The organism is Streptomyces sp. NPDC102467, from assembly GCF_044765445.1.
GTDB lineage: Bacteria > Actinomycetota > Actinomycetes > Streptomycetales > Streptomycetaceae > Streptomyces.
On sequence record NZ_JBIWKA010000029.1, the window covers coordinates 1 to 57,671 of the forward strand.

The 57,671-nt window shown below is 69.1% G+C and carries 40 protein-coding genes and 4 pseudogenes (1 of these 44 running past the window's edge); 18 read left to right on the forward strand and 26 right to left on the reverse strand.

Annotated elements, in window-relative coordinates:
* Positions 1-191 precede the first annotated feature (191 nt).
* Positions 192-308 (forward strand): annotated as a pseudogene (locus ACIREE_RS39340) (integrase); the annotation flags it as partial.
* A gap of 52 nt (positions 309-360) precedes the next feature.
* On the opposite strand, the gene ACIREE_RS39345 reads toward ACIREE_RS39340, so the two are convergent.
* Positions 361-1,251: a hypothetical protein gene (locus ACIREE_RS39345; protein WP_404163777.1), complete on the reverse strand. Its 891-nt coding sequence runs from the start codon at positions 1,249-1,251 to the stop codon at positions 361-363.
* Positions 1,252-1,580: 329 nt separating this feature from the next.
* Between ACIREE_RS39345 and ACIREE_RS39350 the strand changes: the two genes are divergently transcribed.
* A complete protein-coding gene (locus ACIREE_RS39350; RefSeq protein WP_404163780.1) occupies positions 1,581-1,775 on the forward strand; it encodes a hypothetical protein in 195 nt (64 codons plus the stop codon).
* Positions 1,776-1,918: 143 nt separating this feature from the next.
* On the opposite strand, the pseudogene ACIREE_RS39355 reads toward ACIREE_RS39350, so the two are convergent.
* The 10 genes and pseudogenes from ACIREE_RS39355 to ACIREE_RS39400 form a co-directional block, all read right to left on the reverse strand.
* Positions 1,919-2,386 (reverse strand): annotated as a pseudogene (locus ACIREE_RS39355) (integrase); the annotation flags it as partial.
* 213 nt (positions 2,387-2,599) lie between these two features.
* On the reverse strand, positions 2,600-3,409 hold the full coding sequence (locus ACIREE_RS39360; RefSeq protein ID WP_404163782.1) for an SAM-dependent methyltransferase: 810 nt from the start codon (positions 3,407-3,409) through the stop codon (positions 2,600-2,602).
* Between the two features lie 838 nt (positions 3,410-4,247).
* Complete coding sequence (locus ACIREE_RS39365; RefSeq protein ID WP_404163784.1) at positions 4,248-5,303, reverse strand: hypothetical protein; 1,056 nt, start codon at positions 5,301-5,303, stop codon at positions 4,248-4,250.
* A 405-nt stretch (positions 5,304-5,708) separates the two neighbouring features.
* Positions 5,709-6,791, reverse strand: coding sequence for an AraC family transcriptional regulator (locus ACIREE_RS39370; protein ID WP_404163787.1), 1,083 nt, complete (start codon positions 6,789-6,791; stop codon positions 5,709-5,711).
* A gap of 497 nt (positions 6,792-7,288) precedes the next feature.
* Positions 7,289-7,792, reverse strand: coding sequence for a hypothetical protein (locus tag ACIREE_RS39375; RefSeq protein WP_404163790.1), 504 nt, complete (start codon positions 7,790-7,792; stop codon positions 7,289-7,291).
* A gap of 193 nt (positions 7,793-7,985) precedes the next feature.
* Positions 7,986-11,072: an alpha-mannosidase gene (locus ACIREE_RS39380; protein ID WP_404163792.1), complete on the reverse strand. Its 3,087-nt coding sequence runs from the start codon at positions 11,070-11,072 to the stop codon at positions 7,986-7,988.
* Between the two features lie 91 nt (positions 11,073-11,163).
* Positions 11,164-12,336, reverse strand: a complete 1,173-nt coding sequence (locus ACIREE_RS39385) for a glycoside hydrolase family 76 protein (RefSeq protein ID WP_404163794.1) — start codon at positions 12,334-12,336, stop codon at positions 11,164-11,166.
* Positions 12,337-12,409: 73 nt separating this feature from the next.
* Entirely contained in the window at positions 12,410-13,240 is an 831-nt protein-coding gene (locus tag ACIREE_RS39390; protein ID WP_404163797.1) for a carbohydrate ABC transporter permease, read from the reverse strand.
* 2 nt (positions 13,241-13,242) lie between these two features.
* Complete coding sequence (locus ACIREE_RS39395) at positions 13,243-14,184, reverse strand: carbohydrate ABC transporter permease (protein WP_404163800.1); 942 nt, start codon at positions 14,182-14,184, stop codon at positions 13,243-13,245.
* The gene (locus ACIREE_RS39400) at positions 14,181-15,365 is read right to left on the reverse strand and encodes an ABC transporter substrate-binding protein (RefSeq protein ID WP_404163803.1); all 1,185 of its coding nucleotides are present in this window, start codon (positions 15,363-15,365) and stop codon (positions 14,181-14,183) included. Before ACIREE_RS39400 ends, ACIREE_RS39395 begins: the two co-directional genes overlap by 4 nt.
* Before the next feature lie 402 nt (positions 15,366-15,767).
* Between ACIREE_RS39400 and ACIREE_RS39405 the strand changes: the two genes are divergently transcribed.
* The 6 genes from ACIREE_RS39405 to ACIREE_RS39430 all read left to right on the forward strand — a co-directional run bounded on the left by ACIREE_RS39405 (position 15,768) and on the right by ACIREE_RS39430 (position 25,051).
* Positions 15,768-17,480 (forward strand): class I mannose-6-phosphate isomerase, encoded by a 1,713-nt coding sequence (locus tag ACIREE_RS39405; protein WP_404163805.1) that lies wholly within the window; start codon positions 15,768-15,770, stop codon positions 17,478-17,480.
* Positions 17,477-18,403, forward strand: a complete 927-nt coding sequence (locus ACIREE_RS39410; protein ID WP_404163807.1) for an ROK family protein — start codon at positions 17,477-17,479, stop codon at positions 18,401-18,403. The genes ACIREE_RS39405 and ACIREE_RS39410 overlap by 4 nt, the downstream gene beginning before the upstream one ends.
* A gap of 55 nt (positions 18,404-18,458) precedes the next feature.
* Positions 18,459-19,475: a LacI family DNA-binding transcriptional regulator gene (locus ACIREE_RS39415; RefSeq protein WP_404163810.1), complete on the forward strand. Its 1,017-nt coding sequence runs from the start codon at positions 18,459-18,461 to the stop codon at positions 19,473-19,475.
* Positions 19,476-19,547: 72 nt separating this feature from the next.
* The gene (locus ACIREE_RS39420) at positions 19,548-22,646 is read left to right on the forward strand and encodes an alpha-mannosidase (protein WP_404163813.1); all 3,099 of its coding nucleotides are present in this window, start codon (positions 19,548-19,550) and stop codon (positions 22,644-22,646) included.
* A 509-nt stretch (positions 22,647-23,155) separates the two neighbouring features.
* Entirely contained in the window at positions 23,156-23,566 is a 411-nt protein-coding gene (locus tag ACIREE_RS39425; RefSeq protein WP_404163816.1) for an FG-GAP repeat protein, read from the forward strand.
* 177 nt (positions 23,567-23,743) lie between these two features.
* On the forward strand, positions 23,744-25,051 hold the full coding sequence (locus ACIREE_RS39430; protein ID WP_404163819.1) for a phosphatidylserine/phosphatidylglycerophosphate/cardiolipin synthase family protein: 1,308 nt from the start codon (positions 23,744-23,746) through the stop codon (positions 25,049-25,051).
* Positions 25,052-25,365: 314 nt separating this feature from the next.
* Here the strand turns inward: ACIREE_RS39430 and ACIREE_RS39435 are convergent, their stop codons facing one another.
* The 3 genes and pseudogenes from ACIREE_RS39435 to ACIREE_RS39445 form a co-directional block, all read right to left on the reverse strand.
* The gene (locus ACIREE_RS39435) at positions 25,366-26,616 is read right to left on the reverse strand and encodes a hypothetical protein (RefSeq protein ID WP_404163886.1); all 1,251 of its coding nucleotides are present in this window, start codon (positions 26,614-26,616) and stop codon (positions 25,366-25,368) included.
* A 67-nt stretch (positions 26,617-26,683) separates the two neighbouring features.
* Positions 26,684-27,019 (reverse strand): annotated as a pseudogene (locus ACIREE_RS39440) (hypothetical protein); the annotation flags it as partial.
* 89 nt (positions 27,020-27,108) lie between these two features.
* Positions 27,109-27,438, reverse strand: coding sequence for a hypothetical protein (locus tag ACIREE_RS39445; protein WP_404163822.1), 330 nt, complete (start codon positions 27,436-27,438; stop codon positions 27,109-27,111).
* Positions 27,439-27,694: 256 nt separating this feature from the next.
* Between ACIREE_RS39445 and ACIREE_RS39450 the strand changes: the two are divergent.
* Both ACIREE_RS39450 and ACIREE_RS39455 read left to right on the forward strand, forming a co-directional pair.
* Positions 27,695-27,886: pseudogene (locus ACIREE_RS39450) on the forward strand (IS630 family transposase); the annotation flags it as partial.
* Positions 27,876-28,577 (forward strand): IS630 family transposase, encoded by a 702-nt coding sequence (locus ACIREE_RS39455; protein ID WP_404163880.1) that lies wholly within the window; start codon positions 27,876-27,878, stop codon positions 28,575-28,577. The pseudogene ACIREE_RS39450 and the gene ACIREE_RS39455, both read left to right, overlap by 11 nt.
* A gap of 446 nt (positions 28,578-29,023) precedes the next feature.
* On the opposite strand, the gene ACIREE_RS39460 is transcribed toward ACIREE_RS39455, so the two are convergent.
* On the reverse strand, positions 29,024-30,469 hold the full coding sequence (locus tag ACIREE_RS39460) for a protein kinase (protein WP_404163825.1): 1,446 nt from the start codon (positions 30,467-30,469) through the stop codon (positions 29,024-29,026).
* A gap of 466 nt (positions 30,470-30,935) precedes the next feature.
* Positions 30,936-31,163, reverse strand: coding sequence for a hypothetical protein (locus tag ACIREE_RS39465; protein WP_404163828.1), 228 nt, complete (start codon positions 31,161-31,163; stop codon positions 30,936-30,938).
* A gap of 177 nt (positions 31,164-31,340) precedes the next feature.
* Here ACIREE_RS39465 and ACIREE_RS39470 point away from each other — a divergent pair, with 177 nt between their 5' ends.
* Entirely contained in the window at positions 31,341-31,469 is a 129-nt protein-coding gene (locus ACIREE_RS39470) for a hypothetical protein (protein WP_404163831.1), read from the forward strand.
* 103 nt (positions 31,470-31,572) lie between these two features.
* Here the strand turns inward: ACIREE_RS39470 and ACIREE_RS39475 are convergent, their stop codons facing one another.
* Positions 31,573-32,106 carry a hypothetical protein gene (locus ACIREE_RS39475; protein WP_404163833.1) on the reverse strand — a complete coding sequence of 178 codons (534 nt, stop codon included), beginning with the start codon at positions 32,104-32,106 and terminating at the stop codon, positions 31,573-31,575.
* Between the two features lie 178 nt (positions 32,107-32,284).
* Between ACIREE_RS39475 and ACIREE_RS39480 the strand changes: the two genes are divergently transcribed.
* From ACIREE_RS39480 to ACIREE_RS39500, 5 genes are all read left to right on the forward strand, one after another.
* Positions 32,285-32,752, forward strand: coding sequence for a hypothetical protein (locus tag ACIREE_RS39480; RefSeq protein WP_404163836.1), 468 nt, complete (start codon positions 32,285-32,287; stop codon positions 32,750-32,752).
* Between the two features lie 9 nt (positions 32,753-32,761).
* On the forward strand, positions 32,762-33,733 hold the full coding sequence (locus tag ACIREE_RS39485; protein WP_404163839.1) for a trypsin-like peptidase domain-containing protein: 972 nt from the start codon (positions 32,762-32,764) through the stop codon (positions 33,731-33,733).
* Positions 33,718-34,887, forward strand: a complete 1,170-nt coding sequence (locus tag ACIREE_RS39490; RefSeq protein WP_404163842.1) for a protein kinase — start codon at positions 33,718-33,720, stop codon at positions 34,885-34,887. The genes ACIREE_RS39485 and ACIREE_RS39490 overlap by 16 nt, the downstream gene beginning before the upstream one ends.
* A gap of 4 nt (positions 34,888-34,891) precedes the next feature.
* The gene (locus ACIREE_RS39495; protein WP_404163845.1) at positions 34,892-36,070 is read left to right on the forward strand and encodes a hypothetical protein; all 1,179 of its coding nucleotides are present in this window, start codon (positions 34,892-34,894) and stop codon (positions 36,068-36,070) included.
* Between the two features lie 154 nt (positions 36,071-36,224).
* Positions 36,225-36,905, forward strand: a complete 681-nt coding sequence (locus ACIREE_RS39500) for an HAD family hydrolase (RefSeq protein ID WP_404163848.1) — start codon at positions 36,225-36,227, stop codon at positions 36,903-36,905.
* A gap of 727 nt (positions 36,906-37,632) precedes the next feature.
* Here the strand turns inward: ACIREE_RS39500 and sbnA are convergent.
* From sbnA to ACIREE_RS39545, 9 genes are all read right to left on the reverse strand, one after another.
* Positions 37,633-38,619 (reverse strand): 2,3-diaminopropionate biosynthesis protein SbnA, encoded by a 987-nt coding sequence (sbnA, locus tag ACIREE_RS39505; protein ID WP_404163851.1) that lies wholly within the window; start codon positions 38,617-38,619, stop codon positions 37,633-37,635.
* Positions 38,620-38,721: 102 nt separating this feature from the next.
* Entirely contained in the window at positions 38,722-39,726 is a 1,005-nt protein-coding gene (locus ACIREE_RS39510) for a TauD/TfdA family dioxygenase (protein ID WP_404163854.1), read from the reverse strand.
* 60 nt (positions 39,727-39,786) lie between these two features.
* The gene (locus tag ACIREE_RS39515) at positions 39,787-42,333 is read right to left on the reverse strand and encodes a Pls/PosA family non-ribosomal peptide synthetase (protein WP_404163856.1); all 2,547 of its coding nucleotides are present in this window, start codon (positions 42,331-42,333) and stop codon (positions 39,787-39,789) included.
* 77 nt (positions 42,334-42,410) lie between these two features.
* Positions 42,411-43,652 carry a heparan-alpha-glucosaminide N-acetyltransferase domain-containing protein gene (locus ACIREE_RS39520; RefSeq protein WP_404163883.1) on the reverse strand — a complete coding sequence of 414 codons (1,242 nt, stop codon included), beginning with the start codon at positions 43,650-43,652 and terminating at the stop codon, positions 42,411-42,413.
* 153 nt (positions 43,653-43,805) lie between these two features.
* The gene (locus ACIREE_RS39525) at positions 43,806-44,054 is read right to left on the reverse strand and encodes a hypothetical protein (protein ID WP_404163859.1); all 249 of its coding nucleotides are present in this window, start codon (positions 44,052-44,054) and stop codon (positions 43,806-43,808) included.
* 787 nt (positions 44,055-44,841) lie between these two features.
* Positions 44,842-45,234, reverse strand: a complete 393-nt coding sequence (locus ACIREE_RS39530; RefSeq protein WP_404163862.1) for a response regulator transcription factor — start codon at positions 45,232-45,234, stop codon at positions 44,842-44,844.
* Between the two features lie 249 nt (positions 45,235-45,483).
* Positions 45,484-46,092, reverse strand: a complete 609-nt coding sequence (locus ACIREE_RS39535) for a transposase (RefSeq protein WP_404163865.1) — start codon at positions 46,090-46,092, stop codon at positions 45,484-45,486.
* 296 nt (positions 46,093-46,388) lie between these two features.
* On the reverse strand, positions 46,389-49,232 hold the full coding sequence (locus ACIREE_RS39540) for an AAA family ATPase (protein ID WP_404163868.1): 2,844 nt from the start codon (positions 49,230-49,232) through the stop codon (positions 46,389-46,391).
* Positions 49,233-49,396: 164 nt separating this feature from the next.
* The gene (locus ACIREE_RS39545; RefSeq protein ID WP_404163871.1) at positions 49,397-49,630 is read right to left on the reverse strand and encodes a hypothetical protein; all 234 of its coding nucleotides are present in this window, start codon (positions 49,628-49,630) and stop codon (positions 49,397-49,399) included.
* Between ACIREE_RS39545 and ACIREE_RS39550 the strand changes: the two genes are divergently transcribed.
* Positions 49,630-50,142: a hypothetical protein gene (locus ACIREE_RS39550; protein ID WP_404163874.1), complete on the forward strand. Its 513-nt coding sequence runs from the start codon at positions 49,630-49,632 to the stop codon at positions 50,140-50,142. The two genes, ACIREE_RS39545 and ACIREE_RS39550, sit on opposite strands and share 1 nt — an antisense overlap.
* A gap of 215 nt (positions 50,143-50,357) precedes the next feature.
* Positions 50,358-57,671: part of an SDR family NAD(P)-dependent oxidoreductase coding region (locus ACIREE_RS39555; protein WP_404163877.1), annotated on the forward strand (this coding region is incomplete at its 3' end). 5,860 nt of the annotated region lie beyond the right edge of the window; the window shows 7,314 of its 13,174 annotated nt.

A 57,671-nucleotide genomic window follows, 5' to 3' on the forward strand; every position in this document is an offset into this window, starting at 1 on the left:
GTCAGCCCACCGCCTTGCGCGTACCTCATGCACTCGGCATACCGCAGGGATCATGAACCGTCAGTCCTACCGACACCACGCTTTGAAGGTCAGTAACCGTCTCGTGCCTGTTTTGCGCGCATGGGGAGCTGCGGAAAGTTCGACTGCAGTGAGGCGCTGGCGGAACGGGCAGCGCATCCGACGGCCGCCCCCAAGTCACAGCATTGGGCATCAAGATTGCCGCCTCCACCGTCTGGGAAATCCTTCGTGAGCACGGCATCCCGCCCTCACCGGAACGCGCGAGTACGACCTGGGAACAGCGCATGAGGCGCGCGCGTGCGGATCGCTGGACGGTGCCGCGTTCTCAGCTGCGGAGGGACTTCACTCGATGAAGACCTTCACGGAGTCGGCGCTCCCGCCGTTTCGGTTGACGCCGACGAAGAAGTCGCTCCCAACGTGGGTAACATCTTCGAGCTCGTCGGTCAGGTTGTTCCCCGGAATTCCGATATCGCTCTCCACGTCACCTCCGGACCAGTTGTACTGGTACACCCAGTTCCACCCGGTTTCGGGCGTTGAACTGTTGATGGACTTGGTGTTCCAAATGTAGTTCTCGGAGCAGTCAATGCCTTGGTCGGAACGATTGTCGTGACTCGTCAGGTTGCTCTTCACCAGCGTCCATCCGCTCGTCAGCGAACCGGCGCCGGGATGGGTCCACAGGTTACCCAAGCGGCGGGCAGCATATTTGCCGGCTCCGTCGGCCGCCGTCGCGCTGTAGCAGAGGCCGCTGATATTGCCGATGGGCAGATGGACTACCTCGCTTGCGCCAACAGATCCTGATGAGTTCAGGTGAATGGTCGTCACATCGGCGCTCGGGTAGGCCGATTGACTTCCTTGGGTGGCAATCAAGGCAGGACCCTGGCCCTGATAGTCCGGATGGTAGGCGAGGTCATTGCCGTGACCGAGTGCGGGTATGGAGGTCGGCGCCCCGGCGCAGGTCCAACTGGCACCGTCCCAGGTCGAGCCGTCGCGCAACCATCTGGACAGGACCGGCTCCTCCCCGCCCGCCTTGGTGAAAATGATGTAGAGCTGGCCCCCCGGCCCCGCGACCATGCCTTGCATGACGGTGCGGCCCGCCCTGCATGCACTGCCGTTCGGGATGTTCAGCCGTTCCGCCCCACTCCTGTCCGTAGCGGCATGCGCGGACGTTGTCGAGGCAATGGCGATTCCGGTCAAGAGTGCCAGTACGGACGCGAAACTCAGTAGTTTCTTCACTCGGTGTCTCTCCTTTGTAGATACGGGGAGGAGGCTAGCATTTGCCGTGTACCTTGCATCCGAAATGGCGTCAACTCGTCATGGTAAGCGTGGTTGTGACAACCCATCAGATGGGTACGACGTTCGCGCTGTTCAAGTTTGAGAGGACGTTAAGTCCGAGCTTCCAACCGCCCGAGACGAACAGCGTCTACCAGGCCATCGTGAACGCCTTCAACCAGCTCCCCGACCGGGAATTCTGAGCCCGTGAGCTCCATGCGCTACTCGACCTGCCCGCTGACGAGACATCGGTCAGCGTCACCCGCGTTCTGCGCCTGCCGAAAGTGTCGTCCATGCAGATCACGAGCCTGACTGTTGTATACGGCGGGATGGCACTCGTGCTGCTTCGTCTCGCCTATCTGACCGTCACCAACCTGTCCGCCACAAGGCGAATGCTGCCGATGAGCGACCGCGACAAGGACGCAGAGATCCTCGCCTGCGGCACCAACTCACCGTCCTCGAACGGCAATTCGGAGAAGAACAGGTGAAGCTCGCTCGGGAAGATGGGGCGTTCCTGGCCGCTCTGCCGGCGCCGCCGATCATGTGGGTGCCGATTTCTCATCCGACCTGGTCAGGCGGTGTGTTGGTACTCGTGGAGCACTCCCCCGAGCCGGTCCATCCGAGGGACGCGGTCTCGCTGCGGCGCGGGGGCGATGCCGTGCTCACTCAAGATCTCCCACACCGTGGAAGCAACGATCCTGATGCCCCGGGCTGCGAGTTCCCCGTAAATTCTGCGGCAGCCCCACGAGCTGTTTCTCCCGAGCCAACCGCAACACCAGGGCCCGGACCGAGCGCAGGGTCCGCGGCCGACCGGGGCGCTTGGGTCCACACGTCGCGGCATGCCGACGGTTGAGTTGAGCAGATCAAGGTGCCAGCGCAGAATCCTGTCCGGGCGTACCCACAACTGGAGTTGACGCAGCTTCGCCATCGTCAGATGGTGCAGGAACGTAGCCAGCAGCGTGCGGTCGCCCGGAGTGAACACCGGCTTGCCTACCTGACGGTTCAGGACAGCGAGCTGGTGCCGCAGTGCCAGGATTTCCACGTCCTTGTCGCGGTCGCTCACCGACAACAGGCGTATGAGGGCGAAGGCGTTCGTCATCGCAAGGCAAGCCAGTCGCAGCACAGGACAATCATGCCGCCCACGGGCCACGACCCGGCGATCGGACCGGCTCCGAACCGAGCCATTCCAGCGGGCAGGCTCGAAAGGCCATCAGGCCGCAGACCTGGACGGACGGATAATCGGCACCCACAATGTGCTCCGGCTGCGCGCACCACGGCGACTGAGGCCGACCTGGACGCGCAGCCGCCGAGGTCACGCCTTGCGGGCCACACCGCAGTACGCGACGTCCACGGCCTCCTCGGCGGGCTGCATGTCGTCCGGGCGCCAGGCCGACGTGGTGACGATGCCGGGGTTCACGACGTCCAGGTCCGTGAAGTAGCCGGCGATCTCCTGCGGTGAGCGCAGGTGATAGGTGTTGGCCGACTGGGCGTTGTAGGCGGTGACGGCCGCGTTCAGGGCGTCGTTGCTGTTGATCCCGTCGCTCAGGGCCAGGTAACTCCCGGCGGGCAACGCCTCCAGGAGTGTGGCGACCAGTTCGCCGGGACGGTCGGCGTCCGACAATTGCCCCATGATGCCGAGAAGGGTCAGGGCGACGGGGCGGCTGAAGTCCAGGGTGTTCGCCGCCTCGGCGAGGATGCGTTCCGGGTTGCGCACGTCCTCCGATATGTACGCGCACGCACCCTCTGGACTGCTCGTCAACAGGGCTCGGGCGTGGGCGAGAACCAGCGGGTCGTTGTCGACGTAGACGATCCTGCTGTCCGGTGCGATGCGCTGGGCCACCTCGTGAGTGTTGTCGGCGCTGGGCAGCCCGGTACCGATGTCGAGAAACTGCTTGATGCCCGCCTCGGCCGCCAGGAAGCGCACGGCGCGCGCGAGGAAGGCTCGCTGCAGTCGGGCAACGGCCGCGAATTCCGGGAAGGTCGACAGAATGACATCGCCCACCTCGCTGTCGACGGGGTAGTTGTCCTTGCCACCCAGCAGGTAGTTCCAGACACGGGCCGAGTGCGGGCGGTCCGTCTGCAGCCTGCTCTTCGCATCAGCGTTCACGTCATCCATGGGCATAGCTTCACACGGCGCAAGGGGTGGCAAGGTCAAGTCCGCCAGAACAGCGTCTCCCCTCACGTACGCGGCCAGGGCCGAGCAGGCGGCGTTCAACTTCCCGGCCGAGACCCCCAATCCGGTCGCGGCCGTCAGGTCGCCCGGCCACAACCCTCGGGGGCGGACCGAGCAGGGATAACGGCACTGGCCCGGCTGCTGCCCAAGGCCGTGCGAGGGCACCTGTTCCTCACCCCGGGCACGCCGCTGCGCCGGCACTCCGACCTGGTCAAACGCCGCTGGACCTACAAACGCCGAGGCCCCTGCCGTCCACCGACCTGGCCGTCCATACGGGAGCTGGTGCTGCGGATGGCCGCGGAGAACCCGCCCTGGGATACCGCAGGATCGCCTGTGAACTCGCCCGCCTGGCCGCCTAGTTGGCTCCTCGACGGCTGGGGCAAACCTGAAGAGACCTGGGATCGACCCGGCGCCCCGCCACTCGGGACCGACCTGCGCCCAGTTCCTGCACCATCAAGCTTCCACGATCCTCGCGGTGAACTTCTTCCACGTCGACACCGTGTTACTGCGACGCCTGTACTACATGGTGGCCATGCACGTTTCTACCCGCCGGGTGCACCTCATGGCCGTCACCGCCCACCCAACCATCCAGCGCTCGATGCTTACTCCCCGAACCAGGAGACTTAGAGGGCCGTGTATACGGGCAGGCGTCGACAAGCCGAGGGAACTTCATCGCTTTGATGGACGTGTGTCTTGGGGCCTCGTCAATTTCTGGCAAGACGACCCTTCACCGATCGCTCAGCCGGTCTTCTGAGGTCCGACGGCCGGGGCCGGACGTGCGTTCGGCTCAAATCGCCCGCTCATCGTCGTGGTCGCTCTCCAGCGAACGACGGCGTTCCTGTTCGCGCTTGGAGTAGGCGGCCGCCCGGATCGCCTCGTCACTCTCCAGACCCGAACCCAGCGCACCGCCCACGGTGGCGACCGAAGCAACGAACCATGCCAGTGTCACGTAATCCGCCGCGTCCAACGGGGACCGCGTCAGGGACGCGAATACGCGGTCGTTGAGAATGAACAGCGCCCACACGAAGTTGATGACCATCAAGCCGAAGTAGCAGACAACCACTCCGATTCCGACGGTCACGATCGTCGAGGTGTTGTAGAGCCTCGCCCTCTGTCTCGCTTCCGGGGAACTCTTCGACGAGCGGTGCCATAGCTGCGCGTCCACGATCAGCCATCCGATCATGGTCGCGAGAGATCCGATCGTGGCGATGACGAGGCGGTGCGTACTCAGAGATTGGGCCAGGCTCCAGACGGTCGAGTTCACGGTGGCGACGGCACCGGTTGCCAGCGCGGCCGCCAGTGCTTTCGACAGACCCGGCACCAGTCGCCACGGCCGATTGGCGCGGACCATCCCCGCCAACACCCGTAGACTTCCCCGTCGGCCGCTGACGACATACCGAAGGTCGGCCGCATCCTCGCCACCGGCCGGGTCCGGGTGGATAGATGTGAAACGCCCGGCGAAAGGAGCAGGCAGCCGTTGGCGTCGCGGTCCCCGTTCAGCCCCTCTGGGCTGCGGGTTCACCAGACCCAGCACGGCTTCTTCTACGGCCCGCCTGGCTCTCGTCTGGAGCCGGAAGCCACCCAGCGGAGGCAGGGACAACAGTGCCAGGCCGTACGCGTGATGCAGGTCGATGACCAAAGTGTGTCCATCGGCGTGCAGGGGAAGGTCGGTGAGAGCCACGACCACGTCCCAGTTCTCCGCGCTCGCTCGGTCCCTGATCCGGCGCACCAACTCGAACGGGTCCTTACTGCCCGACGTGAAGGGCTCACTCACCACGTCGACATCGAACCGTCGCCCTTGGCCGAACTTGGCGGCAAGCCGGGCCGGAAGCACGCGAGCCATGCGCTGGGCGACCTCCGTCGGCGCGTCCGGATCCGCCAGGAGAGCGACCGCAACTTTCGAAGACGACACCCGAATGACCGCACCCCTCATGTCGGCTGCTGCTGGAGCACTCGTGCCGACATGATGCTCCGCCGGTAGCTTCGATCTGCGCTGACACGCTCTCGCCTACACCTGGTGCCACATCGGCGTCACCGCCTGGTGCTCCTGTACCAGGCCACCCGCTTGACCGCACCGCCGACAGCAACTCTTGCTGCTCACCGCATTCGTTGCCCCCCCCCACGACTCCAATTCTTCTCCCCGCCGGCGTTCTGGACTTCGCCGCGGAGCCGTACCTCGCTTTATGCCCCGCGGTGTCTGCCCGGCCGCGAATCCGTCCATGAAGGAGGCCGCTTGGCCATCCGGCTCCTAGCGGCGCCTCTTGAGCAGAGTCGCAGAAGGAGTCACGCCATACTGCTGACGATAGGCGGCGGCGAACCGGCCGAGGTGGGTGAAGCCCCAGCGGTAGGCGACGTCGGTGACGGTCACCTGACCCGGCTCCTTCGAGCGCAGCTCATCATGGGCGCGGGCCAGCCGCGTCCGGCGCAGATAATCCATCGGGGACACACCCACGTACTCGCGAAACCCCTGCTGCAGCCGTCGAATGCCCACGCCGGAAATCTCCGCGAGGGCTGTCACGGTGAACGGATGCTCCGGGTGCGCCTCCATGGCATCGATGGCGCGTTTGACCGGGGCGGGACGGCTGGGTGGGACCGGCCGCGCCAGTTCTTCACGGTAAGGGTGATCCGCCGCCAGCAGCAGGCCGATCACCAGCGCCTCGTGCAGGTGATCAGCCAGCAGTTCCTGCCCGAGAAGCCCCTGGGGTATCTGAGCATCCTCCGCCGCCGTCCGGGTCAGTCGCGCCCAACTGCGCCCAGGGCCGCGGGACACGTCCATGGAGGGCCGCAGCCGGAGAGGCAATCGGAGCGGGGCGTCGAGCAGACGCTCCAGCTGGAGCTCCAGTACGCGGCGTTCGATCTTGACGGCCAGAATCAGGCAGTCACCGCTCCACTGGTCCAGCACCGTGCTGCGGTCGGGCTGGAAGACGGCGGCTTCGCCCACGGTTGCCTGGAGAGGATCGAGCCGTCCCTGATGCCACGCCATGGATCCGGACAACGGTATGTCGACGTGATAGGCACCAAGCTCGCCGAAACCCATCCGCAGATCTGCACCGAACTGCAACATGCCAAGTGTCACACTGCGGAGTCTGCTGACCGCGAAACATCCGGAGAGAACGGCTGATGGCTGAAGCAGGTCGACGGCGTTGCTGTAGAAGTTCCGCCCGATGATCTGCCGGGCCTCGTCCAGGTCACCGGTGCGGACGCGGACCGGACGGTTGTCTTCGGCGCGGAGAGCCGGAACCGTTTCGGCGCCGGTGCAGGCCGGCGGCCTGCCCGCCTCATGCCCGCCGGTCGGCGTGTGGCGCTGCTCTGTCTCAACATCTAGGCGCAATGCCGTGACTCCGTATGGGACCTGGATGGGGCTGGTGGATGACCGTTCCGGTCCGGAGAGCCCGGCCCTCCACCGGCAGCGCGCTCGCGGGCCGGCGTCGAGTCGGCGGGCCATGGACAAGGGGATGGAGTCACACGTTCCTGCGGAACATCGGTCACAGAATAGTTCGGCACTCATACAAGCCTGCCGTCCCGACGTCTGAGCTCGCGCTCAACTCGTACGGCAGTGATCAATCTGCTGCGCTTAAGGGATCACCGCATGCGTTGACCGGACCATGTCCGCACGGCTCGGTGCCTAACGTTGCACCTGGGCAGCTGCCCTCCCGCAGTACCGGCCGTCGGAATGCCGCTCGGTGCACCTGCGGCCGTCGTCCCGGGTGCCCGGACCCCGCACCCAGGACACGTGGCATCGACGAGGTGCAAGAAACGAGGCGCCGACTCCACTGACCCGACGCCTCGGCAGCGAACTCGTCGCCGGCCTCGACGGTGAGTACAAAATCAGGCGCGGTGGTGGAAACCGCAGCATGCAGACGGCAAGACCGGGACGGACCCGAGCTTCAGGTCCAGCGCCGCCGCCAGGCGCATTCGGTCAGCGCCGATTCCCGGTTCGTCCCTGAGCTCGTCGCGGCCAAGATGGGCTGCTGTCGTCCACATGACCTCCAGATCGCCGGACCCAAAGAACGTCAGGCAGTCGCGCCAAGACGGCAGTCCAATCATGATCTCCAGTCCTTCGGCCAGGCTCTGGCCGATCAGCCCAGCCTGCCCCTCGGAGTCGGCATACAGCACGGGCCGAGCCGCGCCGCGATCACCGCAGAGGAAGAACGTCCCGCCGGTGAAATCGCCGGCAACACCGTCCAGGGCAACCCTGGAGGACACTCGGACAGGCTCACCGTGATCGCCACGCGAGAGATCGAACTCGCAAACCTGCCACAGGGTCCGCGGCCGGCCGGAGCGCCTGGGTGCACACGTCGCGGCAGCGCGCCTGCCGAGAATGTCGTCCACGCAGATCAGGGGCATGGCCGGTGTGCGGCAGGCAGGATGAGCACTCGTGCTGCTTCGGCTCGCCTACCTGACCGCCATCAACCTGTTCGGCGCCCTCCCAATACTCGGCGGGCCGCGCGGACTCCAGTGGCGGCAGGTCTTCGAGCCGGTCGTGAACTGCCCCCACTGACCCACTGGTCGGCCACTCGGGGGGTCAGAGGCGCAGCAGCACCGCCCGGGTTCCCAGCGTCGGCACGTCGATGATCGTCGTGCCGCCGGTATCTGGTGTCAGGAGCTCACCGGGTGCGCCGAGGTAGTCGGCCGCCACTATTTCCGTAACGGGAAAACCAGGGGTGACCGGGCAGGCGACCGGCTCCTGCGCATAGGACTGGAGCCGGACCAGCACCTGTCCGGGGGTGGGAACGGTGAGCCCCACGACCCGCACGCGTGCATCGCCGACCCTCAGCAGTTCGTAGGAAGCGCCCCTCTCCTCGCACTCCTCGCCAAGCGCGCGCACTGCCAGCAGCGGGCGGCTGCCGACAGCGGCCGTGCGCATCCCCAGTTCGGGCCCGGTGGTGTGCGGGGTGTGTCCCACGGCCACGCTGTAACGGAACACGTGATCGAAGGCCTGTTCGGAGGGGAAGTTGGTGTCCCAGATGTTGTTGTGCACCCAGGAGAAGAGGGTGCCCGGCTCGTCCTGGGCCAGCGACTGCGGATAGGGCGCGTACGGAATCGCGATCCCGCCCACCTGGACCAGCGGGGCGTCCTGGGTGGCTACGGCGGCGACCACGGCCTCCTCCTCGAAGCTCACCCAGCGCCGCACCGCACGCATGTGCTGCGCCGAACCCGGCACCGTGGGAAGGCCGGTGCCCGTCATGCCTCCGGTGGCCTCCATACGGACGACCGGCTGTGACATGGCGAAGGGGAAGGCGAAGAACGCGCTCTCCTTGGTCAGGGTCGCCCGCTTCACGATCCGGTTCTCCAGATCGATTCGGGCCTGCCCGTGCGGCAGGTGTACCCGCACCCGCAGCAGCTCCGTACCTGCCGGCGCGCACTCGTAGATCAGCGTCTCGCCGGTGGCGTCACGGAAGCGGTCCACCAGCGCGGCCGGAGGGGCTGACGTCCGGGAGGCGAGGAGGTGCATCGACCCGTTCGCCGTGGTCTTGCTGGACTGGTGGTTGAAGCCGCCGGCCGTGGCGTACTCGTCGTACATGTAGCCGTTGAGCCCCAGCGTCGCGTCCTGCCGCACCAGTTCGCGGCCGGTCCGCTTGTCGGTGACGGAGCTGATCCACGCGGCACGCAGGTCCACGCTCACCCGCAGGAACTCGTTCTCCAGCACGGTCGGCTCCGCGGCAGTCGCGGCCGAGGAGGTCGTCCCCTCCCCCGCGACGATGTCCACGCGTACCGCCCCGTGCGCGGGCACATCCGCCAGGCGGAACAGCAGGAAACGGCCCGCGGCCCGGTGCAGCTGGTTGGTCTGCGCCTCCTCGGTGTGCTCCAGCGGTGAGCCGTCGCGTGCGTCGAGCACCAGGACGGCGTCCTCCAGCGGGACCGTGCTCTCGGGAAGGAACAGCCGGACCGTCTCCGAACGCTGCCAGCTGCACGTGTTGGTGACGTAGTAGCCGGCGAGGGTGCCCGCGCGCGGTGCGAGCCGGCCGCCGAGTGCCGCGACCGCGCCGTCGAGGAGCGTCTTCGCGTCGTCGTGTGCGCGCAGTGCCTGCGCGTACTTCCAGTGCCACTGCCGTTCGCCGGACGCATGGCCGTGGTCGCCGTGCGTCCAGGGGTCGCCGCCGCCCCAGGTGTGCTCGTTGAACAGGGAAGCCGCCCGGTAGACCTCGGGAGCCGACGCGGTGATTCCTGAGGCCGTCGCACCGAGGATCTCCGCGTGCCCGGCCACGGTCTGGGCGTCGGCCAGCGCCGCCTGGCCGTCGCGGGTGGCCGCCAGCGGGACGGCACCGGCGCCGATGCCGTCCACCCACCAGTCGCTCCAGTCGCCCTCGAAGGTCTCCAGCTTGTCGCCGAGGCGGGCCTCTGCGTCGGCGAAGAAGTCCTCGTTGCGTGAGGTGCGCAGGGCGGGGAAGGCCCACTCCTCGTTCCACCGGCGCACGGTGTCCGCGATGACCCGCCGCGGCGGGCCGTTGTCGGCGAACTTGCCCAGCACCCGCAGGTGCAGGATGTCCCAGGGGTACGGATCGCCCTTGAACTCCTCGTCCAGGACCGGGAACCCGGGAATGCCGCGCCCTTCGTGCGGGTACTGATGGCCGGCCAGCGCCGACAGGTAGTGCGGGAGGAGGTCGTCCACCCGGTCGAAGGACTCGTCGAACCCGAGGATCGAGCCTTCCATGTACGCGAGCCCGTGCGGGGTGTCCGTGCGCCACACCAGCACGCTGCGGCCGCTCGGCGCCTGCCACCTGAACAGCCGGGGCAGCGCCCCGCCACCGGTGTGGTGCGGCACCGCGCGCCCGGCCCAGTTGTGAGCCACCGAGAGATAGCGGATGCCGCTGTCCGCGAGTACGTCGGGCAGTCCGACGACCTGTCCGGGGACGTCCGTCTGCATCGCCGTGTTGATGTCGACGCCGTGGCGTTCTCGCAACTCGCGTACAGGGCGCAGGAGTTCGTGCAGCTCGTCGGTGGAACAGGTCTCCGTGTGCAGGTTGAACGGCATCGCGGTCAGCTCGATGCGGCCCTCGCGCACCCGCTCCAGGAACCGGGTGACCTGCTCCGGCGGACGGTTCGCCGACCAGTCCTCGAAGCTGAGGAAGCCCTCGACCACCCATCGGAACTTCGACGCGTCGGGCCGGTCGTCCGTCGCGCGGCACAGTTCGAGAAGGGAGTCGAGGTACTTGCGGCCCTCGGCGAGCACCGTTCCCTGCGGGTCCGTGTAGCCGATGTCGAGATGGGCGTGCTGCACCAGGTGCAGCGTCCAGTGCCGCTGGGGGGTCAGCCGCACTTCGATGTTCTCTCCCGGCGCCAGTTCGGGCAGCTCCACCAGGACCGGAAGGGGCGAAGCCACCTCGGGGACCAGCAGTCGGGTGTCGCCCTCCGGCCCGGGTATCAGCTCGCAGCGCACGGAGGTGCCGGACAAGGTGGTGACGTGGGCCTTCGTGAGGGGACGGCCGGCCCGTACCCGTACGGACTGCAGGAGTCCGCCGTCGCCGTCATGACGCAGCAGTGGCTCGCAGGAGAGCCGGACGGCGTGTCCGCCGAGGACGCCGGTGGCGCTCACGCCACGCTCGCGCAGGATGTCACGGGCGATGTCGGAGTCCCACCAGGAGGGGCGGGACAGGTCGGGGCGGGACATGGAGAGTGTTCTCCGCTCTGGCATGGTGCCGGTTCGGTGCGTTCGGAGGGCGGTGGTGGTTGGGCTCGTGGGGCGGCCGCAGGGGTGCGGGTCAGGTGGCGTCGGTTGCGAGGCCCGCGAAGATCTGGACCATCGCGGACTGTTCGAGCGTCTCCGCGGGGGCGGACGCGTCGTAGTCGCCGCCACCCGAGGGCTGGAAGCGGAAGAGACCGTTCGACGGGTCCCGGTTCTCCGCCCAGGCACGCTCCGCGTAGGCCTTCTCCACCGGTCGGTAGTCCTGGCCGGGGTGCGCTGCGGTCAGGATCCGGAGGTTGTCGAAGTAGATCGCGTTGAAGATCGCCGGCTGGTCGTGCAGGCGCTCGCCCTGCTTCCAGTACGCGAGCGAGCCGTCCGCGTCCTGTACGGCGCGCTTGAGGTAGGAGCGGTCACCGGTCACCTGGTAGAGCGTCGTCGCGGTCCCGATCATGGCCCCGGAGTTGTAGCTCCACAGGGTGTTGTCGATCGTTCCGTCGTCGCCGCGGCTGTTGCGGTAGAGCCCCGGTGACTGGCGCAGACAGGACCAGTTCCACTCGTACCATTTCTGAGCACTCGTCAGATAGCGGCCCTGGTGCGTCTCTTGATAGAGCTGTGCGGCCAGCTCGGCGGCGAGTCCCGTCACATTGGCGGCACGCATGGTGTTGGCCGGAGAATCGACCCAGTCCATTCCGCCGGGGCACTCTTTGGCCGCGTCGTTGTCCCAGCCGCGGCTGACGATGTCGAAGGTCAGTTCAGCCCGGTGGAGGTAGGTGGTGTTGCCGGTGGAGCGGTACTGGTCCAGCAGCGACAGTCCGACCACGGAGTTGTCGTCGTAGAAGACGTCGCCACCCTGGCCGAGCGGTGCGGGGAGGTACGAGTCGTAGCCCGGCCGTCCGTCGCGGGGCTCGAAGTAGAGCTCCAGCGTGGCAAAGCGTTCGGCCGCGTCCGCGGTGTAGTTTCTGCCGGTGCCCGGGAGCCCGGCCATGTCGACCGTCGCGGCGGCCGCCTCGCGCATCGGCCAGAGGTAGGAGTGAGCGTTGTCCGTGCTGCGTCGGGGGGTCGTCTCCTGGTAGAGGCCGTGCTCCTCCGCCCCTTGGTACAGGTGCTCCTGCAGTGCGTCGTACGTGTGGGCCGCGCGGTCTTTCCAAGGGTCCGCTGCCGGCTGTGCGGCGGCGGGCGTGGGGCACAGGGCGGCGCACAGCAGCGGGGCGGCGGCCAGCGCGAGGGCGGTACGGGCGGGGATCTTCACGGGGGTGCCTGCCTTTCGGGGGGGGCGGCTCAGGGCTTTCACACGGGGATCGAGGGATCAGCAGATCAAGGGATCAGCCGAGCTTGAGGCTGCTGACGAAGAACCGCTGCGCGGAGAAGAACAGAACGACCGTCGGCAACGAGACGAGCAGGGCCCCACCGAGGACGACCGGGGGTCCGACATTGGAGTAGTTGCCCTGGAGCTCGGCCAGCGCGGCCATCACCGGCCGGATGTTGCGGCTGGTGGACAGAGTGATCCCGAAGAGCAGGTCGTTCCAGACGGCGACGAACTGGAAGACGAACGCGGCGACCATCGCGGACCTGGACAGCGGTACGTGGATCTGCCAGAAGACCCGCCACCAGGACGCGCCGTCCAGCCTCGCCGCCTCGATCACCTCACCGGGCAGCGTCTGGGCGAAGTTGCGCATGATGAAGTACGCGAACGGGATCGCCACCGCGACGTAGACCAGGAAAAGGCCGAGCTGCGCGTCGTAGAGGCCGGTGCGCGCGTAGGCGAGGAACAGCGGCCGCAGGAAGACCTGGAGGGGCAGCAGCGTGCCCGAGTAGATCAGCCAGAACCACAGGGTCTTGCGCTTCACGGGCATGATCACGGTGGCGAACGCCGCGGTCGTGGCCACCACGATGGCCGCGGCCGCGCTGGTCACCGCGTACAGCAGGCTGTTGCCCATCGCGGGGCCCAGCCGGGCCCGGGTCCACGCCTGCGACATGTTGTCGAACAGGCCGAAGCCCCCGTGCGGCAGCCAGTGCGGGCTGCCGCCGTACTCGGCGGCCGGCACCAGTGCGTTGACCACCAGCAGCCAGGTCGGCACGGCCCAGAGGAGGGAGACGAGGACCAAGACCGTGTTGCGGACGGCGGTTCCGGCGGAGATGCGGCGGGTGGGCATGGTCATGCGCCTTTCGGGGTCAGCTGGCGCCGCAGATACAGCCAGGAGGCCAGCAGCACGATGACGGTGAGGACGACGGCGACCGCCGCTCCGGCGCCGGGACGCAGCGCGAGGAATGTCTCCTGGTACATCGAGACGGCGAGCGTCTCGGAGTTGCGCCCTGGACCGCCCTGGGTCAGCACCCAGATCAGGTCGAACGACTTCAGCCCGTTGACCAGGCTGCTGCCGACGACGATCACGGACACGGTGCGCAGCTGCGGCACGACCACGTACCAGAACTTCCGGAGGCCGTCGGCGCCGTCGAGCGACGCCGCTTCCAGGGTCTCCGGGGGGATGGTCTGCAGACCGACCAGGAAGAGGATCACTGCCACACCGGTGGACTGCCAGGTGTTGGCGACGATCATGACCAGGGTGTTGCCCGGCCATTCCAGTAGCCAGCCCTGGGCGAAGGAGCCGAGACCGAGCGCCTTGAGTGCCTGGTTCGCCGCGCCGTCCGTGGTGAGGATGAAGTTCCACACGACGGCCACGGCGGATCCGGAGATCGCGTACGGCAGGACCACGAGCAGGCGCGCCACCCGGGACCACCCTGACCGGCTGGTCAGCACCGCGATGCCCAGGCCCAGGACCAGGGGCAGGGCGACCGTGCCGACCACCCACATCAGCGTGTTCTCTATGGACTTCGCGAGGACCGGATCGCTGAGGAACAACCCGTAGTTGGTGAACCAGGTGAAGGAGGAGACGCGGCCGTCGCTGAAGAAGCCGCGGTAGAGGGTCACCGCGAAAGGGATGAGGAGCAGGGTCGCCACGAGCAGGACGGCGGGTGCCAGGAAGCCTGCTCCGGCGGCCCTGTCCTTCAGCCTGCGCGAGGGTGTACGGACGGGGCCCACGGACGGCGGCACGGGTGAAGTGGTCTCCGTGGGACGCCTGTCGACTGCCGATGTCATGATTCGTCCTTGTTCCAGGCGGCCCACTCCTTGGAGGCCCGGCTCGCCATACTGCGCAGAGTCGCCTCGGGGGACATGGCCTGCGTCATGAAGGCGCCCAGGTCGTCGGTGTTTCCCTGGATGAGGTTGGGGGGCCCGGACTGTCCGTACCGGGGGAGCTCGGTCCAGTGCTCGCGCAGAGCCCGCTCCTTGATGCGGGCGAGCACCGGGTTGGCGGTGACCGCCTTCGGATTGGCCGAGCCGTCCTGGAGGAAGTCCGTCCACACACGCTGGACCGAGGGGTTCAGCCAGTGGGCCGCGTTGGCCATGGCTGCGTCGTGCGACACCGCCTTCTCCGGCACCGCGAGCACGCCGGCTTCAGTGATCACGGACCGTTCGGTGGAGGCGTCGACCGGAGGCAGGACAAAGGCGTCGAAGTCCTCGCCCGGCTTCATCCCCGCGGCGGCCAGGCCCTGCGACTGCCAGGAACCGTGCAGGAACATGCCGACCTTGCCGGTCTTCAGCGCGGCCGGACCGTTGTTCTGGTCGAAGTCGGCGGGGGTCGTCCAGCCCTTCTTCATGAAGTCCTGCCAGATCTGCATGGCCTTGCGCGCCTGCGGATCGGTGTACCGGGCACGGCCCGCGATCAGGTCGGCGTAGAAGACCGGATCGACCTTGCTGATCAGCTCCTCGAACCATTCGTACGCGGGCCAGTTACCGCTCTGGGTGGCGACGAAGGGGGTGATGTCGGCCTTCTTGAGCACCTCCGCGGTGTGGAGCAGTTCCTCCCACGTGTCCGGCGCCCGCAGCCCGTGCCGGTCGAAGACCTCTGTGTTGTAGAACAGCACGTAGTACGACTGATAGAGGGGCATTCCATACACGGCGCCCCGGTAGGACATGGCGTCACGGAGTGACTTGGTCACCCAGCCCTTGCGCTCGTACGCGTCCCACATCTGTGTCAGGTCGCTGAGGCCGCCGGTGCGGGCGAGCTGCTTGAGGTTGTAGCCCGACTGCCACTTGATCAGGTCGGTCGCCTTGGTCGTCTGCAGCGAGATCTGAGTGACCTGGGTGTAGGCGGTGGGGTTCGGGTTGGACAGCGGGCGCAGCGCGTAGCCGGTGAGCTTCTTGAGCTCACGCCCGGCCGACACGTATCCCGCGTCCCAGGTCGCGTTGTCGTTGGCCAATGACGTGGTGCCTGGCATCGAGGCTGTGCTGTCGCCCCGTGCGCAACCCCCGGCCAGCGCGGCCACCGCGCCTGCTCCGAGGCCCGCCAGCACGGTGCGCCGGCGAAGCGGGTGAGACGACTGCTCTGTCGTCGCGCCGGTTGATCTCATGGGTTCACTTCCCTCTGGATCCCGGCGGGGATCCGTGGCTCTGGGGTGCGGTGCGGAGATCCACCGGATGCGCGTACGTCAGGCGTCTTCACGCTCCGGATTGCCGGAATGTTAACGACACCACATGTCCGAGACAAGGGTTTTCCTGCGAATCCGATAAATCTGCACTTCAGTACGGTGTTCTGAAGCTGTCAACCCGGCCACCTTGTTCGCGTGGAATGTTATCGATACCATTTAGTCGCCTTCCGGTCCCCGTCCTCAGGAGCATCTGTGCACAAGCCCCGTCCCTACGAACGCAACCCGCGGTACGCCGCCACCGGCGGCACCGTCGTCTCCGGATGGGCGGCCGCTGTGGCGGACCTGCCGACGACCTCCACCGTCCTGGCCCTCGACGGGCCCGCCGCACTGGACTGGGAGGAGGCCGCGGGTTCCCTCGCCGCCGCGCTGCGCGCCCGAGGTGCCGACGTCACCCTGTGCGACGTGCGGGACCTCTGGTCCGCGGAGGCCGTCGAACGGCTCTGCGTCCCGGACGTGGACGCGGACCCGTTCTTCCTGCCCCTCGCCGAGTTCTCCATGAGCGACCTCTTCGAGACGCCCCCCGTTCAGCAGCGCCCGCGCGCCGGCGTGCTTCTGGTCTTCGGCCCGGGAGCTGCCCTCGCCGAGCCCGACCTGCTGTGGTGGGCCGACCTGCCCAAGCGGTACGCGGAGGAGGCCGTCACCCAAGGGAAGTTGCCGCTCGGCGCCAACCTCGGCCGCCCCCACACCCGCGGTGAGCTGCGCAGCCTCTTCTACACCGACTGGCCCGTCGGCGACCGCCACCGCGACGCCTTCGCCCACCGGGTCGACCGCTGGGTGGACCTGCAGGGCGAGCAGGGCCCCGCCTCATTGGACGGCGCCGCCCTGCGGGCCACTCTCGCAACCCTGGCGACCGGCCCCGTCCGCACCCGCCCCTTCTTCAACTCCACACCGTGGGGCGGGCAGTGGGGCGCGCGGGAGCTGGGCTTCGAACCCCGGGGCGGGAACACGGCCCTCGGCTACGAGCTCATCGCCCCCGAAGCCGGAATCCTGGTCGGTCAGGACGAAGCGGCCCAGGTGGAGATCCCCTTCCAACTGCTCTGCGAACTCCACCCCGAGGAGTTCCTCGGCGTGGACGTCCACCGCCGCTACGGCACGTCCTTCCCGATCCGGTTCGACTACCTCGACACGGTCGGCGGCGGCAACCTCTCCCTGCACCTGCATCCGCAGGAGCAGTACATGCGGGAGACGTTCGGCTGGCCGTACACCCAGCACGAGACCTACTACGTGACCGCGAGCGAACCCGGCGCACAGGTCTATCTGGGCCTGCGGAACAGTACGGACGTGGACGTCATGCGCAAGGAGGTCGAGGCGGCCGCGGCGGACGGGCTCCCGCTGCGCGTCGAGGACCACGTCATGAGGCACCCGGCGGACGCCGGCCAGCTCTTCATGATCCCGGCCGGCACCCCGCACGCGTCCGGCGAGGGCAACGTGGTCCTGGAGATCAGCGCCACGCCCTACCTCTACTCCCTGCGCTTCTACGACTGGCTGCGCAAGGGCACCTCCGGGGCGCCGCGGCCGCTCTCGTACGCGCACGGATTCGCCAACCTTGACGCTGCGCGGCGCGGTGACGACGTCCTGAAGGACCTCGTCCAGCAGCCGCGGACCCTGCGCGAGGGCCGTGGCTGGCGCGAGGAACTCATCGGTGCGCTGCCCGACATGTTCTATGCGGTGCACCGCTTCGTGATCGAGGGGCCGGAGGCCGCCGAGGACGACACCGCGGGCCGCTTTCACATCCTCAACGTCTCGGCCGGTGACGGAATCGTGGTGGAGACCGCCGACGGGCTCCGTCACGAGCTCGCGTTCGCCGAGACCCTCACGGTGCCGGCGTCCGTCGGCCCCTACCGGCTGCACCCCGTCGGCAGCCGTCCGGTGCACGTGGTGAAGTCCCTGGTGACGCAGGTATGAGCCGCGTTCCCGTGCTGGAGATCGGCGGCACTCATGTGACAGCGGCCGTCATCGACACCGAAGGCGGACTGCCCGTCCCCTTCTCGGTCGTACGCCATCCGGTCCCCGCCGACGCGCCGGCCGGTGAGCTCCTCGACGTGATCGCCGCCGTCGCCGACCGCGTGGACGTCCCGGCGGCCGCTCACTGGGGCGTGGCGATACCGGGCCCCTTCGACTACGCCGCCGGTATCGGGCGCTTCCGGGGAATCGGCAAGTTCGAGTCGCTGCACGGTGTGGACGTGGGTACGGAACTGCTGAGACGGCTCCCGGGCGCCCCGAGCGGCATCAGCTTCGTCAACGACGCCGACGCGTTCGCCATCGGCGAGTACCGGGCGGGTGCGGCCGCCGGGCGGCGCCGGGCCGTGTGCATCACGCTCGGGACCGGCATCGGCTCCTCCTTCCTGGACGGCGGGCACCCGGTCGTGGAGGGCCCCGACGTGCCGCCCGGCGGCAGGGCGCACCGGCTGGCCGTCGACGGGCTCCCGCTGGAGGAGGTGGTCTCACGACGGGCGATCCGCGGGTTCTACGCCCAGGCCGCCGCGGTGCCTGATACGCAACGCCTCCCGGACGTGCACGACATCGCGGGCTCGGCCCGCGCGGGCGACGCACACGCCGTGCGTACGGTCCGGCACTGTTTCGGTGCGCTCGGGCGGGCGCTCGCACCGTGGTGCGCGCGGTTCCGGCCCGACCTCCTGGTCGTCGGAGGATCGATGACCGGCTCGTGGGACCTCGTGGGGCCCGCCATCCGCGAAGGATTCGAGTCGTGGGCACCGGGGACCGCGCCCCTGACCGTCACGGCCCTGCGCAATGCCGACGCACCACTCATCGGCGCCGCCCACTGGGCGCTGCACAGGTCCGCCGGAACTCCCCCGGTGCGGACCTAGAATGACGGCGTTCGCCACCCACCGGCCAGACGACGACCCCGCAGGAGAACCGCCCATGGCACAGCACCGATCGGGTGACGGTGGCGCCCCGACGATGCGCGACGTGGCCGCCGGCGCCGGTGTCAGCGCCATGACCGTCTCCCGGGTACTCAAGAACGACTCCCGAGTCAGCGAGGCCGCACGAGAGCGCGTGCTCGCCGCCGTCGAAACACTCGGCTACCGGCGCAACGAGACGGCGCGCAGTCTCCGTCTGGGCGGCAGCGAGATGATCGGACTGGTCGTCACCAACCTTGCCAACCCGTTCTACTCGCGGCTGGCTCTCGGTGTGCAGGAGGTGGCGTCCGAGCACGGCCTGCGGGTGCTGCTCAGCAACACCGCGGAGCAGGTGGACAAGGAGCGCGGGCTCGTCGAGGACCTGGCGTCCCGTCAGGTCGACGGCATGATCGTCGTCCCGGCGGGCAGCAGCCACCGTCATCTCGCCCCCGCGGCGCTGCGCGGCATCCCGATCGTCCTGGCATCCCGGCCGCCCGCCGGGATGGACGCGGACTGCGTTCTGGTCGACGACTTCGGCGGCGCCGAACAGGCCACGGGACAACTCATCGCGGACGGTCACCGCCGCATCGGTTTCCTGGGCAATCCGCCCGCCCTGTACACCGGCGCGGAACGCTTCCGCGGATACTGGGCCGCCCACGAGAGCGCCGGGATCGAGCCCGACGAGAGCCAGGTGCGGCGCGGCCTGACCGATGTGCCCACCGCCGAGGCCGCCGCGCACGCGCTCCTTGACGCACCCGACGCGCCGACGGCTCTCTTCTGCACCAACAACCGCCTGACGCAGGGAGCCATCCGCGCCGTACGGGCGCTCGACAGGCCGGTCGCGCTCGCCGGCTTCGACGACTTCGATCTGGCGGACGTGCTCGGCCTGCCGCTGACCATCGTCTCGTACGACGCCGACGAGATCGGCCGGCGGGCGGGCCAGATGCTCATCGACCGGATCAACGGCTCGTCCGCCGAGCCGATCCCGGCGCGCAGAACCGTCGTGCCCACCCACGTCATCCGCTACGGGACGCGCTGACCCGGCCACTGCCATGCCTTCCACGGCACCGGCTTGTCCTTCTGCCTCCCCGTACTCCCTCACGGAGATCCCATGCACAACGACCGAACGGTCACCGAACGCCGACTCGCCCGCGTGCTGGACCAGCGCCTGCGCCCCGCGGTGTACCGCGAAAGCCTTCCGCTGGACGTCGCGATATGGAATGTCACCGGTGAGCCGGTGCCCGTGTCGGAAGGAATCGCGGCACCGTACGAACCGGTCCGCACCGGCGCGATGTGGGGACCCGCCTGGTCCACCAGCTGGTTCCGCGTCAGCGGCACCGTTCCCGCCGCCTGGGCCGGACAGCGGGTGGAGGCGGTTCTCGACCTCGGTTTCGGCACCACTCAACCGGGCTTCTCCGCCGAGGGCCTCGTGTACCGGGCCGACGGAACACCGGTCAAGGCCCTCAATCCCCGCAACGCCTGGCTCCCGATCGCCGAATCCGCCCGCGGAGGCGAGGAGTTCGTCTATTACGTCGAGGCGGCCGCCAACCCGGTGATCTTTGACTCCGGCGCCGGGGGCGACCCCTTCGTCCCCACCCGGGCCGGTGGTGTCGCCCCCTGGCTGCACGGCGACAAGGCATCGGACCAGCCGCTCTACCGGCTGAACCGGATGGACTTCGCCCTGTTCGACTCCGTCGTCTGGGAGCTCGTGCAGGATCTGGACGTCCTCGGCGGGCTGATGCACCAACTGCCCGAGGATTCCACCCGCCGCTGGCAGCTGACGCACGCCGTGGACCGCGCCCTGGACGTCATCGATCTGCAGGAGATCGGCGGAAGTGCCGCGCGCGCCCGTGAGATCCTCGCTCCGACGCTGGCCTCCCCCGCACACGCGGGCGCCCACCGTGTCTCCGCCGTGGGCCACGCGCACATCGACACCGCCTGGCTCTGGCCCGTACGCGAGACGGTCCGCAAGGCGGCCAGGACCGTGTCGAACGTCACCGCCCTGATGGACGACCACCCCGGCTTCCGCTTCGTCATGTCTCAGGCACAGCAACTCGCCTGGTTGAAGGAGCAGCGGCCCGAGGTGTTCGCGCGCGTGGTCGAGAAGGTGCGCACCGGGCAGTTCCTTCCGACCGGCAGCCTCTGGGTGGAGCCCGACACCAATCTCTCCGGCGGGGAGTCGCTGGTCCGGCAGTTCGTGCACGGAAAGCGTTTCTATCTGGAGGAGTTCGGGGTCGAGACGAAGGACATGTGGCTGCCGGACACCTTCGGGTACAACGCGGCTCTGCCCCAGCTCATGAAGCTGGCCGGCATCGACTGGTTCCTCACCCAGAAGATCTCCTGGAACACCACCAACGCCTTCCCCCATCACACGTTCTGGTGGGAGGGCATCGACGGCACCCGCATCTTCAGCCACTTCCCTCCCGTCGACTCCTACAACGGCGATCTGTCCGGCGCGGACATCGCACACACCGAGCGAAACTTCCGGGACAAGGGCGCGGCCAACCGTTCCCTCGTCCCGTTCGGTTACGGCGACGGCGGCGGTGGCCCCACCCGCGAAATGCTGGCGCGGGCGCGAAGGCTGGAGGACCTGGAGGGCTCGGCCCGGCTGGAGATGGAAGGTCCCGCGGAGTTCTTCACCAAGGCCCAGGAGGAGTACACGGACGCGCCCGTCTGGGTCGGCGAGCTCTACCTCGAACTGCACCGCGGCACGCTCACCAGCCAGCTCGCCACCAAACAGGGCAACCGGCGCAGTGAGCACCTGCTTCGGGAGGCCGAACTGTGGGCCGCGACCGCGGCTTTGCGCACCGGCCGGCCGTACCCGTACGAACTCCTCGACCGGGTGTGGAAGACCGTGCTGCTCCATCAGTTCCACGACATCCTGCCCGGCACGTCGATCGCCTGGGTGCACCGCGAGGCCGAAAAGGCGTACGCGGAGGTGGCCCAGGAACTCGGCGAGGTCATCGAGAGCGCTCAGCGCAGCCTCGTGGGGAGCGGGAACGGGAATGCCGACGGGGAAGCAGCAGGCGGCGTAACCGTGTTCAATGCCGCACCGCACACGCGCGACGGCGTCCCCGCGCTCGGCGCCGCACCCCGTCTCCAGGCCGCCGGTCCGGTCGCCGCCCTGCCCGTCGAGAGCGGTGGGTTCGTCCTGGACAACGGCCTCGTGCGCATCACGGTGGATGCCCGGGGCCTGGTCACCTCCGCCCTGGACCTGACGGCCGGACGCGAGGCTCTCGCGCCCGGTACGGTCGGCAACCTCCTCCAGCTGCACCAGGATTTCCCGAACCAGTGGGACGCCTGGGACGTCGACTCGTTCTACCGCAACACCGTGCGCGACCTGACCGAGGCGGACGAGGTCTGCGCGGTCCCCGGCGGTGTCCGGGTCGTACGGAGCGTCAACGCCTCCCGCATCACCCAGGTGCTGCGTCTCGACGAGGGCAGCCGCCGCCTCGACATCGAAACGGACATCGACTGGCAGGAGTGCGAGAAGATCCTCAAGGCCGCCTTCCCGCTCGACGTACGCGCGGCGGAGTCCAGCGCGGAGATCCCCTTCGGTCATGTCCGGCGCCCCACGCACACCAACACCTCATGGGACAACGCCCGGTTCGAGATCTGTGCCCACCGCTACCTGCGCCTCGCGGAGCCCGGCTGGGGCGCGGCCCTGGTCAACGACTCCAGCTACGGCCACGACGTGACCAGGGACGTGCGCCCCGACGGCGGAACCACCACAACGGCGCGGATCTCGCTCCTGCGCGCGCCGCTCTTCCCCGACCCCGACTGTGACCGGGGAGAACACCGTCTGCGCTACGCGCTGGTCCTCGGCGCGGAGATCCACGACGCGATCCGCGAGGGGTACCACTTCAACCTGCCCGAACGTTCCGTCCCCGGCCGCGCAGCCGTGGAGCCTCTGGTGCGGATCGATGAGGACGATGTCGTCATCGAGGCGGTCAAGCTCGCGGACGACCGTTCGGGCGACGTGATCGTCCGCCTCTACGAGTCCAAGGGCGGACGCGCGCAGGCCACCCTCACGGCCGGTTTCCCCGTACTCGCCGCACGGATCACGGATCTACTGGAACGGGACCTGGGGGGTGAGCCCGCTCCGGCCGTCCACGAATCCGGAGTGACGCTGTCCCTGCGTCCTTTCCAGATCGTCACCCTTCGCCTGGTATCCACCGGCCACGGGGCCCCGATTGCCGACGCGGGCTGAAGGATGGCTACGTAGCATCCCGGCGAAAGCCTGCGGGTGCCCGAATCTCGGCTACCGCTGCTGCATCTGGAACGAACATCATCTGCGCTACGCGCTGCGCCAGTTCAAGCTGCACTACAACCTCCATCGCCCCCACCAGACGATTGATCAGGCAGCCCCGCTGCGCGCCGTCCCCGCACCGCTCACCCGTGCACAGATCGACCGCCTGACGTACACCGACGTACACCGAAGAGACCGCCTCGGCGGAAATCCTGCACGAATAGCGACACGCCGCCTGACTGCACGGATGAGGCTTTCGGCAGGCGCACCCGCTTCCAACTTCCCTTGCCTGCCTCTCTGCTTCCCTACTCCCTCGCTTCCTCGTGCAACCCTTGGACGCCTTTGCGAGTCTCCTGTTTGCCGAACTGTGGGTCACACCTGGAACAACTTCGGGCAAACACCAACGGACCGGTACCTCATCGACGCGGGATGTCCGCCGGATCTCCCTGTCCCCTGCAGGAGCTCAACGCATGGCCAAGCACGGACGCCTTCCCGCCTCGCCTCCGACACGCATCCGCATCGCCACAGCGAACACGTCGGCGGCGCCCCTGACCGGCGGCCTCCTCGCCGCGTCGGCAGGCACGGCCCGCGCGCCCGGCTCCTCCGAGGCAGGTGACGGCTTCGGCCGGGTCAGCGCCTACGGGGACTTCAACCACGACGGCTTCGACGACCTGGCGGTTGGCGCCGAGCACGAGAAGGTCAGTACCGACGTCGACGGCGGCACCCTCGCGATCCTCAAGGGCTCGGCCTGCGGCCTGCCCGGTGGCACCACCATCGCCGACCCCGCGGCCTCCTCGCACGTCCGCTGGGGCGCCGCCCTCACCGCGAGCGACACCAACGACGACGGCTGCCCGATGTTCGAAGCGAGCGCCGCCAACTGATCGCGAACCATAGGCAGTTCACCCGGTCGGGCGACGAGCGAGCCCGTCACACCGAACTGCCGGACAGGCCGGTACTGCGACGTCGGCAGCCAGGCCCACCTCGGCGACCACTCATTGGTCGATCAGCACAGCAACACCCGACTCGTCATCGTCAACAGCCCAGCGAAAGGCCCATCCATGAAAAGAACGCTCACGTTGATCACCGCGCTGGTCGTCACCGCACTGTCGCCGACAACGGCGTACGCGGCGGTCAAGAAGGCCAAGACTCCGCTCAGTTGTGAGTCTCGGACGTTCACCTCAAGACCGGGCCCGAGCTTCAGCGACCCGGAGGACGCCGACTCCCAGATGAACGTCATGGGCCCGATCATCGAATCGATCAACAGCGCCAGTTGCGGGCAGACCATACGCGTCGCCATGTACTCGATCGGCAGCACGCAGCCGGGCCCGGACTTCGCCAACGCCCTGATCGCCGCGCACCAGCGCGGCGTCATCGTCAAGGCGCTGATGGACTCTCACAGCGACAATGCGACCTGGCAGTCGATGGTCACCGAGTTGGGCAACGACCCGCAAGCCTCCAGCTTCGCCGCGCTGTGCCCGGGCGGCTGCCTGACCCACTACTCCGGCTCCGCCCTGCACGCGAAGTACTACATGCTCAGCGGCGGAAGCGACGCGAACAGAACGGTGACCGTCAGCAGCGCCAACCCCACCTCCTCCCAGGCCAAGACCGCGTGGAACAGTGCCGCCACCGTCAAGGGCAACGTCGACCTGTACAACTCCTACCTCCGCTACTTCACAGCCATGGCCAAGGGGGCGCTCAACGGCCCGGGACCGCTGGTGCCCGACTACTACAACTCCACCAGCGGCACAGCCGCCAGGACGACACTGTCCCCACCCTCCTACCAGTGGCCCAAGGCGCGCACCAGAAGCGACACCTGGGTCGACTTCCTGAACAACATCAAGGCGCCGGCCACGATCAACATCGCCATGTTCGAGTGGACCTCTCACGGGCAGCCGGGCGACCGGAACTATCTGGAACTGCCGAAGAAGCTGGTGAGCCTGGCACAGACCGGCGTCAAGATCCACATACTCTTCACCGCCGGCCAGGTTGATGGCAGCGTGCAGAGCTACCTGAAGGACCGGCCGAATATCGACGTGCACGACACCACCCGCGGCACCGACGCGAACGGCAACGCTCTGCACTACACGCACGACAAGTACATGATGGTCAGCGGCGGTTACGCGGGTGCGGCCAACTCCAGACTTGTGTTCGTCGGCTCCTCGAACTGGACGAGCAACGGCATCTGGCACAACGACGAGTCGGACCTGAAGCTGGTCGGCCAGTCCAGCTACGACATGTTCATCACGGACTGGCAGAACCAGTACGACCGCTGCTGTGGGACCGGGGCGCGAAAGTTGAGCGCCGAGGAGCGCGCCGAGAATACGGCACGCGAGATTCCGATCGATCCGAGGCAGGTCCAGGAATAGGAATTCTCGCCCCACCCCCCACCGGACACTTGCTCAACCCGGCCGTCAGGCAGCTGAGCAACTGTCGGCGGCCGAACGCGCGAAGGATCAGGATCGGCAGCGTTCGGCCTCGCACCTGGGACCAAGATCCTCCCGTCCGCCTCCCGCGTGTCGAGAAGCTCGATCCAGCGGTGGCGGACAAGGTCTTCGCCAAGGCGATGGCATCGGGAATCCGATATGCAACTGACAACGGCGCGAAGGTCATCAACATTTCCCAGGCCTCCCCCGTCGGAGGCTCGGGGCTGTGCACCTGCCGAGAATGTCGTCCATGCAGATCAGGAGCCTGGCCGGTGTGCGGCAGGATGAGCACTCGTGCTGCTTCGCCTCACGTACCTGACCCTCACCAACCTGTTCGCCGCACTGCGAATGTTGCCGATGAGCGACCACGGCAAGGACGCAGAGATCCTCGCCCTGCGCCACCAACTCACCGTCCTCGAGCGGCAACTCGGAGCAGAACGGGTGAAGCTCGCTCCGTCCGCGTACTTGCCCCGCTGTGCCAGACCCGAGCTTCGGTACCAGGCGCAGGTCCCGCCGGCCTCGGCGGCGGGTGTCGGGCCCTCGGTGAGCGCGGGGACGTCGTCCGGCGCGTCCGGCAGCCGGTCGGCGCAGCCCGCGCGATCGGCGAGGCGGTTGGCGGTGATGACGGCGGTGTCCGCGAGGACATCCCGGTCATGGTCGGACAGCTGGCCCTGCTCGGTGAACGGCGAGTCGGACCCCTCGAGGCCGGCCCACGCCCACAGTGTCCCCACCGGCTGCCCGCCCAACCTGCCCTTGGCGCAGGGCAGATGGACGGTCACCCCGTTGTCGCTGACGGTGCCCGCGATATCGCCGCCGAGCGGCTGCTCGGGGTAGACGTGAGCACTGTAGGGACCGAGAGGATCGAGCAGGTCGTCCTCGGGATCTTCGGGTGTGTACGGCGTTTTCTGGGCCACCGCCCCCATCGCGCCGGTGAAGAACCAGCGCTCGCCGCTGCTCGTGCCCGCCTTCTCACCAGCCTCCGTGCTGAACAGCTCGCCGTCGCCCCGGCCTGTGACATCGACAGTTTCAACCAGCGCCGGATCCCCTTGCCGGCGACCGCCACCACCACGCTCGTCGTCCAAGTAGACGGCAAGGGCATTGCGATGAGGCCCGAGGCTCTTCGGCCCGCGACGCTGAAAGCGCACTTGAACCAAACGCGGGCGATGCGCGCACGACTCGCTCCGGGGGAGAAGCCGCACCGCAAGAGGTTGGCCAGGTTGGCCTGCCTCTTCGACGCCAATCCGGCCCCCAGGCCCCCGCACGACACCATCGCCCCGCCCGAAGGCCGCACCGGCACCAGGCCGGTGCGACCTGGCCCAAGGGCAAGGGCGAAGTGGCTGACGGGCTCGGTGATCGAGCCACCGGAACATATTTTCGCGGCAGTCTTCGACCAGGCCGAAGCCCGCGATCGCGATCACGCCCGGAACTGGGCCGTGCTCGTCGACGGTGCCCGCCATCAACTCGACCTGATCCGGGCCGAAGCCGACCGGCGCGGCATCGAGGTGCACATCCTCCGGCCGCCTCGGCGTCGACGGCGTCGGTCTTGCCGCGGCGGCGCCGGGTGGATCGGTCGGGCTGGTTAACCTCCGCCACCGAAACCTGCTGGGTCGCGAGGTAGCGGGCCAGGCCCGCACCGTAGGAGCCGGTGCACTCCACCCCAGCCCGCAGCACCGTCCCGCACTGGCGTGCCCAGTCGAGAAGGTGGTAGTAACCGACCGCGGTGGCCGGGAACTCCCGGCTGCTCAGCAGCCTGCCAAGGACGGCGGCGACGTGCACGTCCGGTTCCGCACCTGGGCGGATACGTGGCTCCGTCCTATTGATCAGAAACTCATGGGGTTCTCGTCCAGGACGGTGGGCGGGGGCCGTCGCTTCCCGGGCCTTGAGTTCCTCGTCCAGCGCGGCCACGACCACCGCCCCCCTACTTCACGGTCCCCATGGCCATGTTGTTCTCCAAGAGTGACTGGTGAGGTGGGCACCACATCCGCACAATAAGGGCGCGGCTAGCGTCGCGACCGGGTGGCGATCACGGTGGTGGCTGTGCCCGCCGCCCCGTACAACGTGTACAGCAAGCCCTGGCCCAGGAGCTCGCCGCGCTTGACCTCCTGAGCGTACTTGCGCTGGCGGTACGTGGCCGTGCCGGTCGAATCGCCGCCGTGGTCGTTGTAGTCGAGCACGCAGGTATAACCCTGCCGCATCTTCCTGGGGTTCTCCTCGCCGTCCTCGCCCAGCTGGAGCCACGGGCAGTCCGGGCCGCCGTGGGTCGCCCCGGCCGCCCTCAGCAGGGTGATCACCCCCCACGCCAGCGGGACCACGAAAAATGCGATGATCACTCCGCGCAACCTCATTGCGGCACCCTATTTGATCCGAAACGGTTTGTGTTCTGGGGCTGTTGGACGTGTGTGAGCGATCTGGTGGGGGACGCGCGACATCTGTCGCCGTCGGCGCAGGAGCCCTGCGGTTGCGGGCGGTGGCCGCGTGGGTGGCGAGCCGGGACCGTGAGGACGGGGCGCAGTCTTCGGGGTGTCGCTGAAGGCCGTCGACACGTGGTGGGCGAAGTGGCAAGCAGGCGGCCGGGAAGCGCTGCTGATGCGCCCTCGCGGCAAGCCGGCCGGGGTGCATCAAATACTCGGGGAGGCTGAACGGGCCGCCGTGCGGCAGGCCGTCCTCGACCACCGGCCCGGCGAGGTGGGCCTGGGCGGGCAGCTGTGGACGTGTCGGCTGATCGGTGAGCTGATCGCGGAGCTGTACCGGGTGAGGCTGACCGAGCCTGGAGTGGGCAAGTACCTCAAGCGCCGGGAGCTCTCGTTCCCGCGCCCGGACAAGCGGGCCGTACGTAGAGCAGGACCCCGAGGCCGTCGCGCAGTGGCACGCCGAGACCTGGCCAAAGATCCGTGCGAGGGCGAGGGCGAGGGCTGACGGCGGTGAGGTCCTCTTCGCCGACCAGGTCGGGATCCGCTCCGACCAGGTCACCGGCCGGACCTGGGGAGAGAAGGGCCGAACCCCGATCGTGCGGCGGAGCGGCGACCGGTTCTCCGTGAACGCGATGTCCGCGATCAGTACCAAGGGCCGGATGCACTTCATGGTCTTCACCAAGAGCTTCACCGCCGAGGTGATGTGTCGCTTCCTGGACCGGCTCACCGGCCACTTCGACCACGAGATCCACCTCGTGGTCGACGGGCACTCCGCCCGCCGCTCGAAGAAGGTCCGCGACTGGCTCGCCGCCCACCCCGACGCCATCGAGCTGCACTTCCTCCCCGCCTACTCGCCCGAGCTGAACCCGGATGAGTTGGTCAACGCCGACCTCAAGCACAGCCTCCCCAAGCAGCACCGGGCCCGCGGTCGGACCGAACTCGCCGCGGAGACCCGTCGCTTCTTCCGCAGACGCCAGCGCCAACCGCCCATCGTCCGCCGCTACTTCGGTGGCCCACACGTCCGCTACGTCCTGGACGAGAACCCCATGAGTTTCTGATCGATGCAGGGGCTTTTGCGAAAGTGGATCGTCTGTCAGACCTGCCTGGGATGCTCCGCGCATGGAGATGAGAGCACGGCAGACGACCGGCTGCTCCGATCCGCAGACAATGGTGGCCTTTCGGGCGAAGGCCCGCTCGGTGCGATGCGGCGGTGCATGAAGACGCAGGATTTCAGGTCGTCCAACGACTGCCGGGCAAGTACCTTTTCCGGATTTCCGCTCTTCCCCGCGAGCACCAGCGGAAGTCTGCCCGGGACCAGACGGGCCCACAGCTCTACGGGGAGGGCCTCGAGGTGTGTCAGGCTCCGGCGGCGGCCGCAGCCGAGCGCGTGCCGTCAGGCCCCCGCGCCGCACGGGGTGCGGCGCCGGCTCCCGCAGCCCAAGCCAGTGGCGGCCGACTGCCCCGTGCCTGCTGGGGCTGTGTCCACGTCGTCTGAGCAGACACGTCATTTCTTCCTCTTTGTGTCCTTTGTTTTCTCCGGTTTCTCGTGGGGGTTCTTGGGGTCCTTCGATTTTTGCTTCTGGGTGGTCTGCTGGGCCGGCCCACTGCGCGTAGGTGTGGCGGTGGCGCTCTCCCGCGGTGCGGTGGCGGGGAGGGCAGTGTCGTGGGCCGGGGTGGAGCCGGGTGGGGCGCCGGCGGTCCGGTCGGGCGCGTGAACGGGTTGGCCGGTTGTGGCCGGGGTGGGTGGCGGTGGGGTCCTGAAGGCGGTGGCCGCCGGATCCGGCTGGGTCTGGCCGGTCGTCTTGGCGGGTGTTGACAGGGAAGGGCGCGGGCGGTTGCCCATATCGGCGTCGGGAGGTGAGGTGACGTCGTTCAGGACGGTTCCGGTGACGGCGAGTGCCAGCGCTCCCGCCGCTGCGAGGGTCATCGGCCGTAGCCATGCCCGACGGGTTTGTCTGCCGGGTTCGGGAGCAGCGGACTCGGCAGAACGTACTGGTGTTGCTGCGGCATCCACCGGCGCCGCCGCAGAGTTGGCCGCTCGGAGAGTGGGGGCCCGGTGCGTGGCCGTCGTCGTGGACGTTCGCGAGGTGTGGATCGCTGGGTGCGAGGTGAGCGCGGGCGAGGACGCAGCTTCTTCGAGCAGGCGGAGCATGCGGGCAGTGTCGGGGCGTTCCTGCGGTTCCTGCGCGGTGATCAGGGAGAGCAGGCGGGCCAGGCTGTCGGGGACCTGGTCGGGGATGCGGGGTGCCTGCAGAAGGTGGCCGATGCCGGCTTCAAGCGGTGTGGTGCGACGTGAGGTGTCGCCGGTGAGTGCCTCAAGGAGGACCAGGCCCAGGGCGTAGACGTCGCTGGCCTTGCTCGCACCGCCCCCGAGCAGCTGTTCGGGAGCCATGTAGGCGAGGGAGCCGACCAGGGTCCCCGGTTCGCTGCGGGTCCGCTCGTCGACAGAGCGGGAGAGTCCGAAGTCCGCCAGGCGGGGCGCACCGAGTTCGTCGAGCAGGATGTTGGACGGCTTGATGTCACGGTGGATGATGCCGCAGCCGTGCACATGGTCGAGCGCTGAGGTCAGGGCCCTCCCCAGGCGGATGGTCTGCGCAGTGGTCAGGGGTCCGGCGGTGAGACGGTTTCGCAACGTCGTGCCGCGCACTAGCTCGGTCACCATGTAGGCATCGTCGCCGTGCCGGCCGGCGTCGTAGACGGTGACGAGGGCCGGATGCGAGAGACGGGCCAGCGTCGGCGCCTCATCGCAGAAGCGGTCCGCGGTGACCGTCTCCGCGGCAGGACGAAAGACCTTCACCGCCACCTCACGGCCCAGAACCGTATCGTCAGCGGCGAACACGTCGGCCGTACCGCCCGACCCCAGCCGGTGCCGCATCCGGTACCGGCCGCCGACCAGTAGGGGCTGCCGTTCAGACGCGGCTGCTTCCTCGTCGCCGGGTCCTCTCGGCATCAACGCCTCCTCCACGCACGGACAGTGCCCTGCGCGTACCCCTGAGAGGCGGGGGTAACGCCGACGCGACCTCTTCCCTGAACATCAGCGGCGGCCAGTCCTAAGGTCGGAAGACGGGACACGTGTCCGCGGCTCATGCCGGGAATTCGGGAGGACCGGGCCTTTTTCGTGCGCGCCGACGGGTGAACTGCATCGTCCAGGACGGTCGGGGTTCGAGGCTAGGTTCTATGTCGTTCTGCGTGCACCAAGACGCGTTCTAGCTGTGGGCGTGGCAGACAAATGGTTCCGGAGAGCAGACGACGAACCCGGTGGATCAATGCTTGCTCTGCCACTGCGGCCTGATCTGTCCCATGATGCGGGGCGCTTCACTACTCGAGATCGGATCGCTTGCCGGGTGCCGCACCATTTCACCCACTGAGTCCCGCGTTCGACGGCCTGGGGTCCTTCGCTATCAAGCGTGCAGGCTCTACTGGTTGAGGTCCATCACTGCCGCGGGCAGTCCGTCGTAGGCGCGCGGGTCGGTGGTGGCGATGAGGGCGCCGTCGGGCCACTCCAGGGTGGGGCGGGCGCCATGGACGGCGGCTCCCACGCCGAACGGCACTCCCTGGCGGTACAGATCGGCGACAGCGTGAGCGGCGGCGTGGTCGGTGTCCAGGGTGTGCAGGACATCGAGGATGCCGAGGTAGTCCACCAAGCAATAGACCAGACAGCACCCCTACGCGCCACCCCCGAACCACTCCCCCACGCACAGATCGCCAGGCTGAAGGTACGTCGCAGAGATCGCCTCGGCGGAGTCCTGCACAAATACCAACATGCCGCCTGAACTGCGCGGATGGAGTTTCCGCCAGGCACAGAGTCGTACGACTCCCCCATGCCTGCGGCCAGGGGCGGCGAGATGAACATGAACGGCTGGCTGACCTTGCTCGCGCTGCTCGACGACAGCGCGGTTCTCCTCGATGACCCGCGCCGCCGGTATCGCGCCCTCAGCACGGCACGCTGAGCCGATCGCTCCCCGAACCATGGGACATCCGCAAGGTTGACCGGGTGCCACCACCCCCCTGAGTGGCGCGGTCGAAGTTCGGTGCGCCGCACAGCTGACGCCTCTACGTCTGCGTGATCTCCTTGACCACCTCGGTGAGTTGGGAACCGCAACCGCGGCACCGCATGTCCGTGGGATCGCAGCAGAACACGCACTGGAGGAGGGCGCAGGCCCGGCAGTGCCAGCCGTGCCCTCTGTCACGGGCCTCGTCGATGGCGAGGTACACGCTCAGCGTCGACGCGTTCCGAACGGCGTACTCCGGCACGTCGAACGGGACCACGTATACCCCGCACCATGCGCAGTGTGTAGGTGACTGGCGGGGATGCTGCGAGGGCGTCCGGGGGCCGAACTCGATGACGGCCCCGCTGCGTTCGTCGAAGAGGCAGACCAGGTCTCGGCCGACGTTCCCCTGTGGCGTTTCGACGACGAGGTAAATGAGGGGCTCGGCCACCGGTGTGCTCCGCAGAAAGGCCAGAGCCTGTTCCCGGTCCGGGCCGCGGTAGATGTGGTAAATCGCTCTGGGCTGCTGTTCGGTTCCCACGTACTGGACGGGCGAGCCGTCCGGTGCGCCGGGCGGCTGCGTCGGCGAAGAACTCATCGAAGAAGTGTAGGGACAGGGGGAGGCGACCACCAGGCCCAGTAACTTACTTTGGTAGCAGGCGAGTTGTACGGCGCCAGAGGGCTTCGCAGCCCCCTCCCGCTCGCGGAAGCAACCGTGGCCGCGCCGCACGCGTGGACGCAAGTGCGAGGTGTCGTCATGGAGAGAGGCAGGCACAGTGTCCGAAGTCGCGGCCGACGCAGTCGTCCCGGGAGATGCCGGGGCCGAGTCGGTGCTCACCCGTCCGGGGCTCGTCGTGGCGGTGGCGGTCATCGCCATCTGGCTCACGTTGCTCGCCTGGCTGGCGTTCCACGCTGATGCCGGCGACGTCACCTGGTCACGCCTCCTGGTCGTCCTGGGGTCCGTGGAGGCCGTCGCCTTCGCAGCCGTCGGCGTCCTGTTCGGCTCGACGGTGCAGCGGCAACGCGTGGAGGACCTCCGGGTTCGGGCGGACGCCGCCGAGTCACGCGCGGACGCGCACCAGACGGCGGCCGTCAACGGTCAGCGGCTGGCCGAGGCCGTCCGGGCGAGCCACGCCGCCGGCGCCGTGAGCGGCTCCGGCACGGACCCGGAGCGACTGTCGGCGGTGCCCCGACCCGGCAGCGATCACCTCGTCGACCTGGCCGACCGGCTCTTCCCGCGCTGAGGAGCCGACGTGGACACCATCGGAAGACTGGTGCTCGACGGCACGGCCGTCGGGACCGCGTTCGTCCTCACGGTCGACGGACTCGCCGCCACCGCCGCGCACGTGCTCGCCGACGCCCCGGGCGGCAACTGGACGTTCGAGCCGCTCACCGCACCCGGCAAGTCCCTTCCGGTCGACACCGCGCTGGTTGCGGACCCGGCCGCCGACGTGGCCCTGATCCAGGTGCACTCCGCCGTCGACTGGCCGTCGGCGACGCTCGTGTCCCACACCGTCGCGACGCCCGGGGACCCGGTGCATCTGCGCGGCTTCGCCCGATCCCAGGACCACGACTCCGGTGTCGGCGCCTACGTCGGTACCACCGGGCGTGACGGCCGCACATGGGTGAAGGTCAGCTGTCGGCACGCGCAGCCCGGCATGAGCGGCGCACCAGTGCTGCTCACCGGCACGGGTGCGGTCATCGGTGTCGTCTCCGCACGCCTCAACTCGGCGCACTGGAACCGGGACACGGTCCTGCTCGCGCCCAGCGCGGACCTGGTGGCGCTCGCCGCCGACCGGCTCCGCCTCACCGCGCCGGTGCACCGGTTCACAGACGGCACGCTGCGTCTGTCATGGGTGCGCGACGGCGCGGCCGAACTCATCCTGGAGTCCGACGACTTCCATGTGTCCCTGGGCCGCAGCTCGACCAGCCGCGTATACCTGCCGGACACTCGCGACAGCCGCTTCCACGGTCAACTGACCCTGGCCGGTGCGTCACTTGTCTATCACCACCTGGGTTCGCACCCCGCTTTCCTGGCCGGGCCCACCCGCCAACTGCGGCTCACCAAGGGCGAGACGTGCACGGTGGGTGACAAGGACCGACTCCACCTCTCGAGCGGAACCGTGCTGGTGGAGTTCTCCGCCCCCGATCTCTTCGACCCGAACGCCGGGCCGACGGCCCCGCCACCTCAAGAGGAGGAGCCCTCGCCATGGACACCAGCCTGACGGCAGACGGACCGTTCGAGCCTGCGGAGATGCTCCCAGGGGCACCCGTAGCTATCGGTGACGTGCTGGACGGCCGCTGGTCCGTGGCGGAACTGAGACGCGGCGGCCAGGCCTGGGTGCTGATCGTCGACGACCTCGAGCAGGGCGGGCGCCGCGCACTCAAGATCCCGCTCACCGGTGCCCTCACCGGTGATGCCGAACTCGCCATGCTGCTGGATCTCGCACCGCACCCGCACACCGTCACCGCGCTGGACGTGACCCGGGTGCGCGACAGGTCGGGAATCGTCCTCGAGTACGTTCCCCGGACGCTGGCCGAACTCCTCCCCGAACTCCGCGCGGACGGTCCACCGGTCCCGGACCGGCTGGCAACGATCCTTCAGCAGATCTGCGCGGGCATGGGGCACCTCTCCAGGACCACCGAGGTCGCCCACCTCGATCTCAAGCCGTCGAACGTACTGATCGACAGCGCGGGCACTGCCAAGATCGCGGACTTCGGCCTGGCCCAGCAGGTCCGGACACGGGACGGGCGTTTCTCCGTTGCGCGCGGCGGCACCTGGGCCTACGCCGCCCCCGAAGTGCTGCGCCAGGAGACCTGCGATGCCCGCGCCGACATCTTCTCGTTCGGGATCCTCCTGTACGAGGCGTGCACCGGGCGGCTCCCCTATCCGTTCGCGCTCGCCCACGAACCGGCGGCCCAGCACGTCCAACTCCTCGACTACTACGCCTCGTCGAGCCCGCGCGACCGCGCCAAGGAGCTGTACTACTGGGGCCAGAGCGGGCCGACCGAGGTGCCGGTGACACCGCCCACCGAAGGCATCAGCCTCGTGGTGTCGAACTGCCTGGGAGTCTTCCACGAGGACCGTCCGCAGTCGTTCGAGAGGCTCTCGACCCTGCTCGCACGCGGCCTGCGGCGCCCGCCGGTCACCTCGGCGGAGCTGCCCCTGCCCTCCGTCGAGCAACAGCGCAGGGTGATCGTCCTGGCCCAGGTGCTCGTCCGGCTCGGAAGGTTCGACGAGGCCGTCAGCCGGCTCAACCGGCTGCTCGCGCGGCCCCTGCCCGCCGAACTCTCCTCGGACGCGATTCAGACCGCACGACAAGCACTGACCGGTGCCGGACGTCACGCCGAGGCGGCGGCCCTTGATGAAGGACGGTAAGCCCGTGCAACGATTCGAACTGGCGCAATGGCGCCGCGGACCCCAGCTCTCGGATCTGCGAGAAAGCGTGATGGCCCTGGTGAAGGCCGGCCGCCGACGCACCGCTCTCGATGTCGTGCTGCGCCATCTTCGCCAGGACCCTGAGAGCACGGACGGGTTGTTCGTCGCTCTGGTGGCCCTGGAAGGGAGCCGCACCGCGCTCCTCGAATGCCCGGAACCGCCGACCGACGGTCAACGAGCCAGCGCGCTGCTGGCCCCGCTCGCCACGGAGTGCTCCGCCTGCCACGCCATGTGGTACTCGCAGCACACCGTCCTTGTCTCCCACGGGAGTACGGAGATCAACGTCTCCAACCCCATCGGTCTGCAGTGCGGGACGTGCCGGTACACCCTGTGCCGCAACTGCCTGTCCACCTCCGACACCGGGTCGTACACCGAGGACGTCGACACACCGCACACCGTCAGGGGCTACTGCGAAAACTGCCGGCAACAGCTGACCACTCCGGTGCTCTCCACCGGTCGGCACGACGTACAGCCGATTCACCCCGACACGATCGAAGGCGTGGTCGTCGTACGGGACGGGCTCATCCGCCCGGCCATGGACGAAGTGCTCCCGGTCGTGATGAAGTTCCTCCCCCTCGTCGCCGACGACGCTCCCCTCCTCCATGTCGGACGGGGCACGCCAGGAATGATGGGCGACGAGGCCACCCGGGACCAGCTCGCCCAGTCCCTCCTGCTGGAGCTGGAGCTGGAGGGCACCCTCGCCCCCGGCGCCTGGGTGCGGTCACGGCGCATGTTCGTCCTGGCGGGCGCAGCGAACGACACCGACTATCTGGTCACCGTCGTGACGAGGAAGCAGGGGGCGGCCGACACGGAGCCGGGTGGCGTTCCCGGCATGCGCACGTACACCTTCCTTCTGCAGGTCCTCGCGAAGAACGGAGTCTGGAGCACCGTCCGTGACCCGCACACCGGCCGCACACCCGACGGTGGCATCGGCGCGGTAGCGGCCCCAGAGGAGATGCTGCCCGACATCGCCGAGGAGGTCATGGAGCGCTTCAGCGGCTTCCCGCTCAAACGCCGGGTCGTGTTCTTCGAGGGAGACCGCACTCAGGGGAAACTCACCACCGACGACGTCCACGGGGTGGTCACCGAAGGAACCGGCACGTTCACCCGCGGCCTGAGCTGACCGGCGGCCGGCCTTCGGCAAGGGGGGACCGCCTCGGCGGAATACTCCACGAATACCAACATGTCGCCTGGACTGCGCGGATGGAATCCTCGACAGGCGCACGGTCCGGTGCGCACGCGTTGAATGTGGCCCGCAGCGTGACCAGACTGTGCCGATGACGACTTCCTCATCCCTCTCTTCGCACCTTCGAGCGGTGCTGTTCGACTCGGGTGGCGTGCTGATGCGGCCCATCGGCGGCCGATGGAATCCGCGCGCGGATTTCGAGGAAAACGTTTTGGCGTGCGATCCGTCGATCACCCCCGACCGCTTCGCCGACGCCATAGCCGCCGGAGATCGATTCATGTCCCACTCCGCCGGCACTCCCGACTACGACGACTACCACCGTGTACTGCTCGGCCGCCTCGGGCTTCTGCCGACGCCCGAACTCCTCGCTCAGCTGCGCCATGACGTTCATCCCTCGGTGGTGCTCGAACTGTTCCCGGACGTCTTCAACACACTCACCGAGCTGAAGCGGCGCGGCGTGCGGATGGCCGTGGTGTCGGATGCCTGGCCGAACCTGCCCGATCTACACGAGGGGCTGGGGATCCGCGACTACTTCGAGGTGTACGCGATCTCCGCGGAGCTCGGCTGCGAGAAGCCTGATCCGCGCATGTACCACCACGCGAGCACCGAACTCGGTCTCCAGCCGTCCGAGTGTCTCTTCGTCGACGACCTCCCGGATCTCGTCTCCGCGGCAATGGCGCTGGGATACGAGGGTCGGGCGCTGTACCGGACAGCGCCGACGGAGCAGGTCCCGTCCATCACGTCCCTGACCGAACTCCTGGAACTCTTCTGACCGTACGACGGCGATACTCCGTCGTCGCTCCGCCGAACGATCCGTGGGTGCACACAGCCTGTGTGCCGGGTCAGCGTCCGTACGCGGCGGCCTGCAGGGCATACAGCTCAACGTAGAGCCTGTTGGCGCCCGAAACGCGGCTATCCCTGCTGACCTGGGTCTTGCGGTCGAGGCTCGGGCATTACGAAATCCTGAGGCATGGCTCTGCGACTGCTGTACTTGGTCTTCCTGAAAATCTTGGGATGGATAGCGTTGCTGGCACGATCGGAGGCTTCCAAGAACGTGTCCTTGCGGCGCCACCGACGCCTTCGACGCCGTCTTCACATCCGAGGCATCCAGGTCCTGCGAACTCCCCATCCGGGCCCCGCGGGCGAACGCGTATATCGAACGCTGAATCGGCGGATGGCGACACGAACTCCTCGACCGCACCCTACTCCCCGACCCCTCAGTACCAGAGGCCAAAGTCATCCCCCGCGCTCTACTCGGCGGTGCATTCACGAATACCTGCAGGTCGCGTAGGCCGGCCGGGTTTCGGGCACCCACAGGGTTTTGGCACGCAGTCCCGCACGCACCAAAGACGTAGCCGCCCTCCTGCCTGCCTGCACACGACCTGCCAGGTCGTGACGTTCTCCCGACAGTCCAGTAACAGTTGATTGGGCGTCAGGACAGCGGAGGTGAAGTTGTTCCTCTGAAGGATCGACTTGCAATCGGTTCCGGAGCGGTTGAATCACGCAGACCGCAGATCGGCGGTCGGCTGGTCAGCGTTGAGCAGGTCCTCACCGTACAAATCCTGCAGCCAGTTGGTCTGGTAGATGGTGTCGAGGTAACGCTCACCGAGGTCCGGGGCGATGGTCACCGCAGTGAGTCCTTCCTCACCGTGCCGCGTCAACCAGCCCATCGCGCCGCTGACCACGGTGCCGGTGGAACCACCGAAGAGGAATCCGTACCTGGCCAGACGATGGCAGGTACGCACAGCGTCCCTCTCTTCGACGTGTACCACCTCATCCACATAGGACTCGTCAAGCAGCTGCGGACGGACGCTCGTGCCCAGACCTGGGATCATGCGGCGGCCCGGGGCGCCGCCGAAGGTCACGGAACCGACGCTGTCCACCGCGACGATCCGCACCCGGCGATGCCGCTCCCTGAAATAGCGCGCGCAGCCCATGAGGGTTCCGGTGGTGCCGGCCCCGACGAACAGCACGTCCAGTTGCGGGAACTGGCGGGCGATCGCCGGAGCCGTGGAGCGGTAGTGCGCCTTCCAATTGTGCGGATTGGCGTGCTGGTTGAGCCACACACAACGGTCGTCTGCAGCGCACAGTGCGCGGACGTAGTTCAGTCGCGCGCCGAGGAGGCCGCCTTTGGCGTCCGGAGCGGCGACGACGTGCACCCTGCTGCCCAGCGCCTCCATCAGCCGTCTGGTCGACCGGTTGCAGTGGGCGTCGGTCACACACAGAAGCCGGTAACCCTTGCTCGCCGCGATCATGCTCAGGGCCACGCCGAGGTTTCCGGAGGTCGATTCGACCAGGACCGACGACCGTGTCAGGACTCCATCCCGCTCGGCGGCCCGCACCATCTCAGACGCGGCCTTCAGCTTGATCGAACCGGCGAAGTTGAAGCCCTCGCACTTCAGATAGAGCGAGCGCCCGAAGATCGGCTCAAGGGCGACATATAGTTCCTCCTCGTTGTACTCCTGGGGGATACGTATGACGGGCACAGGGGTCTCCTACTGATCGCGGATGTGCGAAGCCGGTCGCGTGGGCTTGTCCCGGAGAACCTCCCGCGCTCGGGGGCAGCTGTGCGGTGGGACATGTGCTGGTCATCGGACGGCGGCCTCGATGGTCGTAGCGCAGTCCGCCGAATGCACGGTGTCGGCCAGCGCGACGATTACTTCGCGCGGTCCTTCGAAGGCTTCCCTGCCGTGCGCGGTGCGCACGTTGTCGACGAGCATCAGGTCTCCGGCCTGCCATGGTTCTCGTACGGTGTGGGCCGCGTAGACCTCGTTGAGCAGGTGTACGACGTCTTCGCCCACCGGGTCGCCGTTGCCGAAGCGGGTGTTGAAGGGCAGGCCGTCCGCGCCGTAGACGTGCACGAGGTAATCGCGCACCTCGGGGTCGATCGCCCATTCGCTGAGGAACGCGATCTGGTTGAACCAGCAGCGCCGGCCGGTGACCGGGTGCCGTACCACGGCGCTGCGGCGCTGTCGGGTGCTCAGCCCACCGTCGTTCTGCCACGCGAAGTCGATGGCGTTGGCGCGACAGTATCGTTCAACGGCTCCGCGGTCGTCGGTTCCGAAGGCCTCGCGGTAGGGCGCTCCGATCTCGTCGTTGTAGTGGCGGGTGAGCAGCCAGCCCTCTTGCTCGAACCGCTCGACGAGCTCGGTGGGCAGTGCGTCGAGCACGGCCGTCGCGTCGGCGAGCACGGTCGCACCGCCGACGGCGGGCGCGCTGAGACAGGCGAAGAGCATGAGGCCGGGGAATCGGAGTGTGTAACTCAGTTCATGGTGCAGACACATCGGCTGGAAGGGCGGCCAGGTCGATGACGAGTACACGCGGTCGGAGTAGGTCTTCCGAGGCGCGAAGGCCTCCGTCTCGGCCATCAGTCCGGTGGTCAGCTGCTGGAACACGGCGCCGGCCTGAGCTGCGTCGCACAGTTCGAGGCCGCGGAGGAGGATGGCGCCGTGCTCCATGACGAGGGCGCGCAATGCGTCCCGGTGCCAGGCTGCCCAGCTGAGCGCGTCGCCGACGGACGCAACACGCAGCACGGCGGGCTTTCGTGGGTGCAGGCTCACGTCGAGCTGGGTGGGGAAAGGTACGGACGTCATGGCACATGCTCTTTTCGCTAGGTGTCAGTTGTGCGCATAGCGGTACGGGGGCTGAGCCACTCACGGCTTCTTTTGCGTGGCGGCACAGGCCGGCTGGGTGCGGTGCTCCCGCATCTCCCTGGCCGGGTTTCCACCCCACCGGGCCTGTTGCGGGACGTCCTCGCCCTTCATGAGGAAGGAGTCGGGTGCGAGCACGGCGCCGTCCTGCATCGTCACGCCGTAGTGGACGAGGGCCCCGACTCCGAGGGTGCTGCCCGCGCCGATCGTGGTGCGGTCGGACTTGAAGGTGCCGTCCTCCTGCGAGTGACACTGGATTCCGCTGCCCGCGTTGAGCGTGCAGTCGTCGCCGATCGTGACGAGGGAACGCTCCGGAATGTCGCATCCGTCGTCGAAGAGGCGCCGCCCCAGCCGCATCCCCAGAGCGCGCCAGAAGAGGCTCTTGAACGGGGTGCCGTCCATGAAGGGCAGCGGCGTCGCGTGGAGCTTCCAGAAGCGTTCGTGCCGCCAGAAGTACGGCTGGTAGATGGAGCAGAACTGCGGGCTCTGCCGCCGGAACCGGTTGACGGCTCGTTCGAGCAGTACCGAGTAGGCGAGGCCGAAGAGCAGGGCAAGGATCGTGGCCAGACCGAGCGCCGCCACTCCGGACGAAGGATAGAAGGTCACGGCACCGCAGGCGATCAGGGTGTCGACGAAGAGACGGATCCACCGCACGAGCAGGTACAAGCCCATGGTGCGCAGGTTGTACCTGTTTTTGGTGGCAAGCTTGCGGTGCAGCATGTCCCCGCTCCGCAGGTGGTCGAACCGGGCATCGCGCTCCACGGATCGCGGGATCTCGAAGCTGGGCGAGCCCAGGAGTCCGACGCCTTCCCGCACGTCGCCATTGATGGGAACCATGACCTTCGTCGCGAGGAGACAGTTGACGCCCGTCTTCCCCTGCGCGGGGTAGAGGACGGAGTTGCCGAGGAAGTTGTGTGCCCCGATCGACACATGGGAGAGGCGGAACGATGTGCTGGAGTAGTCGGCGTTCATGATCGACAGTCCGTCGGCGACCATCGTTCCGCTGCCAATGATGCTCAGGTACGGGCTCTCGTGCTTGATGCCCGTGCCGAAGTTCGACCCCGTCTGCTCGACTCGGCACAGGTCGTATCCCAGAGCGCGCAAGTAGTGGACGATATACGAGCTGTCGCCGAAGAGTCCGGTGAAGAACTTGTTGTTGGTCATGGCCGCGATCGTCCGGTGAACCCAGTGATGGACGCCGTACAAGCGGTAGACCTTGTCCGGCTCGATGACGCGGTCGAGCACACGGGGAACAGCGGTCACGATGGCGAGGCCGACGAGCACCGAGCCGAAAAAGAGCACGAAGGAGACGGCCAGGACGTCGCGGTAGAAGGTCCAGCTGCCGAAAGCGTGCCTTCCCGACGTCAGAAGGCCGCTCAGTTGCGGCACCTCGGAGAGCAGTAGGTCGGCGCTGCCGATCGCCAGCGGCAGGTAGACCACCAGTACGCTCAGCAACTGCAGGGTCGCATAGGTGGCCCTTCGCGTCGTGCCGCAGTCGGCTGGGGCGACCATCCGGTGGTTCACCTCGGTGCGCTGCGCCGGTGACCCGTGCCAGTGTTCACCGGCGGGCACGGACTGCCCAGGATGCAGCGAGGAGGCGTGACCGAGTTGGGCCCCGTCCCCCAGCGCGGTCTCAATGTCGAGCACCGTCCCCTCGCTGACGAACACGTCCTTGCCGAAGGTGACCGTCCCGGTCTGGATCAGGCCGCCGTGGGCCCGGTAACAGGTGAACGAGGAGTCCTTGCCGATGACTGTGCCGTCGCCGATGGTGAGCAGGTCCGTGCAGACGGGCACCTGCCGGGAAAGGATGGTCACACCCGCCCCGACCTTCGCGCCCAGCGCCCGCAGATACAACACGTACAGCGGCGAGCCGGCGAACAAAGCCAGCGGATTCGATCGCACCAGTGTCCTCACGCACCAGAAGCGGACATACGCCAGGCTCCAGATGCGGAACTCCTGTGGCTTCCACCGGCCGATGAGCATCCATTTCGCGGCGATCGGAAGCGCGCACAGCCCGAGGTAGGTCACAGTGCCGAAGAGGACCGAGCGCACATATGTGTCCAGCACACCTGAGTCGGCCTTCATCCAGGTGTAGCCCGCGGCCATGAGAAGTGCGGTCAGACAGATGCCGCTCAGGAACACCAGCAACTGCAGCGTTCCGCAGAACAGGTACGTCGGCGTGCCGACCGGTTGTGCCACCGGCGCCGGCACCTGCGGTTCGGCGGTTGCGGGCACGACGTCAGCCAGCGCCGACGCCAGTCTGCGGATCGTCGGATGCCGGTAGACGTCCTTCATCGACACCGCCGGCAGGCCCCCAAGCTTTCTGACGCGCGCGCAGAAGTGGGCCATGGTCAGCGAGTTGCTTCCCAGGTCATCGAAGAAGTGATCGTCCACCGACACCCGCTCCACGCGCAGGACGTCGGCCAGCACCTCGGCGAGGGCCGTCTCGCTGCCGGACGGCGGGGTGACGCGGGACAGCGGGACGGCCCGGTCGGTGTCGGCGTCGGTGAGAGAGGAAGGGGGCAGGTCCTCGACGCGCTCTCGCGCCATGTCAGCTCCTTGAAGGTGTTGATGCATGCGTGAATTGATGCAGCGCACGGGGATGGAAAGGGCAGAGACCCGCGGGCTCAGGGTTCTGGCCGGTCCCCTGCGGGGGTTTCAGCCGCCCGGCGGGCCCGCTTCGCCGCGCTGGTGATCATTGATTCGAGCGGTCCCCGGCCCCTGGTGTGGCTCCACACCACCGTGAACGCCAACGCGCTCGCGACCATCACGACGTACTGCACGTACGGGAGATCGCTGAGCACGCCCGTTGCCAGGAAGAGCACATGCAGGGTGTAGAAGGTCAGCGGCATGCTGCCCGCCGTTGCCAATGGCGCCAGTAGGCGTGTGATCGCGCTGCTCCGTGTGAGGAGCAGAAGTGCGCCGAGCAGGGCCACGGCCGAGCCGAGCGTGTGCACCATGTCGAACGGGCTGGTGCTGTGCGGCGCCCGCGAGAGCAGCGACCACCAGGAATGCCCGCCGGGAGGTTCCCACAGAACGGTGTCGTGCGCCTCCGCCCAGGAGTAGTCGTCCGAGAACTCGGCCTGCCACAAGTGCCGCAGCCCGCCCAGCCGGAACAGTACGAGCGATGAGGCGCCCCACGCCGCGGCCGCCAAGGCGAGACCGCCGCCCAGCAGCCACACGGCCACCCGGGCGGAGGTCAGTTTCAGCCGTCCGATGGCAACTCCTGCGCATACATAGGCCAGCCAGGCCAGCGCCGGATACTCGCCGAAGACGAGCAGCTCCACCATGAGGCCGCCGGGGCGACGGACCACGTCCGCGAACGTCGGGTCGGTGGCGAAGCCCGGGTCCGTCAACACCCGGGCCAGCGCGCGGATCAGCAGCGGAGCCAGGATGGCGGTGCCCGCGGCGATGCAGGCCAGTGCCCTCGGGCGCCGGCTCACGAGCGGGATCGCCAGCAGGAAGAGCAGACCGTAGTACGGCAGCACCACGCCCACCTCGTCCAGGCCCGTCGGCACCGTCACACAGCTCAGCGCAAGGCCGACCAATGTAATGAGCAGCGCGCGGACAGCGACCGAAACAGCGGCGCCCCGCCCGGTGGCGGGGCGCCGCCCCCCGGTGGTGAAGGCCAGTCCGATTCCGGCGGCCACGGCGAACGTCGCCGCGGACCGTCCGCCCGCGACCATCCAGGCAACCGACGGCGAATCGTCGCTGTCGAAAGAATCGAAGACATGCACCGAGCACATACCGAGAACGGCGACTCCCCGGGCCACATCGATACCCGGAATCCGGGACGTCCGGGAACGCTCGGGCCTTCTGGCCGGGACACCGCCTCCTAAAGCGCGGTGAGTTCGCTCGGCTTTGCTGATGGGTAGTAGACGTGCGGCGAACATCGGCATACCTCCAGACGCACGTGGTCAGTGTTCGGCTGAGAAGCACCGCATGTGTCATTCACGAGCGACGCCTCAGGGATGCTGTTACGTCAGGCATGGCGGAACTTCTCTCGGGGCCAGCACGCGGATTCAGGCGCGGGGGTAGAGGGTGCGGACCTGGTCCAGGGCCCAGCGCATCCGGGGCACGGCAGTTTCAGGACGATCGCCGTAAGCAGCGGCGAGGACAAGGAGGCAGCCGCGGGTACCGGCATGAGTACGAATTTCCTGCCGAACGGCAGCCGCGATGCCGGGCCTTGTCAGGTAGGAGCCGGTCGGCAGGTCGCTGCAGAACAACGCCTCAGCCCTTGCAGTCGTCAGCAGATCGATCGTGTGGCGCATGGTGGACTTCGCCCCCTGTCCGGAGGTCACGTGTCGGCAATTACCAGGAGCTGAGGTTCGGGGCGGGGATGGTGATCGTCCCGGTGGGGCAGAGCGGGTCACCCGGGAACGCGCACGGGTCGGTGTCTCCGGGCCCTGTCGGGGTCGGGTCGACCCACCCCGGGTCGGTGGACGGGTCGGTCTACGCATGAACCAACAGTGGTCCGTCGCCGGGCACACGGCGACCGTGAAATCCCTCGATCCGGGGACGGCTCCGGATGGGAGCGGGTGCAAGGAGCTGTCGGGCAGGGGCACCGCCGGTGTTTCGCGCTTCGATGTTCCGGAGAATTGGGGTTCAACACGGTTCTCCCGCGTCGCCCTCAGCCACCGCCGTACCGTGCCTTTCACGGGGTTTTCCCTATGTCTGTCTTTCGGGTCACCCCGGCGTCACGGGCCCTGGCACGCACTCCCCCACTGCCTTAGTGACCACCCGACCCTCGCCGCGATCATCTTTGTGGCCACAACTAGCTGCACATGTGAAGTGCCGTCCATGTGGCAGTAGTTGTGTAGCGTTTCTGATCCGCTATCAGGTACTACTCTTTGCTCGCGCGACGCGCTAGGGCCAATGTGCCGGTACTGGCAGGGGGTGTGATTCGACCGTGGCGCGCCATGGCATCACGTGTGACAGCGGGTTCTGTGCGGCTTCGGGAACATCCCTGGCCTTCCCGCTTCCCGGCCTGCGCTGCTGCGTGTGGCTCGGTTCAGGGGTGTTCTCCGAAGCGGTGGCCAACTCGCGGTTCAAGCAGCGTCAATTTCCGAGAGAAGGGTGGGAGTGGGCGAGTTCGGTCCGGTTGCGGACACCCAACTTCCGATAGACGTTGCCGAAATGGAACTCCACGGCCTTCGTGCTGAGGAAGAGCGACGAAGCAGTCTCCCGGTTGGTGGATCCGCGGACAAGGGTCTGAGCCACTTGGTATTCCTGCGGCGTGAGGTATGCGAGCGTGCCGGCCGTCCTCGGCCTGCGGACGGTTTCCCCCGTCGCGGCAAGCTCTTTGCGTGCCCGTTCCGCCCAAACTCCGGCATCGAGCCGGTCGAAGGCATCCACTGCCGCGCGTAACTGCTCCCGGGCCTTGACCCGTTGACCGGCCCGACGGAGCCATTCACCGAAGGCCAGCCTGGTGCGCGCGGCTTCCAGGGGCACTCGAGCTGGGCGTGCAGGCGCAGAGCCGCCTCGAAGCACGCGGTGGCACTCGCGTCGTCGACCACGAGACCACGGAGCCGCCAGGCGATGGCGGCCTGCTCGGGGAAGGCGGAATTCTGGGCGTGATCGTCAAGAACTCGCAGCATGCGGCCGGTTGGCCGGCGGCCGCTGTGTACGTGCGCCTCGATGTAGCCGAAATGGCTGTCCACCAGCGCGTCCGGACGGTCCGGCGGTGGTGACCAGGCTCCCTCATAGAACACGCTGAGGGTGTCTTCTTACTGCCCAAGGCTGAGTTCCAGCAACCCCAGCGCTTCGCTGGCGTCCCGCGGGTAATCCGCGTCCGAGCGCCGAAGCGCCATCGCCTGCCTCCCGTGCTGCCGACACGGTGTCAAGCACCGGGTTTTGTGGAGAGTGAGTTAGCTGGTTTTCTGGAGTGATCGCAGGGGGTTTGGCCGCGTAGTGGGCGGCCCCGTGCTCGGCGGGTGTGACGTGTCCCAGCTCGCCGTGCAGGCGGCGCTGGTTGAACCAGTCGACGTACTCGGCGACCGCGATCTCGACGTCGTTGATGGACGTCCACGGGCCCTTGTTGCGGATCAGCTCGGCCCTGAACAGGCTGTTGAACGCCTCGGCGAGGGCATTGTCGTACGAGTCGACCTTGAAGCCGACGGAGGCCACGGCTGCCTCGTCGGCGAGGCGTTCGGTGTAACGGATGGCACGATATTGGACTCCGCGGTCGGAGTGATGTGTGAGGCCGGCGAGGCCGGAGCCGGTGTGTCGGCGGCGCCAGATCGCCATCTTCAGGGCGTCGAGCGCGAGGTCGGTGTAGAGGCTGGTGGCGACCTGCCAGTCGACGCCCATGCGGGAGAAGCGTCGATGACGAAGGCCGCGTAGACCCGCCCGGCAAACGTCCGGATGCAGGTGACGTCCGCAACCCACAAGTAGTTGGGGGTAGTTGCGGCAGACTGCCGCTCGACCAGGTCGGCCGGACGGTCGGTCTCCGGGGCGGGCCGGGTCGTGCGTGGCCCCTTGGCCCGGATCACACCGCGTAGTCAAGTCCCGGGGCGATTCACTCACTCGGCCTCGACTCGGTGCACTAGCTGCTGAAGGTGTGTGTGCGATCCCAGGAGCCGCGCATCCCCGGCGTGCGGCATCCCTCAGCGCACCATGTCGGCCCGCACCAGATATCCGGCCAACTCCGACCTCGAACGCACCCCAAGTTTCCGGTAGACGCGAGTCAGATGTGCCTCCACCGTCTTGTGGGAAACGAACAGGGCGGCGGCGGCCTCGACGTTGCTCAGCCCGTCGCCGATGGCCAGTGCCACCTGCAGTTCCTGGGCCGTGAGCCGGTCGATCGGGGGCACCGTGGACCGGGTGTCGGCAGTCCGGTGGCCCGCTGCGGCGAGCTCCGTGGCCGCCCGGGCTTGCCAGGGTCCCGCGCCGAGGCCGGCAAAGGCCAACTCGGCGTTGAGGAGCAACGCGCGGGCGGCCGCGGGCCTCCGGAAGCGGCGCAGCAGTTCGCCGCACACCAATCTGGTCCGTGCGAGTTCGAACGTCATCTCCTCGCGTGCGTGGACGCGTTCGGCGATCCGGAACCAGGCGTGCGCTTGATCGGCGGACTCGGCCAGCATGATGCGGCAGTGCGCGTGAGCGGCCGCCGGCCAGGCGAGGGCGGTGGTACGGGCCCATTCCTCGAGCCGGTCGGCGAGTGCGGCCGCCGCGTCACGCTCCCCTACGCGCACGTGTGCCTCGGCGAGTTCCGTCAAAAAGGGCATGAGGCTGGGGTTGCCGAGGCCGATCTCGTCCGCGACGGCCAGAGCTCGTACCAGGTGCGTGCGGGCCGCATCCGGGGCTCCGGCGGTGAGGGCCGCCGAACCGAGCGCCGTCTGGGCGTACAGCTCCAGACCGCGCAGGTTGTGGCCACAGTGACGCTCATAGTCGGCTATGCGATCCTCGCAGCCCGCCCGGTCGCCGCGCAGCCCGTCAAGGCGTGCCATCAGCAACTGCGCGTAGCCGGTCATCGCCCGGTGCCCGAGTTCCTGGGCCCAGTGCAAAGCCTCGGTGCCGGCGGCCCTGGCCAGCGGCCAGCGGCTCCACGAGGTCACCTCGCACCTCCCGATGAGGGCGTACGGCAGCAGGGCCGGGACCCCCTCGCGGCGAGCGCGGTCGATGACGGCATCCAGCACGCCTGTGGCGGCGTCCTTCTCGCCGACCCAGGAGAGGGCCTGTCCTATCTGTACGGCCAACTGCTGTTCCTGCAGGGGCCAGTCACCGTGCAGCGCCGCCTGTCCGGCCAGGAGCAGCCTGCGACCCTCCTGAACACCACCGGCCAGTGCCTGCGCACAGCCGTACATCACATTCGCCAGGTGCCGCGACGAACGGGTGCCGGGACCTCCCCCCACCTCCTTTTCGATCAGGTCGGCCAGGGCCGCGGACCGGGCAGCAGTGTCGACCGCCACCGAGATCCGACCGGCCATCGTCGCAGGCAGAGTGGCCGTGCCATACAGCGCGCAAGCCCGCGCGCGGTCCACGGGCTCCACCGCCTCGGCGGCCGCAACCAGGAACCGATGGGCACGGGCCGGGTCACCGAGCCAGCCGCACGCCTGCCCGCGCAGCAGTTCGATGTCTGCGGTCAGTCGCGCGTCCTCGCTCCACCGCAACGCCTGTTCGCACCAGTCGACGGCGTCGCGCGACGCGCCGCTGTAGAACGCGTCCCGCGCCGCGTTGAGCAGCCGCTCTGCCCTGGATCCGGCCGACGGCGATAGTTCGGCCGCGCGATGCCAGGCATGGGCGGCCGCACCGAGGGCTCCGCGACGACTAGAGCGGCCGGCCGCGGCCGCCAGCGCCTGGGCCACCTTCTCGTCCGGACCCGTGGCAGCGGAGGAGAGATACCACGCCCGTAATTCCCCGGACGACAGATCTGCCAACACCCTGTACACGTGCAGCCGCTGAGCGATCGAGCAGTGCCTGAACACCAAGGGCCGCAGCACCGGGTGCCGCAGCTCGTAGCCGTCGCCCCGGACATGGATCAGCCCGGCCCCCGCGGCCTCATCGAGAGCGGCGAGCGGCAGCCCGTCGGCGGCCAACGCCCGCTCCAGAAGGTTGAGTTCCGGTGCATGACAGGCGGCGACGTACAGGAGTGCCGTGCGTTCCTCGCGCGGCAGGGTCCGCAGCCGGCCGCACCATGCTCGTTCGACGAGCGGCCCCGGCGTCTCCCAGGCCGTCTCCGGCATTTCGTCACCGCGCCTTCCGGCGGCCGCGAGCACCTTCGCGTACTCCACGAGGACCAGCGGATTTCCCAAGCTGAGCCGCACCAGGCGCCTCGCTGCCGGCTCGGCGGGGTCCACGCCGTCTCTTTTCAGCAGCCGAAGGCAGTCGTTCTCGTCCAGCGGGGCAAGGGTCAGCTGAGGCACGCCCTCCCAAGTGACATCGTCGTCCGGTGCCACACGCGCGGCCAGCACCAGGGCCACGCGCTCGGTGGCCAGGCGGCGGGCAACGAACTGCAGGGCACGCCGTGACGAAGGGTCCGACCAGTGCAGGTCGTCCACCAGCAGGACGAGGGGGTAGGCATCACCGGCAGCCGACAGGAGGCCAAGAGCTCCTGCGCACACGGCGTACGGATTCGGTTCATCAGCCTCCACCAGCGCGAAGCACGTTTCCAGTGCCCGGCGCTGCATGGGCGGCAGTTCGGCGAAGTGCGACCGCAGGGGCAGGAGCAGGTCGGCGAGCACCATGTACGGAAGCACGGCTTCGGACTCGACGCCGCGCGCCCGAAGGACCTTGTGCTGGGAGCGCCCGGCGACATAGTCGAGCAGTGTGCTTTTCCCGATACCGGGGTCACCACGCACCAGCAACGCGGCTCCTCGGTCGGACAGTGACTGCAGTAGGCCCGCCAACAGGGCGCACTCCCTGTCACGACCGATCGGGATCTGCGCCCGCGCCCCGCGGTCGTCCGCGGTCCGCTCTCCGATGAGACTGCCCCGCGGTGTCGGTTCACTCATGATGCCCCCGTGATGCCCCGTATGCGCGCCACCACCGCGACTTCGTGCCGCCCGACCAGCATGCTCCCGGGCCCCGACCACCGGATTCCGCTGGAAGCTGTTGGTCCTGCACTAAGCCATCCAGCTTATCTCTGTTTCCTGCAGAAAACTTGGGAAGTTCGCCGCTACGCCGCCGCCGACCCCCGGACCACGCCCTCGGCGTTCTTCTGTTCCCGCAGCCTGTGCGAGGACGGGACCCGCACCGCGAACGAGGGCACCACCTCGGGCCTGACCGGCGACCCGGCCGACACGACGAACTTCTGGCTTCCGTTCGTCCCCTTCTCCTTCAGGAGGCGGCCGCTTGCGGTGGGCCCGTCGTTGGGGAGACGCAGACGGAATGCGGGGTAGTCGCCGGGCATTGCTCTCCTCGTTCGCTACGGGGCTGGACGTCGCCGTTCTTCACATTACGTTCCGGCTGCGGGCGGCGCTCGCCGCCGAGGACATGAACGCGGTGTCCGCGGAGATGTCGGCGCTCGATGAACTGATGGCGGAGGTGCGTCGTTTCGACGAGCCTCGTCGGTTGATGAACCGGGTGCTCGGCCGGCCCGAGAGCGAGACTCACTCCTACGGGCCCGTCCCGCGGCTCACCGCTGCCGACCTACCCGAGCCTCCGTCCTCGTACGGCGACGGGGAGTACGACGACCACCTCGCCATGGCCGACAGGGAAGCGGAGCTCGCCCCACAGCTGGCGGCGGCGCACGCCGAGCGGATCGCACGGGCGGGACGGCATCTGGAGGACGTGGTCCGGCGGCTGGCACAGACCGGCTTCGCGGACGCGCAGTACACGCGGGCCATGGCCCGGGAGGCCGAGAAGGCCGTCGGGCTGTGGAAGGTCGGACTGCTGCAACGGATGGTTCGGGACCGGCTCTGACCGATCCGGCCCGTTCGGTCACGCCCGGCCCGACGCCCCAGGTCAGGTGTGCTGCACTTCCGGCGCGGTCAGGGCATGTGCCGCCGCGGGACCGTCTCCTTTAGCTGCGGACTAGGGCTTGCCAAGGCCGTGGCAAGGACCGGCGCCGATGCTCACCGGGAGTATCGGTGAGCGGAAGTGGGTGCTGGATGCGTGGGGCGATTGCAGTCGTCGGCATGGCGTGCCGGGTACCGGGGGCCTCGGACCCCGCGGCGTTCTGGCAGTTGCTCATGGCTGGGGAGCAGTCCGTCGGCGAGGTGCCCGCCGACCGCTGGTCGCCGACGCCGACGACGCGGTTCGGCGGGTTCCTCACCGGGGTGGACCGGTTCGACGCCGCGTTCTTCGGGATCTCGCCGCGTGAAGCGGCCGTCGTCGACCCTCAGCAACGCCTGGCGCTCGAACTGGCGTGGGAGGCCGTCGAGGGGGCGGGGATCGCGCCCGACCGGCTCCGGGGCAGCCGCACCGGAATGTTCCTCGGGGCGATGTGGGACGACTACGCCTCGATCGTGCGGGACGCCGGGGAATACTCGCACCAGGCGATCACCGGCGTGCACCGCGGCATGATCGCGAATCGGGTCTCCTACACCCTGGGGCTGCAGGGGCCGAGCCTGACCGTCGACACCGGGCAGTCGTCGTCGCTGGTCGCGGTGCACCTCGCCGTGTCGAGCCTGCGGCGCGGGGACTGTGACATCGCCGTGGCGGGCGGCGTCAGCCTGAACCTGCTGGCGGAGAGCGCGCTGTTGGCCGAGCGTTTCGGTGGCCTGTCCCCCGACGGACGGTGCTACACGTTCGACGCACGGGCCAACGGATATGTGCGCGGTGAGGGCGGCGGGGCGGTCGTCCTGAAACCGCTCGAGGACGCCCGCCGCGACGGGGACGACGTGCTGGGCGTCATCCGCGGCAGCGCGGTCAACAACGACGGCGGCGGGGCCGGACTGACCGTGCCCGACGCGGCGGCGCAGCAGGCGGTGATCGAAGCGGCTCTGCGCGACGCCGGGATCGCGGCTGCGGAGGTCGGGTACGTCGAGCTGCACGGCACCGGGACACCGGTGGGCGACCCCGTGGAGGCCGCCGCGCTCGGGGCCGCGCTGGGAACGCCGGGGCGGGTGCTGCGGGTCGGGTCCGTGAAGACCAACATCGGCCACCTGGAGGGGGCCGCCGGCATCGTCGGTCTCCTCAAAGCGGTCATGACCGTACGGTACGGGCGCCTGCCCGCGAGCCTGAACTTCCGCGAGGCCAACCCCTCGATCCCGCTGGACGAACTGGGCCTGTCCGTCGTCACCGAGCCGACCCCGTGGGACACGGAACGCATCGGCGGGGTCAGCTCGTTCGGCATGGGCGGGACGAACTGCCACCTGATCCTGTCCGGCGAGGACACCGGACCTCGTGGACAGGGCACGGCGCGCCCCACCGGGCCGTGGCTGCTGTCCGCCCGGTCCCCGATGGCTCTGCGCGCCCAGGCGGCGAAGCTGCTCGACGCGGCCGAGCACCACCCCGGTGACCTGGCCTTCTCGCTGGCCACGACGAGGGCGTCGCTGGAGCACCGCGCGGCGGTCACCGGCGATCTCGCCGAGGGCCTGGCCGCCGTGCGCGACGGCGTCGGGCGCCCCGGTGTGACGACCGGGCGTGCCGAGGACGGCCGGACGGCGTTCCTCTTCACCGGTCAGGGCAGCCAGCGCGTCGGCATGGGGCTGGAACTGCGCCGGGCCGAGCCGGTGTTCGCCGCCGCCTTCGACGAGATCTGCGCGGCGTTCCGTCCGCACCTGTCCCGGCCGCTGCCCGAGGCGATGGAGGATGCGGAGGCGCTCACCGGTACGGGGTGGGCGCAGCCGGCGCTGTTCGCCCTCGAAGTCGCGTTGCACGGGCTGCTCACGCACTGGGGTGTGCGGCCCGACTACGTGTGCGGGCACTCGATCGGTGAGCTGGCCGCCGCACACGTGGCGGGCGTGCTCGACCTGCCGGACGCCGCCGCGCTGGTCGCCGCGCGCGGCCGGCTGATGCAGGCCCTCCCCGCCGGCGGGGGGATGACGGCGGTGGAGGCGTCGGAGAGCGAACTCCTCCAGGTGCTCGCGGAACATCCCGCGGTCGATCTCGCCGCGGTGAACGGCCCTCTGAGCGCGGTCGTGTCGGGTCCGGAGCCCCAGGTCGCGAAGGTGGCAGCGGAGTTCGCCGCGCGCGGCAGGCGCACGACGCCGCTGCGGGTCGGCCACGCGTTCCACTCCGCGCTGCTGGAGCCGATGCTGGACGCGTTCCGGGAGGTCGCGCACTCCGTGTCGTTCCGCGCGCCGGATATCCCGGTGCTGTCGAACGTGACCGGTGCTCTCGCCGGCGACGAGCTCGCCACCGCCGACTACTGGGTCCGGCAGGCGCGGGCGACCGTGCGTTTCGGTGACTGCCTCACGGCGTTGACCGACTCCGGCGTCACCGCTTTCGTCGAGGTCGGCCCGGATGCCGTACTGAGCGCCATGGCACGGGCGGCGACGGACGCGCATGTCGTACCGACGCTGCGGCGCGAGGAGTCGGAGCCCGCGGCGTTGGACGTCGCGCTGGGGCGGGCGTTCGCCGCGGGGGTGCCCGTCGACTGGGAGACCGTCTTCGAGGGCGGCGTGCGGGTCCCGCTGCCCACGTACGCGTTCCAGCGCGAGCGGCACTGGGTCGGCACCGGCACCGGCGTCAGTATCGGCGAGCCGGGCGAGGCCGCCGAGGCCGCCGAGACCGGGTTCGCGGCACGGCTGGCCGCCGCCGACCCGGTCGACCGGGACGACCTGCTGCTCGACCTGGTCCGCACCACGACCGCGCGGGTGCTCGGGCACCTGGGCCCGGACATGGTGGAGGCCGACCGGGCCTTCCGGGAGCAGGGCTTCGACTCGTTGACGGCGGTCGAGTGCGGCAACCTCCTGGGCGTCGCCACCGGGCTGCGGCTGCCGTCCAGCCTGCTCTTCAACCACCCGACACCACGCGAACTCGCGGCCCACCTGCGGGAACAGCTGCTGGGCGAGCGGGCGCAGGCCCCGACCGAGGAGCCGGGCGTGGCGGCGGACGAGCCCATCGCGATCGTCGGCATGGCCTGCCGCTACCCCGGCGGGGTGGCGTCCCCCGACGAACTGTGGCGGCTGGTGCTCGACGGCCGCGACGCGACCGGCCCGTTCCCCACCGACCGGGGCTGGGACCTGGACGCGCTGGCCGGACTGTCGACGGCGCGTGGCGGGGGGTTCCTCGACGACGCGGCCGGATTTGACCCGGCGTTCTTCGGCATCGGCCCCCGCGAGGCGGCCGCCATGGACCCGCAGCACCGGCTGGCGCTGGAGGTGTCCTGGGAGGCCCTGGACCATGCGGGCGTCGACCCGAGGTCGCTGCGCAGGGCGCAGGCGGGGGTCTTCCTGGGCGCGACCGCGCAGGAGTACGGGGCGCGGCTGCACGAGTCGGGGGCCGGTGACGGCTACCGGCTGACCGGCGGCACAGCGAGCGTCGCGTCCGGGCGGATCGCCTATGTGCTGGGCACCGAGGGCCCCGCGGTCACCGTCGACACGGCGTGCTCCTCGTCGCTGGTCGCGCTGCATCTGGCGGGCCGGTCGCTGCGCTCGGGCGAGTGCGATCTGGCGCTGGCGGGCGGCGTGGCCGTGCTGGCGACGCCGGGCATGTTCATCGAGTTCAGCAGGCAGCGTGGGCTGGCCCCGGACGGGCGGTGCAAACCGTTCTCGGCGGCGGCCGACGGCACAGCGTGGGCCGAGGGCGCGGGCATGCTGGTGCTGGAGCGGCTGTCGGACGCCCGGCGCAAGGGGCACCGGGTGCTCGGCGTGGTGCGCGGCTCAGCGATCAACTCCGACGGCGCGTCCAACGGGCTGACCGCGCCGAGCGGCGGCGCCCAGCAACGGGTGATCAGGCAGGCGCTGGCCGACGCCGGGCTCGCCCCGTCGGACGTGGACGTCGTCGAGGCGCACGGCACCGGAACCACGCTGGGCGATCCGATCGAGGCCGAGGCGCTCCTCTCGACGTACGGCCGGCACCGCACGTCTCCCCTGCTGATCGGCTCGCTCAAGTCGAACATCGGCCACACGCAGGCGGCCGCGGGCGTCGCCGGCGTCATCAAGGTCGTCGAGGCGATGCGCCACGGCACGGTGCCTGCGACGTTGCACCTGGATGCCCTCAGCCCGCACGTCGACTGGACGGCCGGCCGGGTCGAGCTGCCCACGGCGGCGCGGGAGTGGCCCGGCGCGGTACGGCGGGCCGCGGTGTCGTCGTTCGGCATCAGCGGCACCAACGCGCATGTGGTCATCGAGCACCTGGCGGCGGAGGGCGAGCCGCAGGAGCCGGCACAGGGCGAGCCGCTGCTGTTCTCCGCGCACACCGAGCAGGCCGTGCGCGAGTACGGCGAGCGGCTGCGCGGTGTACCGGGCGGTGCGGCCCTCGCGGCCACCGTGGCGCGGCGCGAGCAGTTCCAGCACCGCGGGGCGCTGGTCGACGGCGCACTGCTGACCCCGTCGACGGGCGGGCGGCTGGCGTTCCTCTTCACCGGCCAGGGCGCGCAGTACGCCGGGATGGGCCGCGAACTGTACGCGGCGGAGCCCGTGTTCGCCGCCGCCGTCGACGAGGTGGGCGCCCGGCTCGGAGAGACGATCTTCGCGGAGGACCTGCACGACACCGGGGCCGCCCAGCCGGCGCTGTTCGCTCTGGAGGTCGGTCTCGCGCGCCTGTTCGCGCACTGGGGTGTGACCCCGGAGGTGGTGTGCGGCCATTCGATCGGTGAGGCCGCCGCCGCGCACGTGGCCGGCATCCTCGATCTCGACGACGCCTGCACGCTCGTCGCCGCGCGGGCCCGCCTGATGGCGTCGCTCCCCCGGCGTGGTGCCATGGCGGGGCTACGGGCGAGCGCGGACGAGGTGCGCGGGCACCTGCCGCCCGGTGTCGACATCGCCGCCGTCAACTCACCGCGGAACGTCGTCGTCTCGGGCGACGGCGAGGCCGTGCGGGCCCTCGCCGCCCGCTTCCCCGACAGCAGGCTGCTCCACGTCAGCCACGCCTTCCACTCCCGTCACATGGAGCCGGTCCTCGACGCGTTCCACGCCGTCGCGTCGACCCTGACCTACCGGCGGCCGACGGTCCCGATGGTGACCACCGTCGACGGCGACCCGGCCACCCCCGAGTACTGGACGCACCAGATCCGGGCGACCGTCGACTTCGCCGGGGCGGCCACCCGGCTGGCCTCGGACACCGCCCTGGAGCTGGGCCCGCACCCCGTGCTCGCCACGCTGCTCGGCGGAACCGCCGCGCTGCACCGGGAACGCCCGCACAGGTCGACGCTGGCCCGCGCGGTGGCCGCCGCGTTCCTCGCGGGGGCCGACCCCGACCCGGAGGCGCTGTGGCCGGGGGCGGGCTCCGCGTCGCTGCCGCCCTACCCGTTCCAGCGGACCAGGCACTGGATTCCGGCCACGTCCGCCCGCACCGGCACCCACCCTCTGCTGGACCCGCCGCTGCGGCTGGCCGACGGCACCACGGTGCGCGGCGGGCGGCTGGACCCGGCGGCCGCGCCCTGGCTCGGCGAGCACACCGTCGCGGGCGCACCGGTCGTGCCGGGCACCGCGCTGCTCGAACTGGTCCGCACCGCGGCCGACGGGCACGGCCTCGCCGACCTGGTGCTCACCACGCCGCTGCCCGCGGGCGCCCCCGTCGACGTTCAGGTGCGTACCGACGGCACCCACGTCACCGTGCACGCGCGGCACGGCGACGAGTGGACCGAGCATGCGAGCGGCACCGTCGCACCCCGCCCCGCCCCGGCGGAGCCCGCGGCCTGGCCGCCCGACGCCGAACCGATGGACCTCACCGAGGTCTACGCCCGGCTCGCCGACCGGGGATACGACTACGGCCCGGCCTTCCGGGGACTGCGGGCCGCCTGGTCCTCGGGGACCGAGCTGTATGCCGAGGTGGCGCTCCCCGCAGAGGTCGATGCCACCGGATTCCCCCTCCACCCCGCTCTGCTGGACGCGGCGCTGCATCCGCTGGTGCTGGTCTCGTCCGGGCTGGTCGTACCGTTCGAATGGCGGGGCGTGTGGCAAGGAACGGCCGGTACGACAGTGCTGCGGGTCCGCTGGACGCGCACCGGGGAGGACACCGCCGCACTGCTGGCCTGGGACGAGCAGGGCGAGCCCGTCCTGTCGGCCGACACTCTCGTGCTGCGCCCGCTCGCCCGGCAGGCCACCGACCTGTACCGGCTCGCGTGGCGGCCGGTCCGTACCACGGGGGGTACGCCGGAGTTCACCGTCGTCTCGCCCCCCGCGACCGACGGCGACGTGCCCGCGTCGGCCCACGCCGCGGCCCGCTGGGCGCTGGCCACGGCGCAGGAAGCGACGTCCACGACCGTCGTGCTGACCACGCGCGCGGTCCGGGTCGACGACGAGGAACCCGACCCGGCGCAGAGCGTCGTCTGGGGTCTGATGCGCAGCGCGCAGTCGGAGGACCCCAGCCGTCTGGTCCTCGTCGACACCGACGGGACCGAGGAGTCTGCCGCCGCGCTCGCCGCTGCGGTGGCGACCGGTGAACCGCAGCTGGCCATCCGCGCGGGGGTCGTGTCGGTCCCCCGGCTGACCCGCGCGGCGACACCGGGCGGTGCGCCCGCCCTGGACGGCACCGTGCTCGTCACCGGCGGGACCAGCGGCCTCGGCGCGCTGATCGCCCGGCACCTGGTCACCGCGTACGGTGTCCGCCATTTGCTGCTGGTCAGCCGCGGCGGCCACGCTCCCGAACTGGCGGCCGAGCTGACGGGCATGGGCGCGTCCGTGCGCGTCGGCGCCTGCGACGTCGCCGACCGCGAGGCGCTCGCGGAGCTGCTGGCACAGGTGCCCGCCGAAGCGCCGCTGTGCGCGGTCGTCCATGCCGCCGGCGTCCTCGACGACGCCACCGTGGACCTGCTGACGGAGGAGCAGTTGGCGGCCGTTCTGCGGCCGAAGGTCGACGGCGCGTGGAACCTGCACGAGCTGACCGACGGGCTGAGCGCGTTCGTCACCTTCTCCTCCGTGTCCGGGCTGCTCGGCACCCCGGGGCAGGCCAACTACGCCGCCGCGAACACGTTCCTCGACGCGCTCGCCGAGCTGCGCGGCGCGCGGGGGCTGCCCGCCGGCTCACTGGCCTGGGGGCTGTGGGAGGAGGGCATGGGCGAGCGGCTGTCCGAGACCGACCGGCGCCGGTGGCACAGGCTCGGCGTCACGGCGCTGCCCGCATCGGCCGGGCTGAGCCTGTTCGATGCCGCGTTGCATGCCGAGCCGGGCCCGGTGGTGCCCGCGCTGATCGATCGGGCTGCCGTCCGCGCCGCTGCGGAACCTCCCGTGCTCCTGCGCGAGTTGGTGGCCGACCGGACGCCGCGCACGCCGGGCGCCGACCGGTTCGCGGCGCTCGCCGAGCCGCAGCGCAGGGCCGCGCTGAGCGAGCTGGTCGCCCAGGCGGTGGCCGGCGTGCTGGGTGCCCCGGAGGGCACCGCCGTCCCGGCCGACCGGGGC

Coding starts and splice junctions, on each gene's coding strand:
- ACIREE_RS39350 (WP_404163780.1), top strand. CDS start 1,581: ATGCAGATCACGAGCCTGACTGTTGTATACGGCGGGATGGCACTCGTG.
- ACIREE_RS39360 (WP_404163782.1), bottom strand. CDS start 3,409: ATGCCCATGGATGACGTGAACGCTGATGCGAAGAGCAGGCTGCAGACG.
- ACIREE_RS39365 (WP_404163784.1), bottom strand. CDS start 5,303: ATGGCTCGCGTGCTTCCGGCCCGGCTTGCCGCCAAGTTCGGCCAAGGG.
- ACIREE_RS39380 (WP_404163792.1), bottom strand. CDS start 11,072: ATGTCCCGCCCCGACCTGTCCCGCCCCTCCTGGTGGGACTCCGACATC.
- ACIREE_RS39390 (WP_404163797.1), bottom strand. CDS start 13,240: ATGCCCACCCGCCGCATCTCCGCCGGAACCGCCGTCCGCAACACGGTC.
- ACIREE_RS39395 (WP_404163800.1), bottom strand. CDS start 14,184: ATGACATCGGCAGTCGACAGGCGTCCCACGGAGACCACTTCACCCGTG.
- ACIREE_RS39400 (WP_404163803.1), bottom strand. CDS start 15,365: ATGCCAGGCACCACGTCATTGGCCAACGACAACGCGACCTGGGACGCG.
- ACIREE_RS39410 (WP_404163807.1), top strand. CDS start 17,477: ATGAGCCGCGTTCCCGTGCTGGAGATCGGCGGCACTCATGTGACAGCG.
- ACIREE_RS39415 (WP_404163810.1), top strand. CDS start 18,459: ATGGCACAGCACCGATCGGGTGACGGTGGCGCCCCGACGATGCGCGAC.
- ACIREE_RS39420 (WP_404163813.1), top strand. CDS start 19,548: ATGCACAACGACCGAACGGTCACCGAACGCCGACTCGCCCGCGTGCTG.
- ACIREE_RS39425 (WP_404163816.1), top strand. CDS start 23,156: ATGGCCAAGCACGGACGCCTTCCCGCCTCGCCTCCGACACGCATCCGC.
- ACIREE_RS39430 (WP_404163819.1), top strand. CDS start 23,744: ATGAAAAGAACGCTCACGTTGATCACCGCGCTGGTCGTCACCGCACTG.
- ACIREE_RS39460 (WP_404163825.1), bottom strand. CDS start 30,469: ATGCCGAGAGGACCCGGCGACGAGGAAGCAGCCGCGTCTGAACGGCAG.
- ACIREE_RS39470 (WP_404163831.1), top strand. CDS start 31,341: ATGCCTGCGGCCAGGGGCGGCGAGATGAACATGAACGGCTGGCTGACC.
- ACIREE_RS39475 (WP_404163833.1), bottom strand. CDS start 32,106: ATGAGTTCTTCGCCGACGCAGCCGCCCGGCGCACCGGACGGCTCGCCC.
- ACIREE_RS39490 (WP_404163842.1), top strand. CDS start 33,718: ATGGACACCAGCCTGACGGCAGACGGACCGTTCGAGCCTGCGGAGATG.
- ACIREE_RS39500 (WP_404163848.1), top strand. CDS start 36,225: ATGACGACTTCCTCATCCCTCTCTTCGCACCTTCGAGCGGTGCTGTTC.
- ACIREE_RS39510 (WP_404163854.1), bottom strand. CDS start 39,726: ATGACGTCCGTACCTTTCCCCACCCAGCTCGACGTGAGCCTGCACCCA.
- ACIREE_RS39515 (WP_404163856.1), bottom strand. CDS start 42,333: ATGGCGCGAGAGCGCGTCGAGGACCTGCCCCCTTCCTCTCTCACCGAC.
- ACIREE_RS39525 (WP_404163859.1), bottom strand. CDS start 44,054: ATGCGCCACACGATCGATCTGCTGACGACTGCAAGGGCTGAGGCGTTG.
- ACIREE_RS39535 (WP_404163865.1), bottom strand. CDS start 46,092: ATGGGCGTCGACTGGCAGGTCGCCACCAGCCTCTACACCGACCTCGCG.
- ACIREE_RS39540 (WP_404163868.1), bottom strand. CDS start 49,232: ATGAGTGAACCGACACCGCGGGGCAGTCTCATCGGAGAGCGGACCGCG.
- ACIREE_RS39545 (WP_404163871.1), bottom strand. CDS start 49,630: ATGCCCGGCGACTACCCCGCATTCCGTCTGCGTCTCCCCAACGACGGG.